This is a genomic window from Rhizobium sp. P2_G2, assembly GCF_056403555.1.
On record NZ_JBFUFF010000028.1, the window covers coordinates 1 to 57,671 of the forward strand.

Sequence of the window (57,671 nt, forward strand, 5' to 3'; positions counted from 1 at the left end):
GGCCTGACCGTTCGGCGACAACGGCGAGCGGCCGGATCGGCTCGGCATAGATCTGAGCCGCCGGGACACTGACCAATTGCTTTTCCGGCCAGCGTAGGGCCGTGAGCTTGCCGCCGAAGACGCAGCCGGTATCGATGCAGATCGTGTTGTTGATCCATTCGGCCTCCGGCGTCGGCGTATGACCGTGGACGACGGCCGTCTTGCCGCGATAGGCCGCCGCCCAGTCGCCGCGCACCGGCAAGCCGAATGCATCGATCTCGCCGGTGGTCTCGCCGTAAAGCGCAAAATCACGCACCGCTGGCGAACCGCGGCCGATCATCTCCTCCTTAAGGCCGGCATGGACGACAACCAGCCTTCCGCCATCCAGCCAGTAATGACTGCGGAGATCGCCAAGGAAGCGCTTGACCCGCTCCCGGAATTCAGGCGTCTCGGCTTCGAGCTGGTCGATGCTTTCCTGCAGGCCATGGGCGATCTTGACGTTGCGGCCGGCCATCCAGCGGTCGAGCTTCTGGTCGTGATTACCCTGGACGCAGAGCGCCTGGCCGGCATCGACGGCATCCATGACGATGCGCAATACGTCCGGAGTCTGCGGTCCACGGTCGACAAGATCACCGACGAAGACGAGCTTGCGATCGCCGGGCGGCGTCAGGACAGTGCGCTCCCCCTCCAGAGAAAGCCCGTACCCGAGCTCGGTCAACAGCGCCTTCAGCTCGTCGGCGCAGCCATGCACGTCACCGATAATATCGAACGGGCCGGTCTCCGTCCGCTTGTCGGTCCAGAGCGGCCGACGCTCGATGGTCACGGCATCGACAGCCTCGACCGAGGAAAGTCGCCAGACCTGGCGAAAGCCTTCGCGCTGCAGCCCACCAAAACCCTTGCGGATTTCCTGGATCATCCTTTGCGGCACATGGACGGAGAAATTGCGGTTGGGCCGCGCCTTGTTGCGGGCCACGCAGACATCCAGGCCGGGATCGATGACGATCGCCACCGGCAGCGCATGCCAGCGCCGGGCGACCTCGATCCACATCTTGCGATCGGCAGCCCGCACATTGGTGGCGTCGATGACCGCCAGCCTGCGGTTTTTCAGCCGCTTTTCGGCAATCGCGCGGACGAGATCGAAAGCATCCGACGACACCGACTGGTCGTTCTCATCATCCGAGACAAGCCCGCGGCAGTGGTCCGAAGAAATCACTTCCGTCGGCTGGAACCAGCGCGAGGCGAAAGTCGACTTGCCGGAGCCAGTGGCGCCGATCAGCACGACCAAGCTGAAATCCGGAATGTCGATGAGACTGGGGTCTGCGCTTTTCATTTTGTAAACACTGCCATCTGCGTCACCGGACCGAGTTCAGGATGGACATCGCCAATGCCCTCGTGCCGCACCTGATACCCATGGCTATCAGCCACCGCCGCGGTCCAGGCCTGGAATTGCTCCCGCGTCCATTCGAAGCGATGGTCGGGATGCCGCATGGCGCCGGGCACCATGCCCTCGAAAAGCGCGTTATATTCGGCATTCGGCGTTGTCATGACTATCGCGCGCAAGCCCGCGCCGAACACCACGTCCGCGAGATGCGGCAGCCGGTCGGGATCGAGGTGCTCGATCACCTCGATCAGCGCCGCCGCCTCCGCATCATGCCAGCGGCTGTCGCGATAGGTCAGCGCCCCATGCAGCAGCGTCACCCGCTCGGGCGATGCGCCACCCGGTTCGCCGAGCTTCAGCCGCTCGGCCGCGCGCTCCAGCGAACGCGTCGAGGCATCGAGCCCAATCAGTTTTTTCAGCGAGCGCTCCTTGAGCAGCCGCCGCAACAGCTTGCCCTCGCCGCAACCGAGATCGGCCACCACCGAGGCGCCGGATTCGACCAACACGCGCGCAACAGTGTCCTGCCGCAAGTCGTGCAGCTTCATCGGTGCTTCGAGGATTTCCTCGCGCCGATGGAGCTCCGGTGCAGCCTCCTCGGTCTCCTCCTCTTCCGGGGCGAGACGTGCCAGTGCCTGCCGCACCAGCCGCTTCTGCTTCTTGAGATAGCGGCGGACGATCAGGTCGCGCTCGGGATGGTCGGCAAGCCAGGTCCCACCCTTGTCGAGTAGTTTCTTGATCTCGTCCTCACCCACCCAATAGTGCTTGTCATCATCGAGCACCGGGATCAGCACATAGAGATGGGTGAGCGCGGTCGAAAGCTTCATCGTGCCTGTGAGCCGGAGATCGACATAGCGCGACGGCACACCAAAACCGTCGATCGTCACCACCTCGGCCTGCCACCCAAGCGGCTCGAACAGCGCCTTCACCAAACTCTCTTCGCCGCGTGCCGGCAGCGGCTTGACGTTGATTTCAAGCGGGATCGCCGCCTCCGCCAGCGCCTGCCGCTCGCGCGATGTACCGCTCATCGCCGTGCGAAAAATACGGTTCAGCGCGACGGCCAGGAAAGATGAGGCCGAATAGGGCCGGTCGTTGACATAGTGATCGAGCAGCCCCTCACCCGCGCCAGCACCGCGCACCAGCCCGATCGGATCGATGTCTAGCACCAGCGCTGCTTCACAGCGACTGTCATTGGCCTCCGGATAGAACACGATGCCGCGACCGAAGGAGAGCTCCACTTCATGCAGCCGATCGGGGTGTCTCATCAGCAGGAAACCAAGATCGCTGGCGGGCTTATGGGTTGTAGCAATGGAGAAGAACATGAAATCACGAGTTGCGATATGTCAGAAAGAGCTTTGGGAAGCCGCCGGGCCATAGCACCGTCAAGCGGATAAGGCGATCTCAATCAGATCAGTTGAGAAGCCAAGTGTTTTTCAAAGGACCAGATTTCGAAGTCGTTCCATGTCAAGACCGATCGCTGGCAAACAAGCGGCAGCCAGCGATCCGCGCAGAAGATTAGAAGACCGGTTGTTGCTCTTTTTCCACTACAACTCAAAACATGAAATCGCCATTGGCGAGGTGTTTGATGGAACCGACATCTTCAAGGACCAGTCTTGATCCGTCGGCCGCAGTGATAATCAGATCGCTGCCGACGTCCTTGATATGATGTTGAATCAGATCCTTGAAACTGGTGATGCCGGCAGCGTGGGAAAGGTCGATGAGATCGTGATCCGACCCCTTAAATTCGAAGTCGGTAATTGTGTCTTTGCCATACTTTGCCCCGAATATGAATATGTCACTCTGTCCACCACCAAACAGCCGATCATTGCCAACACCGCCGTCGATCACATTTGCCTGGCTGTCGCCGAACAATCTATCTGCAAACCCGGAGCCGGTTAGGTTCTCGATGCTGATATAGCTATCGCCATCGGCATCGCCGGTATTGTCTGTTGGCTTCAACAAACTCGCGACCAAACCCTTGCCAGTGCTGGCATAGGAAGCGGTATCACTCCCCTTGCCGCCATCGAGTTCGTCAGCGCCGTCACCGCCATCCAGCGTATCATTGCCGCCGAGACCCTGGATTACATCGTTGTCTGCCCCGCCATGCAGCGTGTTGTTCGCCGGTGAACCGACAATTGGTACCGTCCCTTCGTCAACATCTGCGACATAAATGGTAAAATCCCGATCGAACTTTGCACCGGATGAATCGGTGGCCCGAACCGTAATGTCGTAGGTCGCCTGGGTTTCGTAGTCGAGCGATTTGCCCTGTGCCAGTTCGATCTTTCCGCCGACAATGATGAAAGTGCTGTTTGGATTGTCGACGAGCGAGAGGGTAAGAGTGTCACCTTGATCTCGATCGATACCGGTCAAAGTTCCAACGACTGCGCCAGCAGCCGAGTCCTCCGAAATTATCGTCGCCGATAAGTCTATCTCCGTGGGAGCATGGTTGGTGGCGGCGATGTTCATTGTTCGCGTGGCGAGAACCGTCCCATCCTGATGGCCGTCGGACACGTCATATGTCAGTGTCAAGGTGCCATTGAAGTTGGCATCGGGCGTAACCGTGTAAGAATTATCGCCGTTTGCCGTCACGACGGCGTGGTCTGCTCCAATCGCGAGGATGTAAGGTGCATCCCCCTGATCTGCATCCGAGAAGCCAGCCAGCAGCGTTGCGGCTGTTACCGTGAATGGCAAGTCTTCAGCCTTGTCTGACAGAACGCCTGTAAGCGGACCCGTTGGCGCATTATTTGCCGCGTCGATATAAAGAGGCAAAAGCATGCCATGAGTGTTTCCGTGACCATCCAGCACATAGTAATGGAGCGTCAATTTACCGCTGAAATCGGCAGCCGGCGTGATTGTGTATGTACCATCTCCATTGTCAACTGCGGTCGCATTGTCTGACACCTTCACGGTCCAAACTGAAAGCGTATGGCCATCCGAATCCGAAAGGCCGGCGAGGAGATCGCTGGCTAAAACGACATAGCTGGTGTCCTCTTTCCCATGCACCAGTACTGCAGTCGGCGAACCGGTCACGGTTTCGATGGTAGCCGTCTGGATGGCGAGGCTGAATGTCTCAGTTGCACTTAGGCCACCAGAATCCGTAACGGTTACTTGAACGGAAATAGTCTTGCCGGCATCAGCATTGACTGGCGTGCCTGAAAAGCTCCGCGTCGCAGGGTCAAACGAAAGCCAGCTCGGCAACACGTCGCCGTTTGCGAGTGTCGCGGAGTAGACAAGCGTATCACCTTTGTCAGCATCGGAGAAAGTATCCGCGCTAACGGTGAAATGGAAAGCCTGACCTTCAATCGTGTTCTGGTCGAGAATTTCGTGTTCGCCAGTCGGCGCATTGTTAAAACGAAAGATAGTGTCGTCGAATTGGAATCTCTCGACGTTGGACACTAGATCGATCCCGCCAGAGCCGTCCTTGTGTCCGATGGTGTATGTGCCATCGCCGTTGTCGACAATGCGATAGTCGGAGAGCACCCCCGAATAGACGACAACGTCTGCGCCATCACCACCGTTTATCGTATTGTTACCGCTACCGCCGATCAGAAGATCATCGCCATCACCACCGAACATGCGATCATTGCCGTCACCGCCCACGAGAGTGTCGTTGCCACCAAAGGTGAGGATATAGTCGTTGCCCCCACCGCCGTTTACATTGTCAGCGCCCTCCGAAGTCTTGAATGTCTCATCGTGACCGTCGCCAGATGCTGTGATACTGTCGTCGAGCCCCATCGATTTCGCCTTCAAGAGCGTTGCGGTCCAGCCAACCGAGAAGGCGCTCAAAGGATTGGATGCGATAAGGTGGTTAATGGCATCGACGTTTTCGAGGTATTTTCGATAGTCCGAGGCTATCGAAAATATTTCAGTCAACGAGTTGAGGTGATCGTCAACTCCCTTTTGCTCGCCTTTCCAATATTCAAAAGCTTGCGCCAAGACCATGTCGCCATCAATGAACGTCATCCTTTTAAGGTCGGTGTCGATGGCCAGGTGCGTAAGATAGTTAAGATCCTCGCTTTTGACATCCGTCCCGAAAAGCGTGGCGGTGTATTGCTTACCGTCGACATGGCTGTATCCGATGTCGGCAGCCATAATCCCGCCGCCGAAAGCGTTTACGTCAATGCGACCTCCAACGCTTGCCAGCACATCGTTCATTGCGCTCAGGTAGCCGTCGCGCGCTTTCTCAACCGACGCCTTGATATTCGCGTCGGTTTTCTTGTCCCAGAAATTGTCTTGGTAGAATGTATTTCGCTCGGGATCGTAGCTCATATACGCAAATTCAATCGGCCGGTTATCTGACCACCCGAAGGTAATATGAATACCCAGCCACTGATCGAGAACTTGATCGAATATGAAGTCGCCGACAACAGTGCCCACGAACTCCGCTACACCGGGTGGCAAGAACTCCTGCGCGACAAGCGTACCAAGGAATACGCCGATTTGATCCTGCACACTATCTATGTCGACGATGGAATTAGCTAACTTTTTCCCCAAGTCTGCAGTAATCAAGTTGCTGAGGCTCGTTATGATTGAGGCGGCATCCAACCCTTGAAAAAAATCAAAGTTCGATTTGAAGCCACCATCTATCCACGCGTCTAGTTTTGACAATGCGCCAGATAGTGCATCTTTGCTTACAAGCTGTATGAGTTGCCCTTCCGGCGTGGAAATATCCACGTCACTCAAAGCCTTGCTCAGAAGGAATGATCCAAGTTTGTCGGCAACCTGCTTCCCCTCATCTTTTGCCCAGCTGGACAGCCAATCTCCGTCGACATCCGGCAGCAAAGCATCGACGAACCCTTCGATCGAGTCGCTTTCAAGTATGCTTTTTCCGACCGAGCTCAGAATATTGCCAGCAGCATGTTCTACGTCCTCGACTTTGACGTCGCCGACAATCTTAGCAAGCGGATCATCCTGACTGAGAACGATTCCAAAGTTTGAGTTTAGAATTTGCGCAATAGTCTCATCATCTATACTGACCGAGGCTGATGTCATCATGTCACCTGGATTTTAAGGAATGGCTCACCAAGTTAAATAGCGGCATTTCGCTTATTGCAAGTGGAATCCATACAGCCTGCGGTAATATGTATTTAGATAGCACAGTATCGAAATTTACTGTACTTCGTATCTGATCGCGAGCGTAGCGCGTAAACCAACTACCTCGCCCCGAAATTCACCATCGCAGCAGCCGACGCCCCACAAAAAAGCCGACAATTGTCACGATCGCGATCGCCAGCGTGTACCAGGTGGCGACGAAGAAGGGGCTGTCGTCGGGGCAGTGCCAGGCATAGATGGCGGCGGCGACGCCGCCAGCGGCCAGTCCCGCGACGGCGCCGGCAAGGCCAGGGCTTTCAGGGGCGCCGTCCCTCAGGACCAGCATGAAGCCTATGAGCGGCGCGATCGACAGCATCGGAATGAAGAATATGCAGAAGCGTGAATGATTGCCGACCATGCGCGACATCCAGGAATCGGATGGCGTCATCATCCCTTCCATCATGATAGCTCCGATGACCAGAACCAAGGGCAGGATCAGCAACAGGCTGCGCGCCTTGAGCGGCACGCCGGGCCGGCCAATGCGGAAGACAAGGCCGCAGGCAGCAACGGCAAGCGTCAGCGTCACGCCGATCTTGAACATCACGCGGGCAGTCTGCATCGCCTGCCCCATGTTCGGCCGCATGCCAATCGTCGCCAGCAGCAGGGCGATCGAGATGACCGTGCCGAGGAGCAGCGCCAGCGTCATGGCGCGGCCGATGCGCATTGGCACCGGTGCATCCTCGGCCAGCATATGGATCAGATCATCCGTCTTCACGCACATCACTCCGATATAGGGCGGCGAGCGCCTTGAGCGCGCGATGCAGCGCCACGCGCACGGCGCCCTCCGTCATTTTCAGTCGCGCGGCCGTCTCGCGCACCCCCTGCCCTTCGAGCGAGATCGAGCGCACGATATCGCGCTGCGGGTCCTTCAACTGCGTCAGCAGTTGTTCGGCATCCAGCCGGTCGGTGGCATCAGTCGAATCCGCTGCTTCCAGCGTCTCGATGAAATCCTCGATCGGCACGCTCACCTGCCGGCCGCGGCGGCGCAGCGCATCGATCATCTTGTTGCGCACGATCGTCGCCAGCCAAGGCCCGATCGGCCGGGACATGTCCCAGGTGCCGCGCTTGAGATGCACTGCCAGCAGCACTTCCTGCAGCACGTCCTCCGCCTCGCTCGCCGGCGCGCCGAACTGGTCACAGCGCCGCCGCGCGAGCGCACGGAGATAGGGCGTGACCGCCGTCAGGAAGCGATGATAGGCCTGCTTGTCGCCATCGATGGCGGCCCGCATCCAGATGGCCCACTGTTCTTCCTGCGTCGAACCGTTCACCCGGCAGATTCCCCTACGAAGCCGCGCACGTTTTTGTTACTCCACGTCATCGACAAAATGCATCCCGAACGCAAGTCCCTGGTTTGCAAATGCTTTCCGATCACATCCTTGCGCTCGGCATTGCCCGGCGTGACACCGCCGAACGAAACCTCATTCGCCCGGATGTCTGACTGGCACAGAGATATGCGCATTGCTTGCTCATCATTGCCGCCAACGGACCTGACGGCCACCGATTGACGACTTGGCAAGCCGATACTTCAGTCGGTGGGCAGTGACGCAACATCGATCAAAAAGCAAGTCTGCCGCAGCAGCTACCGGCGCCGCCTCGTCTTGAGCGCTGGCCGGCGTCGTCCGCCTTCGCTGCCAGATGGAGACGACTTGCCGGATGTCGGTTCAGCGGGCGTCGGCTTTTCGCTGGTGTCGGCTGGCGCGGCATTTTCCTCGACTGCCTCCGGCAAAGGCTGTTCGCTCTGTACAGTCTCCGCGGCCTCAACCTCATCGCTGGTCGCTGGTTCGTCCGAAAGGGACGCCGCTGCGCCTGCAGCGACTTCGTCCGCTGGAATGGATGCGACATCGTCCGCTGGCTTGGGAGCGGTGTCATCGGCTGCGCGTGACGTATCTAAAGCCGTGTCCTCTCCAGCCGACGTCTCACCGGCCAATTCAGCCAGGGCCTTGGCGAGTGCGTCATTGGCGGGATCGGCACGGGTCGGCGCCGTGTTATCGCCGCTGGTTTGCCCGTCCTGGCGATTCAGCGCGGCTGGATCTGCAACCTCGACCGCCGTGGACTCGACGTCTTTCGCAGACCCCATTTGAGCGGGCTTAGCCGTTTTGTCGACAGACTTGTCCGATGCGGCCTTGTCCTTCGCGGAATTGGCTGGGGCCTGCTTCTCCTCGGCTGCCGCCGTTGGGTTCGGCTTGGTGTCGACGGTCGCAGCCGCGGCCGAGGCCTTGCGCCTTCCATCGGATCGCGCCGCCTTGTCGGAGGTCGATCGGGTTACCGCTTCGCCTGCCTGAACCGTCGCGGGCTTGTATATCGTCGTATCCGCCGGCGGCCGCGCATAGTTGTTGTTCGCGCCGGACGTCATCGTATAGTCCGTCGCGAAAGTCGGGTTGGACGGAGGCGGACTGATATCGGCCAAGGATGATGGCTTGACGTCGGCGGACTTAGGCCGGCCGGCGTCGGCCTTCGAGGGCTCGATGATCTCGACGGACTTGGGCTGGTCGACAACATCAGAGACAGGCTTGTCAGCCTCGGCCCGTGACGGCTGATCGACAACCGCTGCCGGCGCTTCGACAATGTCCACCGGCGCGCTTCGGGCAACAGCATCCGGCTCAGGCTGTCTGGAATTTTTCGAGGTAGGTTCGTCGACTTCGACCGCCACGCGCCGCGTGGTGGCCGTCGGCTTCGGCTGATTCAAGTCCAGCGGCAAAGGCTGGTCGATCTCTTCCGATACATCCTCGTCGACGACGGCAACAGCGGCACGCTTGCGCCGCCGCATCCGTTCCTCGATCCATTGGACGACGACAAACATCGACGGCACGAAGACCACGGTCAGGCAGGTCGAACCGATCATGCCGGTAAACACCGCGATACCGATGGATTTCTGCGCGCTGGCGCCGGCGCCGGTGTGCAGCACGAGCGGCAGGACGCCGAGGATGAAGGCGATCGAGGTCATCAAGATCGGCCGGAAGCGTGTTCGCGCCGCCTCCACCGCCGCCTCGCCGAGCGACAGGCCTTCGGCGCGCAGATGCCGGGCGAATTCGACGATCAGAATGGCATTCTTCGCCGACAGCGCGATCAGCAGGACGAGGCCGATCTGCGTATAGAGATTGACCGGCACTTTCAGCACAAGCAGCGTCGCCGCCGTACCGAGCAGGGCCAGCGGCACGCTGGCGATCACCGAGACTGGCGCCAGCCAGCTCTCATATTGGCCGGCAAGCACGAAATAGACCAGCAACAGGCTCAGCGCATAGACGATATAGATCTGGTTGCCGAGCTGCCTTTCTTGATAGGACACGGCCGTCCATTCGGAGACGAAATCGCGCGGCGACAACGTCCCGGCGATCTTGTCGAGCTCGTCGAGCGCCTGGCCGGTGCTGAAACCCTGCGCCGGCGCGCCGATGATCTGTGCGGCCGGATGCAGATTGTAGAGGCTGACCAGTGATGGTCCGGAGACGCGTCGCACATCGGCAATGGCGCCGAGCGGCACCATTTCGCCGGTGGCATTGCGCAGCTTCAGCTGTTCAAGATCCTCGACATCGATGCGCTTGTCCGGCTGCGACTGGATATAGACCTGGAACACACGTCCGAAGAGATTGATCTGCCCGGCATAGGCCGAACCGATATATTGGCTCACCGTGTCGTAGGTGCTGCCGAGATCGACGCCCATCACCTCCGCCTTGGTGCGGTCGACGGAGACAGCAAATTGCGGCGCGTCGGCACGGAAGGGGCTGAAGGCCTGGCGGAAGGTCGGGTCCTTGCTCGCCTGTTCGGCCACACGAGCGGCTGCCTTCTGCAGCGCCAGATAGTCGAACTTGCCGTTGGTCGCCTCGATCTGCAGCGCAAAGCCCGCGGCATTGCCAATGCCCTGGATCGGCGGCGGCGGCAGCACCTGCGCCTTGCCGTCGGGCAGATTGGCGGTCAACTGATTGAGCTTGTTGTAGAGCGACAGCAGGTCCTCGCCCGGCTTGCGGACACTCCAGTCCTTGAGGATGATGTAGAGCACACCGGAATTGGCCTGGCTGGCATTGTTGTTGATCGCCGAAAGCCCGCTGATGGCGATGACATTCTCGACCACGCCGAGGTCTGCCACGCGCTTGCGCACGGTTTCGAGCGTCGTGCGCGTCCGCTCCAGCGACGCGCCCTCGGACAATTGCACCGAGACCAGGAAATAGCCCTGGTCCTCGATCGGCAGGAAGGCCGTCGGAACGCGCGACAGCAGATAGACCGAGCCGCCGACCAGCGCGAGAGCGACGATCACCACAACGACGCTGATCCGCACCATGCCGCGGATCATCCCGGCATAGATACGTTCGAAGACGTCATAGACGGCGTTGAAGCCGCGGGCGAAAATGTTGGGACGACGGTTGGGGTCATGCGCCTTGAGCCAAAGCGCTGCCTGCGTCGGCTTCAGCGTCATGGCGTTGACGGCGCTGATCAGGGCGGTCGCGGCAATCACCAGCGAGAACTGCCGGTACATCTGGCCGCTCAGACCAGGCAGGAAGGCCGCCGGCAGGAACACGGCGAGCAGGACCAGCGTGATACCGATGATCGGCCCGAACAGCTCGTTCATGGCGGCGATCGCCGCATCATGCGGCGTTCGGCCCAGGCGGATATGCCGCGCCGCCGCCTCGACGACCACGATCGCGTCATCGACCACGATGCCGATCGCCAGGATGATGGCGAACAGCGTCAGCAGATTGATCGAGAAGCCGCACACCGCCATGGCGGCGAAGGCGCCGACAATCGTCACCGGCACCGTCGTCGCCGGCACCAGCGTCGCGCGCCAATCCTGCAGGAAGACCAGGATGACGACCAGCACCAGGAGCGCCGCTTCGAACAGCGTGTGATAGACGTCGTTCACCGCCGCCGAGACGAAGCGCGTCGTGTCGAACGGAATGCTGTATTTCATTCCCTGGGGGAAGGATTTCGCCAGCACCGTCATCTGGGTGTCGACACGATGCATGACGTCGAGCGCATTGGCTTCCGGCAGGGTGAACAGCGCCAGCCCTGCAGCCGGCCGGCCGTCGATGGCGAAATCCTGGTTATATTGCTGCGCTCCGAGCTCGACGCGGGCCACATCGCGCAACCGGGTCACCTGGCCGCCATTGGTGGCGCTGGCCTTGATGATGATGTCCTCGAAGGATGGCACGTCGTTGAGCTTGGAATCGAGCTTAAGCGTGTACTGGAACTGCTGCCCCTTCGGCACCGGCGGCAGGCCGAGCTGGCCGGCGGAGGTCGACCGGCTTTGCAGATTGATGGCATTGATCACGTCGGCCGGGATCAGGCCGCGCGCCGCCATCAATTCCGGATCCATCCAGATGCGGACCGCATATTGGCCGGCGCCGAAGACGTTGACATTGCCGATGCCGGGAATGCGGCTGATCTGGTCGATCAGGTTGATCGTCGCGTAATTGGCCATGAACAGGCTGTTATGCTCCGGCCGGTCGGACGAGAGTGCTATGATCGCCAGGATCGAGGTCGAGCGCTTCGCCGTCTGCACGCCCTGCGACTGCACCGCGTCCGGCAGCGATTGCAGCGCCGACTGGACGCGGTTCTGCACCAGGATCTGCGCCTGGTCGGGATTGGTGCCGATGGCAAAGGTCACCGTCAGCGTATAGGAGCCGTCGCTGGTCGCAGTCGACTGCATGTAGAGCATGCCTTCGACGCCGTTGACCTTCTGCTCGATCGGCAGCGCCACGTCACGGATGATGGTCTCGGCATTGGCGCCCGGATAGCGCGCCGTGACCTGGATAGAAGGCGGCACGATGTCGGGATATTGCGAGACCGGCAGCTCGAACAGCGCCACCGCACCGAGGATGACAGTGAGGATAGCGATGACATTGGCAAGGACCGGACGGTCGATGAAGAATTTGGCGATCATGGTGCGGCCCGCCCCCGGTCACTGCAACTTGGCGACGACGTTGACGGCGTCGCCGGGCTGCACATTGTCGGCGCCTTGGACGATCACCCGGTCGGTCGCGGCGAGGCCCTTGACGATCTCACGCAGGCCATTGCCGGCGGCCTCGCCAAGCGTGACCACCTTCGCCTCGACGCGATTGTCCTTGCCGACAGTCATCACGGTCGGCCCTTCCTGGTCGTTGCCGATGGCGCTTTCCGGGATCACCAGCGCATCGGCATTGGTGACCACGGGAATGCGCACGCGAACGAACATGCCCGGCGAAAACAGCCGCTGCGTGTTCGGCATCATAGCCCGCACCGAGACCGTGCCCGAGGATGAGTCGAGTTCCGGCGCGATATAGTCGATCGTTCCGCTATAGGGATAGTTCGGATCGGTCGGCAGCCCAATCTCGACCTTGATCGGCCCCATATCGCCGAGCTTCTTGTGGCGCTCTGCCAGCGCCTCGCGGATCTGGATCACCTGCTTTTCGTTGACCGTGAAATTGACCCGCAGCGGATCTGGCTGGATGACCGAGGCCAGCTTCGGTGTGCTCGCCGCATTGATATAGGCGCCGACATCGATCAGGTGTTCGGAGAGAATGCCGTCGAACGGCGCCTTGATTTCCGTGTAGCTGAGATTGAGCTGGGCATTCTGCAACTGGGCCTGGCTGGCCGCGACCAGCGCCTTGGCCGTCTCGGCCTGCGCGACTGCCGCTTCGACGGTGGCCGTCGCGGTCAGGTTCTTTTTCTGCATGTCCTGCTGACGCGCCAAGTTGGAATTCGCCTGCGTCAGGTTGGCGTTCTGCTGGTCGAGCGAGGCCTGCGCCGAGGCAACGCTGATCTTGTAGGGATCCTGCTCGATGACGAATAGCACTTCGTCCTTCTTGACCGCTGAACCATCCTCGCGATTGACCTTTTCAAGCGTGCCGGACACGCGCGCCACGAGATCGACGCTGTTGATCGCAGCGATCGTGCCCTGCGAGAAAAGATAGCGGGTGACCGATTGCTTGGCGGGCGGTTGCGCGACGACCTTCTGCGCCTCCTCGGCCATTGCAGGCATGGCGACGGCGAGCGAAATCACGACGGCAAGGTTGCGGCAGTTCCAAGGCATCGAAATCCCTCCTGACGGCTCGGCGAGCGGTCGCATGTCACCCCGGACATAGACCGCCTCCATGACAGCACTATCCCATGTTCATGGCGCTCCGCCATGCCCGATTTGAAGAATTCACCACCCCTTTTCGCCAACACCCCTATGGTTGCACCTGGGAAATGTTGACTTTGCCCTACACTATGGCAGGCTCCGCATAGGAAGTCGAATATCTTCGCAGTCTCAGGCGTTTACAAAGCAAAAATCAGGAGTGGTCCATGCGCTGTGCGATTTTGGGTTTGTTGTTCTTGAGTGTCGCTTTTCCCGCTGCAGCCGAAGAGGTGGCGGAATGCTATTCGATTGGCGCGCACCATCCCTTCGGCAATGATATTTCCGCCGCCCGCTATGTCCGCTTCAACGGCACCAGCATGGTGCTGACCGGCCAGAGCGGCCGGCGTGACATGCCCGTCTGGCGGCTGGGCTGTGCGCCGACCGACAAGGGCCTGTTCTGCACCGGTCATCGGCGTGGCATGCGTGTCAATGTCACCGTCAACGGCTGGCAAATGAAGGAAATGGTCTGGGGCCGTGCGGGTTACTTTGACGAGCGTTTCCACGCCGTCTACAATTGCGACCGCGCCATCGGCCAGCCGTAAAAACGCGTCCCAAGGCTGCACGTAGAGCTATAGCTACATTGCTGGCAAGCTGATCAGCCGTTGCACCGATCTGCAAACGGTATTAGAGGCAGCATCAGTTATTCACATCACGAACAAATTGATATGCCAGAAAAAAATACTGCGGGATGGAATCCCTCCAGAAGAAACAAGAAAATCGGAACCTCTGACCAGGGCTTTAAAGCCAGGAATGATTTCGGCATTCCCTCTTCACGCCAGGACGACAGGTTGTTCTGGCAGAAACTAAGAAACCCGGCGGTTTTGCCCTGCACCATCGGCGACCACGAATTTGCCATTCTTATCGAGCCGACCCATGCGGATTACAAATATTATGTCTCCGTCTCCGATCTGATTGAGGTCATCAAACACATTCCTGAAGAGCATCGGCGCGACATAAAGGTCTTTGCGTTCAGGCAACCAAAAAGAAAAGAAGCCATATTCAGCCATGTGTGGGGCAGATTGGGATATCTTGTTTACTTTGGCAAATATTTTGGCCCCACTGTTTTCATCGAGGCTCAGCCCATTGGTCTCACCTACAAGATAAAAAACGACATCGACGCCGATTTTGCACAGGAAATTGAGAGATTAAAGCAGGAAGGGCACCAGATTGAATTAACAAAACGACATTTCGAAATCCGCTCCACTCCTCAAGCCATCAGAAATACGCAACTTTACGGTACACTTATCCACGAGATAGGCCATCAAGTAGACTATTTCGAGAAGGTAACGCGCCCGGGCGAAGCGGAAGACGCAGATGACGATTTACAAGAGCGTTATTTCTCTCTGCCAACCAAACAAAAAGAGCAATTTGCCGAAAGATATGCCATAGAGATGGCTTTAAAGCTAAGAAACAAAGGCATTATACCTTTCGATCCATTACCGATTTCAACCGAACATTATTCCAAGATCAACCCGGAATGGTTCTATTTCGCGTAGCCGGTTCTGTTTCGCCTGAATCGGGGTGGAAATGGTGGGCAACGAGTGCCAAGGTGCGGGCACACGCTCGCATCGCTCCCCTCGCAGGCATATCGACTCCGATGGCAACCACCCAGTGGCTTCTCCAAAGCAATCACCCCAATCTCTCCTCCATCCGGGAGATTCAGTCGATTCTGCGCGATCACGGGAACGACATGCATATGGCGGCTCTCAAAGGGCATAGTACGGAGATTCCCGAAATAGGTGCCCTGGACATCACCCGTCCCGTCATCTGTTACGGGCCTTCATTCGTTCCGCGTGCCTTGGGATATCCGGAGCTTTCGCCAGGTATCTTCTTCGATCCAGCCACATTCCGCTGGTCAGCCTTCCACAAAGGCTGGGGCGATTTGATGGTAAGCGCCAATGGCGTGGTCATTCGGCTCGCGGAAGCAATCTCACAAATAGGCTTCAAAAGCATGTTCGTTCGCCCGGACGAAGACAGCAAGGCATTCAACGGCGGCATCTTCGATAAGAACTCATTGAAGGCCGTCATCGATCCAGCCATCAAGAAGGCGTACATCGACCAGGATACCCTGATTGTCATCGCCGAGCCGGTACAGATCGACGCGGAGTGGCGCACGTTCATCGTCAATGGACAGGTTGTTGCCGCCTCTTCGTATCGCAAGGACAGTATTGGAAACGTGGACCTCCACGTGCCTCATCACGTGATCGACCTCGCCTTCGAAGCGGCCGAACTGTGGAGTCCCGCCCCGGTGTTCTGTCTCGATATCGCCCTGACCGGACAGCGCTATGGGATAGTGGAAGCCAACTGCTTCAATGCATCAAGGTTCTACGGCGCGGATGCAAGCGCGATCCTGAAGTCTGTCTCTTCGTTGGTAGATGAAACATATGCGCGGGCCAGCGTGAACCAGCCCAATCGGACTTTGACCTGACCGACGCGATCGTCCGCGGGTATGTGGGCGGACATTTGGAAGGTGGCGATCCCTGTACGATTCGAAACTGCGACCACCTGCTTAAAAGGTAGGTGCTCTTACCCCTGGACGATTTTCGCCAAATAGCCTCAACTGCGCCGACAGAATCGAACGGCAAGGATGGCAGGCAATGGATAGTTGGGCTTCGGTTCCCCAGGGACGCAGCGCAGACCTCGGCAATTGGCGCACCGCACCCCACAACAAATGGGGCTTTCACAACGTCAACCGGATATTGACCACCGACATCATCGACCGGCGCACTGACGCCTTCGCAGCGCTGGGATCGGCGCCTCGCGCGCTCGGCGACATCCGGTTCACTGCACCCGGCGGCAATGAGATGACGGTGTCGGAATGCCTGAAGCAATCGGACACCGACGGCTTCCTGGTGCTGAAGAACAATCAGATCCTGCACGAGCAATATGAAACCGGCATAGAGCCTTCCTCGCGGCACGTGATGTTTTCGGTCAGCAAATCGATCCTCGGCGCGCTGTTCGGCATTCTCAAGCATAAAGGCCTGGTCGATACGGCGGCGCTTGCGACAGACTATGTGCCGGAACTCAAGGGCTCCGCCTATGATGGCGCCACCGTCCAGCACATCCTCGACATGCAGGTGGCCGTCGAATTCACCGAGGACTACAATGCCAAGAATGGCGATGTCGATCGCTATCGCCGCGCCACCGGCTGGGACCCCGCGATGCCGGACGAGGGCGAGGTCGCAACGCGAAAAATGCTGACCGAATTCAGGAGCGATGGCAGCCGCCACGGCGAGAAATTCCACTATGTCTCGCCCAATACCGACGCAGCCGGCTGGATCGCCGAGCGCGCCACCGGCCTGCGCTACGCCGAAGCCTTGTCGAAATATCTCTGGCAGCCGATGGGCGCCGAATTCCCAGCCTATATCACTGTCGACAAATTCGGCGCCGTGCGCGCCGCCGGCGGCATCTGCGCCTGCCTACGCGACATTGCCCGCTTCGGCACCCTGATGACACGCCGGCCGCTGACGGAAGGCGTGCTGCCGCAGGCTTTCGTCGACGATGTCTTCGACAATGGCGATGCTGGCGCCTGGGCGCGCGGCGCTTCCGCCGCTTTCATTTCCGGCGGCCGTTATCGCAACAAGTGGTACATCAAGCCGGGCGGCCGCAGGGTGGCGCTGGCAATCGGCATCCATGGCCAATGGATCCATGTCGACCATGACAGGAATATCGCCATCGCCAAGCAGTCGTCGCAGCCACTTGCCGACCAGCCGGCGACCGAGGCGATGCTGATGGCGTGTTTCGATGCGATTGCCGAGGCGATCGGATGAGCGTAATAGAAGCTCCTGCCGGCGACGAGTAATCGCCAAAGCGTCCCAGACCCTTTCGATCCGTGAGCCGGAGACACCCGCCGCCTGACTTAACGCGACGTCTGCCTGCGGAAAGCTTGACGGCGTATCGTACTTTCGACTCCGCGGAGACGCTCAAAAGGCCTCGATACCCGCCACTTCTTTTGGTTCTATCGACACGCGGCTCGCGCAAGGGGAATTGCAATGGGCTTGAGGTTCATTCTGGGCGTTTCCTGGGCGCTTCCGCTGGCACTGCTCGGGTGGATTTTCGTACACGAATATGGCCTGCCAACCGCGCCGGTGATTGAGACCAATACGAAAATGCGGGTCAAGATGTGCCACGAGCATGTTGCCACCGCGAAGGCCGACCCTAACGATGCGGTCGCGCGGCAGGCGATCGAGGAATGCGTGATGGCCGGCTATATTACCCACGCGGACGCCAGGATCACGCTCGATTGAGGCGCATCGGATGGCTCCGATAGAGACCATCAATTTATTTTGACTGTCCCCTACCACTGGTTAAGCCTAGATCACATCTAGCCCGAAGAGACCGGAAGGATGGACATCATGTTGTTTCGCCGCACCGTCGCGATCATTTTTGCGCTCATGACCGCTGTCGCCATACCGGCAACAGCGGCGGAGCGCGCATCCGCCAGCACGAACGAGAGCCAGGGCATCCTCGGCCTGCTGCCGGCCGATTCCGCGACGCAACATGTCCTGAAGACGCCGGCCGGCGACCTGCCCTACACTGCCACGGCCGGCACGCTCAGCCTTTATGGCCAGGACGGCAAAATCAGCGCCAAGATCTTTTACACTGCCTATGTCGCTAAGGACGGCGGCGCAAAACGACCGTTGACATTTGCCTTCAACGGCGGGCCGGGCGCCGCCTCGGCCTATCTCAATCTCGGCCTGGTCGGCCCGCGCATTCTTGAATTCGGGCCTGATAACAATGACGGCTCGGCGCCGATATTAAAGGACAATCCCGAAAGCTGGCTGGGCTTCACCGATCTCGTACTCATCGATCCCGTCGGCACCGGCTGGAGCCGCGCCGCCGGCAATGACGGCAATGGTTTCTGGAACGTCAGGGCGGACGCCGAGGCGATGGCCAAGGTGATCACCCTCTATGTCCAGCACAACAAACGGCTCGGCTCGGCGAAATACCTGCTCGGCGAAAGCTATGGCGGCTTCCGTGCTGCCAAAGTCGCCACGGCGCTCAAGGAAAACCAGGGCATCGTCGTCTCCGGCATCGTCATGCTGTCGCCGCTGATCGACAGCCAGTTCATCTTCGGCGGCAACGATTCCCCGCTGGTGGCAGCCATGCAGCTGCCGTCGCTTGCCGCTGCCGAGCTCGAACGCAAAAAGGCCTTTTCACCCGATGCCGTCGCCAAGGCGGCGACATTCGCCATGACCGACTATCTCGTGACGATGGCCGGCCCTCCGCCTGCCGGCGCGACGGCGGATGCCTTCTACAGCCGGCTCTCGACGATGACGGGAATTCCAAAGGACGAAGTCACGCGCACACGCGGATTCCTGAGCAACATCTACAAGAAGAATGTCCAGCCCGGCCGGATCGCAAGCCCTTATGACGCGAGCTATACCGTGCCTGATCCCTATCCTGAACTCAGCTATGACGGCAGCGACGATCCCATCCTCGACGGCTTCACCCGCGCCTATGGCGCTGCCTTCTCCGCCTATGCGCGTAACGAACTCGGTTACGTTTGCGACGTTACCTACAATCTGCTGGAAGAAGACGTGGCCAAGCACTGGGACTGGAATGGCAATCGCGCCACCGCGGACGCCACGGACGATGTCAGGGAATTGCTCTCGACCATGCCCAGCTTCCGGCTGATGATCGCGCATGGCTATAGCGATGCGCTGACGCCTTTCGGCGCCAGCCGCTACATCCTCAACCACCTGCCGCCCGCTCTGGCCGAACACCGCACGGCGCTGAAACTCTATCGCGGCGGCCACATGTTCTACACGCATCCGGATTCGCGACGTGCCATGGCGGCGGATGCGCGGAAATTTTACGCCGGCGAGATGGGAACCGAGTGACGCGGACCGAAATCTGTTGATCGTTGCCGAGGCCGCTACGAAACGCAGCGGCCTTTTTCATCGGCCCCGGAGCCGGCCTAAGCTTTTCTTTTGTCAATTTATTTCGCGCCGCTTCATTGATTCACAAGCCCACCTCAATTAACATTCACGGATGTCTGTAAATGCGGAGCCGCTTGTGCGGTCGCGCATTGCGTGGGGTTCGGGGCAGTCCATTCATGAAAACCAGTCGTTTCGCATCGCTTCTCGTCATATCCGTTGGGGTCCTCTTGGCCGGCTGCGATGAAAAGAAGTCCCAGAACCCGGGGGGCTTCACCTTCCCGCCATCCGCCGTCTCGGTCATCACCACCAAGGCAGAACCGCTGCCGATCACCAATGAACTGCCGGGGCGGATCGCGCCGACGCGCATTTCCGAGGTCCGGCCGCGGGTCTCCGGCATCGTCGTCAAGCGCGTGTTCGAACAGGGCTCGGTCGTCAAGCAGGGTGACCTGCTCTACCAGATCGATCCAGAACCGTTCAAAGTCCAGGTGCAGAGCGCCGAGGCGACGCTTGCCCGCGCCAAGGCCTCGCAATTGCAAGCCCGCCAGAACGCCGACCGTCAGCAGGAGCTGAAGAAGTCCAACGTCACCTCGACCCAGCAGGTCGAAGATGCGATCGCCGCGCTCACGATCGCCGATGCTGACGTTGCCTCTGCCGAAGCCGGCCTCTCCAGTGCCAAGCTGAACCTGCGATATGCCAGCGTCACCGCCCCGATCAGCGGCCGCATCGGCCGCGCGTTGATCACCGAAGGCGCGCTGGTGGCAAACGGCAACGACAATCTCGCCACCATCCAGCAGCTCGACCMGATATACGCCGACTTCACCCAGCCCGCTGCCGACCTGATCCGGCTGCGCAAGGCGCTGGAAAAGGGCGGCATTATATCGCCTTCGGGCGACGCACCGGTGCAATTGGTCCTCGACGACGGCAGTGTCTATGAACATGGCGGCAAGCTGTTGTTCTCCGAGACAACGGTCGATCCGACCACCGGCCAGGTGACATTGCGCGGTGAATTTCCCAATCCGAAAGGAGACCTGCTGCCGGGCATGTACGTCCGCGTCCGCATCGAGCAGGGCATAGAGAAGAACGCCATTGCCGTGCCGCAGCAAGCGGTGCAGCGCGATTCGGCCGGCGCGTCGCTCGTCTATCTCGTCGACGCGAAAAATACCGCGCAGATGCGCAAGGTGGTCACCGGCCGGGTCATCGACAATCGTTGGGTGATCTCTGAAGGTCTCAAGCCGGGCGACAAAGTGATCGTCGAGGGCTTCCAAAAGATCCGGCCGGGAGCGCCGGTCAATCCGGCCGAATGGAACGCCGCAGCCGCCAAGCCTGCCGCCGAACAAACCGCAGACACGAAGTGATCGAGGCCTGACCGATGCCGAGTTTTTTCATCGATCGTCCGATCTTCGCCTGGGTCGTGGCCATTTTCATCGTCTTGGCCGGCATCATCTCGCTGCCGTTGCTGCCGGTGTCGCAATATCCGCAAGTGGCGCCGCCGCAGATCTCCATCAACGCCTCCTATCCCGGCGCCTCGCCGGAGGAGATCTACAACAGCGTCACGCATGTGATCGAGGATGAGCTCAACGGCATTACCGGGCTGATGTATTTCGAATCCACCTCGGATTCGAGCGGTTATATCACCATCAGTGCAACCTTCGAGCCCGGCACCAGCCCGGCCCAGGCGGCCGTTGACGTGCAGAACCGTGTCCGCCGCGTCGAGCCCCGTCTGCCGCAGATCGTCACCCAGACCGGCGTCCAGGTGGAAGAAGCCGGCCAGGGCTTCCTCTTGGTCGTCGCACTCACCTCCACGGACGGCTCGCTCGATGCGACCGGCCTCGGCGACTACATGACGCGGAATATCAACAGCGAGATCAGCCGCGTTCCCGGCGTCGGCCGCACCCAGATGTTCACTACCCAGCGTGCCATGCGCATCTGGCTCGATCCGGGCAAGATGGTCGGCCTGAACCTGACCTCAGGCGACGTCGTCAGCGCCATCCAGTCGCAGAACGCCCAGATCGCCGCCGGCACCATCGGCTCGACGCCCAATCCGCTGACGCAGCAGATTCACGCAACCGTGCTGGTCAAAGGCCAGTTGAAGACGCCGGAGGAATTCGGCTCGATCATCCTGCGCGCCAATGCCGACGGTTCCACCGTGCGGCTGCGCGATGTCGCCCGCGTCGAACTTGGCGCCGAGAATTACGACTTCTCCGCCCGTATCAACGGCCAGGCCTCCGCCGCCCTTGCCGTGCAGCTTGCCCCCACTGCCAACGCCATGGCGACATCCGAGGCGGTCAGGGCGAAGTTGGAGGAACTGTCGCGCTACTTTCCGGCAGGTGTCAAATACAGCATCCCCTATGACAGCAGCCCGTTCGTCAGGATCTCGATCGAGAAGGTCGTCCACACGCTGATCGAAGCCGTGGCGCTGGTCTTCGTCGTGATGTTCATCTTCCTGCAGTCGATCCGCTATACGCTGATTCCGACCGTTGTCGTGCCCATTGCGCTACTCGGCACCTGCGCGGTGATGCTGGCACTCGGCTATTCGATCAATGTGCTGACCATGTTCGGCATGGTGCTGGCGATCGGCATTCTGGTCGACGATGCGATCATCGTCGTCGAGAATGTCGAACGCATCATGTCCGAGGAGGGGCTGACGCCGAAGGAAGCCACCCGCAAGGCGATGCGGCAGATCACCTCTGCGGTCATCGGCATCACCCTGGTCCTGTCCTCGGTCTTCGTTCCCATGGCCTTCTTCCCCGGCGTGGTGGGCGTCATCTATCGCCAGTTTGCTGTGACCATGGTCGTGTCGATCCTGTTCTCCGCCTTCCTGGCGCTGTCGCTGACACCGTCGCTCTGCGGCACCATCCTCAAGCAGGTGGCGAAAGGCCATCACCACACCAAGCGCGGCCCATTCGGCTGGTTCAACCGCGGCTTCGATGCAAGCTCGCGCGGCTATAGCCGCTTCGTCGGCATGCTGATCCGCCGCGCAGGCCGCTTCATGATCATCTATGTCGCATTGCTCGGCGGGCTCGGCTACCTTTTCATGCAGCTCTCCTCTTCTTTCCTGCCTGATGAGGACCAGGGCTACATCATCGCCATGGTCCAGGCACCGACGGAAGCGACAGTGAACCGCACGAACGGCATCCTCAGTCAGGTCGAAGGCATTTTCAGCAAGGAAAAGGCCGTCGACCGCATCGTTGCCGTGCAGGGCTTCAGCTTCTTCGGCATCGGTCAGAATGCCGGCCTAGCCTTCATCACGCTGAAGGACTGGTCTGAGCGTGATCCGAACAGTTCCGCTGCAGCGATCGCCGGCCGCGCCAACATGATGTTGTTCGGCCTCAAGGACGCGATCAGCTTCGCATTGTCGCCGCCCTCGATCCAGGGCCTCGGCACGACCAACGGCTTTGCCTTCCGTCTGCAGGACCGCAACGGTCTCGGCCACGAGGCGCTTGCCGCAGCGCGAGACCGGCTATTGGGCCTCGCCCAGACAAGCCCCGTCCTCGCCAGCCTGCGCGAAGAGGGCATGCCCGATGTAGCCCAGGTCGACCTGATCATCGACCGCGAAAAAGCCAACACATTCGGCGTCTCCTTCGCCGACATCAACGCCACCATCGCCACCAATCTTGGGTCCAACTATGTCAACGACTTCCCCAATGCCGGCCGCCTGCAGCGCGTGACCGTGCAGGCGGATGCAGCCAAGCGCATGCAGACGGCCGATCTGCTCAATCTCTATGTCCGCAATGCCAATGGCGGCATGGTGCCGATCTCGGCGTTCGCCACGGTGAAGTGGTCCATGGGACCGACGCAGGTCGTGGGCTATGACGGCTATCCCTCGGTGCGCCTCTCCGGCGAAACCAAGCCCGGCTATTCCTCCGGCGACGCGATCAAGGAAATGGAGCGGTTGGCGACACAGCTGCCCACCGGTTTCGGCTTCGAATGGACCGGCCAGTCGCGCGAGGAAATCCTCTCCGGCACGCAGGCACCGCTGCTCATGGCGCTCTCCTGCCTGATGGTCTTCCTCTGCCTCGCCGCGCTCTATGAAAGCTGGGCCATCCCCGTCTCGGTGATGATGGTCGTGCCGCTCGGCGTCATCGGCGCCGTAGCCGCAGTGACATTGCGCGGCATGCCTAACGACGTCTATTTCAAGGTCGGCCTGATCGCCATCATCGGCCTGTCGGCCAAGAACGCCATCCTGATCATCGAATTTGCCAAGGACCTGCACAATGAGGGCATGTCGCTGATCGACGCGACCATGCAGGCAGCGCATTTGCGCTTCCGGCCGATCCTGATGACATCCTTCGCCTTTGCATTGGGCGTCCTGCCGCTTGCCATCGCCACCGGCGCATCGGCCGGCAGCCAGCAGGCGATCGGCACCGGCGTGCTCGGCGGCATGATCTCGGCGACGGTGCTCGCCATCTTCTTCGTGCCGATCTTCTTCGTCTTCATCGCCCGGATGTTCGTGCGTAAGAACGATGCCGACCGAGGCGGCACGCCGCCGGCGGAACCGGCAGACGATCAGCCGAAGGATGATGGGCCTAAGGACAGCGGACCAACGGATGGCGCGCCCAAGGCTGACGAACCGAAGACTGACGAACCGAAGGCGGGCAAACCGAAGGCCGAAGGTCCAAAGGACGATAAGCCACCGATGTCGATAACGCCCGCTCTCGATGCTGAGCCCAAACCGGCGACGTGAGGCGTCATTGGCCGGCTTGAACGACCGCATGCTGGTTGGGAGAGGCGATGCGTAGGACCAAAGCGGAAGCGGAAGAAACCCGGCAGCGCATCATCGGCGCTGCCGAGCAGGTCTTTTACGACAAAGGCGTGTTTGAAACCACGCTGGAAGACGTGGCGCGTGCCGCCGGTGTCACCCGTGGCGCAATCTATTGGCATTTCGCCAACAAGACGGAACTACTGCTGGCGCTGCACGACGCCGTGCCCCTGCCCCAGGAGGATATGGTGGCGGAGCAGTTGCAGGCCGATCCCCCAGATCCTCTGACGCTGATGCTCCAGGCAAGCGTGGATTGGCTCTCCGCCATTTCCCGCGACGAGCGGCGGCAGCGAATCTATACGATCCTCTTTCGTTGTGACCACAGCCAGGACATGGCGGGCCTGCTCGAAAAACAGCGCGAAATGGACGTCGAAAGCTGTCTCTCCGTCTGCTCCGCCTTTGAAAAGGCGAGAGACAAGGGACAGCTGTCAGCCGGCTGGACGCCGGATGCGGCGTCACGCTGTTTCATCTGGATGATGAAGGGGCTTTACATCGACTGGCTGCGCTTCGGGATGCAGTTCGATCTCGCAGCCGAGGGGGAAAAGTGCCTGTCGCAACTCTTCGAGAGCTTCAGAAGAAAGGCGCAGTGACGCGCCTCATGCGGCCACGTTATTCGCAGTGTCCGATTACGGTACAGGCGTCGGCCGACCGGGTGCTGAGTTCGAATGCCGAGGCGCCGAAGGTCATCGCGACCATAACGAACAGCAAACAAAAAATGGCCTTCACGGTAGTCTTCCTTACTTACAAGATATTAACGGCGAACACGCCGAAGCAGTTGATGTTGTTGCGGTAATCGTCGACAAGCATGTCGAGAATGTGACGATGGACAGCAGCGCTACGGCAAACAATCTGGTCATGGTTAAGCATTGGTTTCCGTCATTCGATGACGGTGCTCTTACCAAGGCCAAGCACTCTTCGCTGTTCCCAGTGTTACATAGGAAAGCGGAGCCTTCCCCTGCAACGCGGCCCATGCAGGGCTGCTATTCCAAAAGCGCTTGGCATGGCCTCGAAGCCATCCAACCGGCCAACGAATCTGAAAGAGAGTTTGCTTCGCGCGGCCATCGCCGCGTGTGCACAGCAATAGCACCGACATATTTCGTGAAGCTTAATTACATGTGAAAAAGCTGATTTATCGCGGCGGCAGGCGTTTGCGAAGAAAGGTCTGGCCGACCGCATCGCCAATGCCCTCCAACTGCCCGAAGACCGTGTAGCCGAGCTTCTCGTAAAAACCCGGCGCCTGAAAATCGAACGTGTTGACCCAGAGGCCAACCATGCCGCGCTCGCGGGCGATTGCCTCGGCTTCGATCATCAATTTCTCACCCAGCCTCAATCCGCGCAATTGCGGCGGCACGTAGAGATAGGTGATGAATGCCCAGCCGAAATCATCCATGGCCCAAAGGCCGCCGATGACCTCGCGCGTTGCCGGGTCACGCAGGAACACCGCAAAATCGGAATGCTCCTGTCGGCCCGTCTTGCGGGAATTGTCGGCATCCAGCAGCGCGAGGATCAGGTCGCGGGATTCGGGGGCCGGATTGTCCGCGACCGGTTCGACGATGACATCCAATGGCTCACACCCAGTCCATCACCACTTTGCCGGAATTGCCGGAGCGCATGGCCTCGAAACCGTCGCGGAATTCGTCGATCGGAATGCGATGGGTGATGATCGTACTGACATCCAGCCCGCCCTGCACGAAGGCGATCATCTTGTACCAGGTCTCGAACATTTCCCGTCCATAGATGCCCTTCAGGGTGAGCATCTTGAAGATCACCTTGTTCCAGTCGATGCCGAACCCTTCCGGAGCGATACCGAGGATGGCGATCTTGCCGCCATTGTTCATCGTCTCGATCATCGAGCGGAAGGCGGGCGGCGCGCCAGACATTTCGAGACCGACGTCAAACCCTTCCTTCATGCCGATCGTCTTCATCACGTCGGCCAGGTTTTCCTTCGAGGCGTCGACGACATGGTCGATGCCGCATGTCTTGGCGAGTTCGAGACGGATCGGGTTGATGTCGGTGATCACCACTTTGCGCGCACCGGCACGCTTGGCGACCATCGCTCCCATGATGCCGATCGGGCCGGCACCCGTGACCAGCACATCCTCGCCGACAAGATCGAAGGACAGCGCCGTGTGAACAGCATTGCCGAACGGATCGAAGATCGCAGCGACTTCGTCCGGCACGTCGTCGGGAATGGAGACAACATTATGCTCGGGAATGCAGACGAATTCGCCGAACGAACCCGGCCGGTTGACGCCGACGCCGAGCGTGTTGTGGCAGAGATGGCCGCGGCCGGCGCGGCAATTGCGGCATTTGCCGCAGACGATATGCCCCTCGCCCGACACACGCTCGCCGACACGGTATTTGGTGACGGCGGAACCGATCTCGGCGATCTCGCCGACGAATTCATGGCCGGTGACCATCGGCACGGGAATGGTCTTCTGCGCCCACTGGTCCCAATTCCAGATATGCACATCGGTGCCGCAGATCGCCGATTTCTTCACTTTGATCAGCACATCGTTCGGCCCCGGCTCCGGCACCGGCACATGTTCCATCCACAGCCCCATCTCGGGCTTCGCCTTCACCAGCGCACGCATCATGTTGGACATTGAAGATTTTCCTGTGTGAATTCTCTAACTTGCTTCTCGGGAGCACAGTGCGTGGCCCCCCCTCTGTCCTGCCGGACATCTCCCCCTCAAGGGGGGGGAGATTTGCCAGAGGCACACGCCTGCCTCAAATCATAATCGAGTGTTGGGCAACTGATGCGATTTTGGGGGCAATGTCGGCGCCCCATCCAATCTCCCCCCTCGAGGGGGAGATGCCCGGCAGGGCAGAGGGGGGTAGCCCAGCATGCGACCCTCAAATCACCCCCAACTCCCTGCCCACCTCGGCAAACACCGCAATCGCCTTCTCCACATCACTCCGCTGATGCGCCGCCGACATCTGCGTCCTGATCCGCGCCTGCCCCTTCGGCACCACCGGGAAGGAGAAGCCGATCACATAGACACCCTTTTCCAGCATCCGAGCCGCCATTTCCTGCGCCAGCGCCGCATCGCCGAGCATCACCGGGATGATCGCATGCCCCTCGCCGGCCAGCGTGAAGCCGAGTCTGGTCATCTCGCTGCGGAAAAGCGCCGCATTGTCATATAGGCGCCAGCGCAGGTCATCGCCATGTTCGATCAGGTCGAACACTTTCAGCGATGCCGCCGCGATCACCGGCGCCAGCGTGTTGGAGAACAAATATGGCCGCGACCGCTGTCGCAGCCAGTCCACCACTTCGCGCTTGGCCGATGTATAGCCACCCGACGCCCCGCCCAGCGCCTTGCCGAGCGTGCCGGTGATGATGTCGATCCGGCCCTCGACCCCGCAATGCTCGGCCGAACCGCGCCCATGCCGGCCGACGAAGCCGACCGCATGGCTGTCGTCGACCATGACCATCGCGCCATATCTTTCCGCCAGATCGCAGACGCCGGCGAGGTTGGCGATGATGCCATCCATCGAGAACACGCCATCGGTAGCAATCAGCTTGAAGCGGCTGCCCTCGGCCTTCTTCAGCTCTTCTTCCAGCGCCTTCATGTCATTGTTGGCATAGCGGAACCGCTTGGCCTTGGAGAGCCTGACGCCATCGATGATCGAGGCATGGTTCAGCGCATCGGAAATGATCGCATCGTCCTCGCCCAGCAGCGTCTCGAACAGACCGCCATTGGCGTCGAAGCAGGAGGAATAGAGGATCGTGTCTTCCATGCCGAGGAAGGATGAAATCCTGGCCTCCAGCGCCTTGTGTTCCTCCTGTGTGCCGCAGATGAAACGCACCGAGGCCATGCCATAGCCATACCGGTCAAGCGCCTTCTTCGCCGTCTCGGCCAGTTCCTCGTTGTCGGCGAGGCCGAGATAGTTGTTGGCGCAGAAATTCAGCACATGGGCGCCGGATGCGACTGTGATTTCACCCGCCTGTTTCGAGGTGATGACCCGCTCGGATTTATAGAGCCCGGCCGATTTCAGGCCATCGAGTTCGTTGCGCAGATGCTGGAGAAAGACGTCGGTCATCGTGGTGTCTCGCGGCAATTTGAATTGCCTGCGGTATAGCAGAACCAATGCCTTCGCGCAGCAAAAGCGACGCCGGAATATTGACGTTGACAGGATAGCAGATTGCCTGACCGTGCGGCGTTAATAACGTTCCGGTCGGAACGGCGCCATGTCGATGCCGGGCGCCTCGCCGTCCATTATCCGGGCAAGCACCTCGGCCGATGCCGGCCCGAGCGTAAACCCCTGATGGCCATGGCCGAAATTCAACCACAGGCCCTTTTCGCGCTGCGACGGGCCGATCACCGGCAACATGTCGGGCGTGCACGGCCGCGTGCCCTGCCACGGCGTGCTTTCGACGCGCGGGCCGAGATCGTAGAGATCCTGGGCCAGCCGCTCGGCGCGCTCGAGCTGGCGATAGTTCGGCGGCACACCCTGTCGGGCAAGATGCGCACCGGTGGTGACTCGCGTGCCCGCGACCATGGGGATCATGAGGTAGCCGTTTTCGACATCCATGACCGGTGCCTGCAAAGGCTGCGGCGAACGATGATGAATATGATAGCCGCGCTTCAGCACCATCGAAAACCGATAGCCGAATTGCCGGAGAGCCGGCGACGACCAAGGCCCGAGGCAGGAAACGACAGCCTCGGCCTCGACCGCACCGTTTTCGCTGTGGACCGACCAGCCCGCTCCCTTTCGCGCCAGCGTATCGGCATCGCCATGGACAAACCGGCCACCCAGCCGCTCGAACAAGTCAGCATAGGCGGCAACGAGGCCTCCCGGACTGCTGACGGTCCACGGTTCAAGCCAATGCAGGCCGCCGACGCCGCAATTGCGCAAAGCCGGCTCGGCCGTCGCCATCTCGGCAGCCGACAGTGCCCGGAAGCTGACGCCATACGTCTTCGATTTGCGCTCAGCCTCGCTCAGAGCCTTGCCACGCCCGGACGTGGTTCGGAAAAGAATACGAAAACCGTTGCGGCGGACGAGATCGCCGGCACCRGAACGCTCGATCAGCGGCCCATGTGTCGCGGTCGATTGGGCAATCAGGCTGGCCCAGGCCTGCGACAGAGCCCGGTGCCGCCCGGTTTGCGAATACCACCAATATCGGAGAAGCGGCCCGACATGGAACGGCAGCTCACGGAAGGAGTAGACAACGTCGTTGCTGCGGCCGGTGGCGATGTTGAAGAGGTCGCCGATGCCGCGCGGCAGCGAATAAGGCTCGACGGCTTCGCGCTGAATGATGCCGGAATTGCCGTAGCTCGTTTCCTGCCCCGGCGCCTTGCGGTCGACGAGCACGACATCCCAGCCGCGGTCCTTGAGCGCGATGGCAGTCGACACGCCGACCATGCCCGCACCCAGAACGATGACACTGCGCATTCAAAACCTGCCGCTCAAAAAAATCATGAGAACGATCAATGGATGCGGACGCCCTGCCGTTCAAGCTCTTTCTGCACAGCAGCCATGTCGACATGGCCGAAATCGGCATTGTCCCTGACGCAAAGCGCCGCGGCCACGCCGGCGCCCTGCCCTGCGACGGCACAGCAGGCCATGTTGCGGGTGGCCGCATGCGCAATCTTGTCGCCGCCGATCGCCCGGCCGGCGACAAGCAGGTTCTTGACGCGCTTCGGCAACATCGAACGATAGGGAATCTGCATATAGCGGCCGGTGGTCGGCAGGATCAGCACGCCATAGCCATCGATGAATTCAGGATAGATACCGATCGTGTCGTCGAACCGGCCCTGGTAGCGGACGTCGCCCTCCGTCATATTGTAGACCGCGTCGAGCTTGCGCGTATCGCGGATGCCGATCGACATGCCGAAATTCCTCAGCCGCGCGCCCTCGCATCCCGGCGTGTAGCGACGCAATGCCTCGATCGCCAGCATGGCCTGCCTGCGGCCTTCGATCTCGAACCTCGTCATGCTGTCCGGATCGGTGCCGTCGCAGCCGGCAAGGTGGACGAGGTTCATATAAGTGAGTTCACCGGAATCATGCATCGCACCCCAGGTGCCGGCAATCGTGTTGAGGTGTTTCGGGATGACCCCGTCCTTGATCGCCTGGGCGAAAGGCTTTGCCAGAAAGGGCGAGAACAGTTCGTCCTCCTTGCCGGAGGTTTCGATCTTCCACTCTCCGGTCGACCAGTCGCCATAGGTCTGCGGATCGCGTTTGATACCGTCCATGAAGGCGCGCTTGTCGACGCCGGCGAGGTGGAACATCACCGAGGCCGCCTGCATCTCCTCAACTGGCGTCTTCATGACCGGCGCGCCGGCACGCGTTGCGACATCGGCGTCGCCTGTGGCATCGATGACCAGTTTTGCCAGGATCGCTTCGCGTCCAGCCTTGGATTCAACAATGATGCCGATGATCGCATCGCCTTCCATGAGCGGCGCCACGAACTGCCGGTGCAGCATCGGATGGATGCCGGCCTCTTCGACCAGACGGTCAGCCACCAGTTTGAAACCTTCCGAATCGAGTTCATAGGACAGCGACTGGCTCTCCGGAACGGCCGCACCCATCGCCTTGGCGCGCTCTTCGAATTCGCGTCCTATGCCATTGGCTTCCACTGTCTTTTCATGGCGATACCAGGCAAAACCCTCGACGCCGACAACCGTGATATTGCCACCGAAACAGCCAAATCGCTCGACCAGCGTCACCTCGACACCGCACCGCGCCGCCGCCAGCGCCGCAGCAAGACCGCCCGGTCCGGAGCCAACCACCAGCACATCGGTCTGTCGGATGACTTCGATCTGGCGGGCGGGTTCTGTAATGAAGTTCACGGCATCGGGCACGATCGTCTGCTCCAGGAATCGTTTTCAAAATGCTATCCCCGTGCACGTCGGCCCAGCATGTCAGGCGCGACAACCGGCGACGAATTCCAGTTCTGGACACCGTAATGGCTTGGCACGGCGGATGCCAGAAACATCAGCACCGCAATGAAGTTGGCCGAAAAGGCAAACTGCTGGTTGACAAATCAGCGACCGGTGACTATCTGCAGGTCATCGATATTTGCTTGATTAGCTTTTGTGACCGCGCGCAAGCAACGCGCATCAACGAACCTTCCCTTCAAAAATCGCCACCACACTCCGTTGCGCTCCTGCGCGGCGGGATTTTCAACATGCTATGAAAGGGTTCGTTATGATCACCGGCACAGTTAAATGGTTCAACTCCACCAAGGGCTTCGGCTTTATTCAGCCTGACAACGGCGATGCGGACGTCTTCGTCCACATTTCCGCGGTTGAGCGCGCAGGAATGCGCACGATCGTCGAAGGCCAGAAGCTCAGCTTCGAGCTGGAGCGCGACCGGAAGTCGGGCAAGATGTCCGCAGGTCAGCTTCAGGCTGCCTGACAAGGAATTTGGCTTGACGATGACCACGGATGTACTGGCATCGGCGCGCCGAGTTTGATAGAAAGCCAGGCAAGTGCCTGGCTTTTTTGCTATCCGTAGACTGCGGCGAACCTCAGGAGCCATATATGACCAATCCATTTGGCAGTTCCCGCAAACGGGCTGAGGCCGTGTTTGGCAAGACGAAATCTCTCGCACGCAGTCGCACCGCCTCCGAGAATGATGCGATCACGCAGGCCCGCGATGAGAAAACCAATCGGCTGCGGGCCTTGCGCAAGGCAAAGGAAGCCAGCGATCTGGCTGCCGCATTGCCGCTGGAAGATGTAGAACGCCCAGGCGGATAATCACTTGACGGCACCGATTTGTTTGCCGTTGAAGTCAGCAAAATTGCCGCCCGGAGCCTGATGGTGCGCGGCGGCCGAACCTCTAACCGGAACCAGAGATTTGAAAAATAAAAGAAATAACGACCTTTCCGATCGCCTCAACGAAAGATCGACTGCAAAACAGACGTTGCTTGAGAGCTTTCGCGCCGCCAAAGCGGCCGCAGAACCCTTGATGGCGGCTAAACAGGCTGAACGCGAAGCTGTGGCGGCCGCGAGGGAAGAAAGGCGCGCCGCGCGCGAGCAGATCAAGGCAGCTGAGTTGCAGCGCCTTCAGGCCGAGGAAGAGCACCGGATCGCGACAGCCGAAGCGGAAGCCCGAAGAGAAGCCGAAGAACGGGGTGCCGCTGAAAAAGCCAGGATCGAGCGCGTCATCGCAGACGAAGCCGCGCGCAAGGCCGAACGCGACCGGCGCTACGCCAACCGCAAAGCCCGCAAGGCCTGACGATCGGAGCGAGGGCCAGACCATTTGCACCGGGCGCAGCCATGGCCGACCTCATCCCGGTCAATGCCCGCCCGCTGGCCCCTTTACCCGCCCCGACATCACGCCGAAGCCGTCGACCAGCGCTTCAAGTTTGTCCAGGCGGGTTGCCTCAACTTGAATGAGGTGCAATGTATTCAACAACCTTTGCACTTCTTCTTCCGAAAAGTTCATTTCGGTCGCCTCGGCAATTTCCTTTTCCAACTCTCGAATTTGCCTTTTGAGTTCACGCGATCTGACGTATAGCGCCAGGGCTTGCGTAAAGCCCTCGCGCGCATCCTCGATCGCCGCATGCTCTGTCGCGGTCCAGAGGCGTGCGAAGCGGATTTGCTTGTCCAGATTGGCAATCAGCGTCTCGAAACCCTGGACTTCCAGCGCAGTGATCAATTCCTCGCGAACGAGGCTCGGACCGCTTGCCGCTGTCACCGACATCACCGCCTGCCAGAAGCGCTGCATATCCCGATTGTCGAATTCCAGATGCGCGATAGTGTCATATTCCTCGAAGAACAGCGGCGGATGATTGACGAGCGTCAGCGCCAGCACGCCCTCGCGCAGCGGGGGCAGTGCACGGTAGCCGGATACGAGGCCCGATCGCGCCAGCCGATCGGAGATCGGCGCTGACACGGAAGGCGTATTGGCGGCGGGCGGCGCCCCGCGCCCTTGCGCGCGGCCCTGAAAATTCCGGCGGTCCTGCTGGGGCCTGGCCGTCTTACTCTGGAAAAAGGCGCGGAGCCTGTCACGCATGTCTTGTTGATAGTGATAGCGAACGCTCTCGTCAGCGATCACCTGTGTCACCTGCTTCAGCCTGCCTTCAAGCTCGGCGCGTCGTTCCGGCGTATCGAAGCTGGTGCCCGATGTTTCGCGGAGCCAAACCATCTCGGCAAGCGCCCGGGCCTCGCCGATCACCCGGTCGAAGGGCGCACGGCCCTCGACCTTCACCAGATCGTCCGGATCCTTGCCATCCGGCAGCAGCGCGATCCTCAGCGAAAAACCGGGCTTGAGAAACGGCAATGCGAGATCGACCGCGCGCGAGGCCGCTCGCATGCCTGCGCCATCACCGTCGAAGCAGAGAACCGGCACCGCCGCCATCTTCCAGAGAAGCTGCAGCTGGTTCTCCGTCAGTGCCGTGCCAAGCGGCGCCACCGCATTTTCCACGCCCGCCTGGCTGAGCGCGATCACGTCCATATAACCTTCGACGGCGATGACCGTGCCGGCGCCATCCGCTGCCTGCACCGACTTGCGGGCGCGGGCGAAGTTGAACAGCACCTGGCCTTTGGAGAACAGCTCCGTCTCGTTGGAATTCAGGTATTTGGCCGGCGCATCCGACGACAGAGCCCGGCCGCCGAAGGCGATCACTTTCTCCCGCGACGAGAGAATCGGAAACATGATGCGGTCGCGGAAGCGGTCATAGGAGACCGGGATGTCCGGCCCATGCACGACCAGCCCGCAGGCCTCGATCTGCTCCCTGGTGACACCTTTACCCGCCAGGAATTCCTTGAGCGCATTGCGGCTGTCGGGCGAATAGCCCAGACGAAAACTCTCGATCGTCCGGCCGGACAGGCCGCGGTCGCGCAGATAGGCGCGGGCCTTGGCCCCGCCTGCCGTCTGCAACTGATCCTGAAAGAACTGCGTGGCGAGTTCCATCACATCGAAGAGACTGTGCCGCTCACGCTCGCGCCGTTCGGTCTCGGGGTCCGGCGCCGGCAGGGGCATGCCGGCAATATCGGCCACCTGCTGCACGGCATCGCCGAAGGCCATGCCGTCGAGCTCCATGAGGAAACGGAAATGATCGCCGGAGACGCCGCAACCAAAGCAGTGATAGCGCCCCTTGCGATCTTCGCAGTGAAAGCTCGGCGTCTTTTCGCCATGGAAGGGGCAATTGCCCCAATAGTCGCCACGCCCGGCATTGGTTTTCTTCCTGTCCCAGATGACGCGCTTGCCGATCACGTCCGAAATCGGCACGCGGTCGCGCAGCTCATCGAGAAAGGTGTTGGAAAATCGCATCTTCTGGGTCCTGTTGGGACCGATATAAGCACATAAACGAAGGCGCGCCACCTGGACGCGCCAACTTATACCAAGTGTCGATGATATGAACCTATTGCGCCGGGCGCTTTTGGCTTCCGGCTAGGAGCAAACCGCAGTCGGACCYGCCGGTCCGGCGAGGATTTTCGACGACGTCCGGAAGCCAAAAGCGCCCGGCCCGCAGGGTGACCCGGAAATCGGCCACCGGGGGCGTCAAAATCCTCGACCGATGCCAAGGCATCGCTCTRCGGTATTTTCCTACCCGGATGACCGTTTCCGGGTCACGCAATAGGTTCATATCATCGACACTTGGTATTACAGCAATTCACAGGTCATAAAGTCAGCCGAGCAGTGCCTTGATCTGCCCGGACGCCTTGCCGAAATCGAGCTGGCCGGGATAGCGTTCGCGCAGCGCCGACATCACCTTGCCCATGTCTTTGATGCTCGCCGCACCGGTCTCGGCGATGATGCCCTTGATGATTTCGATCACCTCGGCTTCCGAAAGTTGCTTCGGCATGAACTCGGAGATGATGGCGATCTCCTCGCGCTCCTTGGCCGAAAGCTCTGGCCGCCCGCCATCGTCATACATCTTCGCCGATTCCTCGCGCTGCTTGACGAGTTTCGACAAAAGCTGGGCGATGTCGCCGTCGGTCACGGTCGGGTCGGCCTTGGTGCGGCTGGCGATGTCGAGGTCCTTGATCGCAGCCTGGACCATGCGGATCGTCGAAACCCGCGCCGTTTCCTTGGCCTTCATCGCCTCCTTGAGGGCGGTCATCAGTTCGTCGCGCATGGCAGGATTCTCCAGGATTTCTGGCGCTTATGCCGAGAGAATGTGGAAAAAGCAATGCGGCATCGACAAGTGCCTGATTTACCTTCACATTTATTTCACACATGCGACCCTTCGCACATTGACCGGCGACCGCCCGCTGACTATTTTCCGCGCCAACAGCAAGAAAGGGGAAAATCCTGGCGGCGCGGAGTGATCCGAGCGCGTTTTCCTGCGAGCACGAGGCGGACAGATCCCGCCGGAACGGAGCGACATGAGCACCTCACCCTGGACCATCGACAAGCCCACAGCCCTTCTCGTCCTGGCCGATGGCACAGTCATCGAAGGCAAGGGCATCGGGGCCGTGGGCCGAACCCAGGCAGAGGTCTGTTTCAACACGGCGCTGACCGGATATGAGGAAATCCTCACCGATCCCTCCTATCTCGGCCAGATCGTCACCTTCACCTTTCCGCATATCGGCAATATCGGCACCAATGAGGAAGACATCGAGGACCTGACGCCGGCGGCTCGCCACGGCGCGGTCGGCGTGATCTTCAAGGCCGACATCACCGACCCTTCCAACTACCGGGCGCAAAAGCACCTCGACACCTGGCTGAAGGCGCGCGGCATCGTCGGCATGTGCGGTATCGACACGCGCGCGCTGACCGCCTGGATCCGCGAGAACGGCATGCCGAATGCAGTGATCGCCCACGATCCGAACGGCATCTTCGACATCGACGTGCTGAAGGCCGAGGCCAAGGCCTGGAGCGGCCTGGTCGATCTCGACCTCGCCAAGGTCGCTTCATCCGGCCAGTCGTCGCAATGGACGCAGAAGCCCTGGGCGTGGAACGAGGGCTATTCCGACCTCGCGCCCGAGGATGCGAAATACCACGTCGTCTGCCTTGATTTCGGCGTCAAGCGCAACATTCTGCGCCTGTTCACCGGGCTCGACTGCAAGGTCACCGTGATGCCGGCGACGACGACGGCCGACGAGGTGATGGCGCAGAAGCCGGATGGCGTTTTCCTGTCGAACGGCCCGGGCGACCCGGCCGCCACCGGCATCTATGCCGTGCCGACCATCCAGTCGCTGCTCAAAACCGATCTGCCGCTCTTCGGCATCTGCCTCGGCCACCAGATGCTCGGCTTGGCGCTCGGCGGCAAAACCGCGAAGATGCACCAGGGCCATCACGGCGCCAACCATCCGGTCAAAGACCACACGACCGGCAAGGTCGAGATCGTCTCGATGAACCATGGCTTTGCCGTGGATTCGAAGTCGCTGCCTGACGGCGTAGAGGAGACGCATGTGTCGCTGTTCGACGGCACCAATTGCGGCCTGCGCCTCACCGGCAAGCCGGTCTTCTCTGTGCAACATCACCCGGAAGCGTCTCCCGGCCCGCAGGACAGCCACTATCTCTTCCGCCGCTTCATGAACCTGATCAAGGAAAAGAAGGGCGAGCCGGCAATCGCCGAACGTTGATCTGCTGACGAAGCAAGCCTTTGGAAGGCGGCCCCTCAGGCCGCCTTTTGCATGCGCGATACAAGGATGAAATATCGCCCAAGCAGCAGGACCGACGCTGCGGCAAGGCCACAGAGAAAACCGATCCAGACCCCAATGCCGCCGAAACCGGCATGAAAGGCGAGCACATAGGCGAGCAGAAAACCGATCGCCCAATAGGCAATCAGCGCCAGGATCATCGGCACGGTCGTATCCTTGATGCCGCGCAGCAGGCCGGCACCGATCGCCTGCAGGCCATCGACAAGCTGAAAAATGCCGGCAATCACCACGAGACCGCTGGCATAGGTCAGCACCGCATCGGCATCGGGCTTGGATCGATCGAGATAGAGTGAAGCGAGTTGTGTCGGGTGGGTGGCATAGACGATGCCGCCGATCAGCGAACAGGTCATCGAGATCACCACCACGACCACCGAAGCGCGCACCAGCGCCTGATGATCGCCCGCCCCTGCCGCCATGCCGACGCGCACCGTTGCGGCCTGCGCCAGCCCGAGCGGAATCATGAAGGCGACGGAGGCCCATTGCAGCGCGATGCCATGGGCTGCCAGTTCCACCGTGCCGATCCGACCCATCAGCAGCGAGGCAACGGTGAACAGACTGACTTCGGCGAGAATGGTGAGGCTGATCGGCAGGCCGAGGCGGAAAACTTCCCAGAGCACATGGAGGTCGATCCGCCAGAAGCGGACGAAAATTTCGTAGGCGCGCAGCGCCGCGCTGCGTTCGATATAAACAATGGTCAGCACCAGGCCGAGAATATTGGCCGACAGCGCCACGATCGAGGCACCGAACATGCCGAGCGCCGGCAGGCCGAAATGGCCGAGCACGAGGCTATAGGCACAGACGGCATTGAAGACGAGAATGATCAGCGTCACGTAGAGGATGAAGCCGGCACAGCCGACGGCGCTCAGAAAAGAGCGCAGCACCATGAAGGCAAGGCCGGGAAACATGCCGAGGCCGGCAACGTGCAGATAGTCGCCGGCAAGCTTGGCGATATGCGGGTCCTGTCCGGCAAAGACCAGCACGCTCTCGGCATGGTAAATCCCCGGGATGGTGAGCGCCGAAAAGCCAAAGACGATCCAGAGCCCCATGCGCACCGACCTACGCACCTGCATCTTGTCGTCCTGCGCCACCGCATGCGCGGCCAGCGGCACGACGGCAGTGGCAAAGCCGGAGCCGAAGATGAACAGTGTGAAGAAATACTGGCTGGCGAGCACCATCGCCGCGAGCTCGGCCGTGCCGAGACGGCCCATGATGAAGACGTCGGTGACATTGATGCCGAGCTGGGCGAGCTGGGCACCGATCAGCGGAATGCCGAGCACAAGTGTCTGGACGAAATGGCTTTTCCAGCCATTGTCCACGATCACCTGTTGCTGATGGTGCGCAATCTCTTCCACGTCTCCTCCAACGCTGCCTTGCGCTGATACCGGACGGCGACCGCAAACGCCAGACGCGCTGGCGATCCGTCTCAACTATTCATAGCAGTATCAATGCCCGTGATAGGTCGCTGGTTCAGCCATTGGGATCGCCGGCCGTCGCACTTTCAGGACGAAGATGATCAGGCCCGCGATCGTCATCAGCGCCGCCGCGGCATAAGGCGCGCCAGGAAAATGCACCGGCGCCTGGGGCGCGGTGAAGGTGCTGAACAGATAGGAGAACAGGAACGGGCCGACAATCGAGGTGATGCTCGACAGGCTGTTCAGCGTGCCCTGCAACTCACCCTGCATCGACGGCGGCACACCGGCCGCCGAGATCGAGCGCAAGGCGGGATCGGTCATGCCTTCCAGGCAGGCGACGGCGATGACGACGAACACCATCCATCCCTGCCAGGCAAAGGCATAGCCAAGGAAACCGACCGCGCAGAAGATCAGCCCGACGATCGCCGTCGTCCATTCACCATAGACCTTGACGAAGCGCGGCAGGACAACCCCCATGATGAAGGCGCTCAGCACGCCGAACGTTCCCAACGACAGGCCGATCATGCCCTGGCTCCAGCCATAGCGGTAATTGGCGACATAGGGCCAGGCGATGGGATAGACGACATGCGCAAACCAGAACAGAAACATGACGCCGACAACCGAACCGATGCCCTTGTAGTTGCGCATCTGCAGGAGCCCGCCCAGCGGATTGGCGCGCTTCCATTCGAACTTGCGACGATGCTCGGCGTCCAGTGTTTCCGGCAGGAAGATCATGCCGACCAGGAAATTGAGGAAGGCGATCAGCGCCGCCACATAAAAGGGCACGCGCGGCTCGAGCTCGCCGAGCAGGCCGCCGATCACCGGTCCGATGGTAAAGCCGACGCCAAAAGAAATGCCCACCAGGCCGAAATTCTTGGCGCGGTTCTCGTCCGTCGAAATGTCGGCGACATAGGCCGAGGCTGTGGCATAGCTCGCGCCGGAAATACCGGCCAGAACCCTGCCGATGAACAGCATCCAGTAGCTGCCGGCCACCGCACAGATCAGATTGTCGATGGCAAAGGACAGCACCGAGGCAAGCAGGATCGGCCGGCGGCCGAAGCGGTCGCTGACATTGCCGATGAAGGTGCCGAACAGGAACTGCATCGCCGAATAGACGATGAACAGCCAGCTGCCCTCGACGACGGCTTGCGTGGCGTCAGCTCCGGTCAATTCCTTGAGATAGGCCGGCATGACGGGCATGATCAGCGCAATGCCCATCATATCCATCAGCACGATAAGGAATACGAGCGCCAGCCCGCGACGGGCGCGTTTTTCGTCAATCATGTCTGGTCTCACGCCGTTTTCCGGCCGCAAAGACCAGAACATAAAAGGAACGATTTTCTCTAACCGAAAATTTGACCTTCTTCAAGTCAGCTTGGTCAAAAGCGGCCAGCCGAAGCGCCAAAAATTCTGATGTCATACATCAACCATTCTGACTGCTGCGTCGGCGCTTACACCAAACAGAACCTGCAAAGCCTTCTATTTCCTATGATTTCCCGCGAATGCCGCGGTCAGTCCGAGGCCAATGGACGTGACGCCGCTGATATAACGCTCGAATTTCAGATAGCCCTTGTTGCGCTTCAACCAATTGCCGGCGGTCCCGGCAGCGAACGCATAGCAACCGTCCGTCACCAGACCGATCGCCGTGAAGAGCACGCCAAGGAAAGCGATCTGCATGGCGACATGGCCACGGCTCACGTCAACGAACTGCGGCAGGAAGGCCAGAAAAAACAGTGCTGTCTTGGGGTTCAGGAGATTGACGACGAAACCGTCACGGAAAACGCGGCGATGGCTATGCCCTGATGCTGTCACCTCGACATCGTTGGCACTGGTCCGGCCAAGGATTTTCCTGAGGCCGAGCCAGATCAAATAGGCAGCACCGGCATATTTGACGATGCTGAAGGCAAGCGCCGACGAAGCGAGCACGGCGGACAATCCAAACGACGCCGCAGCGACATGGACGAGCGTTGCCGTATGAATTCCGRGGATCGAATACAATCCCGCAAGTCTGCCCTGCTCGACCGAGCGCCCGACAAGATAGAGAACGGCTGGACCCGGAATGAGAAGCAACACAAGAGCGGCGCTGACGAACAGCCCGATATTCGCAATGCTAGGGGTAATGATTTCCACGGCGTCCCCTCCCAGGATTAGTGCCGGGAAGGATATAGTGCTCCGGCCTATGCATCGGTAGGCCTGTCTGTCGGAATTTCGCCTCTATCAGAGTTGCCCTGTCGACGTGTCGCAGTCCGTGAGCTTGCCGCTGTCGAAACCGCGCTTAAACCAGCGCATACGCTGCTCAGACGTGCCATGAGTGAAGCTGTCGGGCACGACATAACCCTGCGCCTGCTTCTGCAGGTTGTCGTCTCCGATCTGGTTGGCGGCGTTGAGCGCGTCTTCGAGGTCACCCTTGTCGAGCAGGCCCCTTTGCTTGGTGAACTTGCCCCAGATGCCGGCAAAGCAGTCCGCCTGCAGTTCGATCCGAACGGAAGCGGCATTGGCCTGGCTCTCGCTCATGCTCTGGCGGGCGCGGTTGAAGCGCGGCAGGATGCCGAGCAGGTTCTGCACGTGATGGCCGACCTCGTGGGCGACAACATAGGCGTCGGCAAATTCGCCCGAAGCGCCGAAGCGTTGCGACATTTCCTGGAAGAAGGCCATGTCGAGATAGACCTTACGGTCATTGGGGCAATAGAACGGGCCGGTCGCGGCACTCGCCTGGCCGCAGGCCGAGGGATAGGAATTGCGGAACAACAGCAGCTTGGGCTCTTCATATTGCTTGCCCATCGACTGGAAAATGCCATTCCAGACGTCCTCGGTCTCGGCCAACATGGTCGCCACGAACGCCTTGGTGTCCTCCTCGCCGGCCGTGCTCTGGGTGGACGTGCTCTGGCTCTGCGTATAGCCTGGCGATTGCGTCTGGCCGTCGCCAAGCAGTTGCGTCACGTCGACGCCCATGAACCTGAGCACGATAACGACAATGATGATCAGCACGATCGAGCCGATGCCGCCGCGCCCGACCGGGATGTTGATCCCACCCTGGCGTCCGTTATAGGGGCTTCCCGGCGCCGATGTCGGGTCAGTGCCCCGCTCATCCTCGATATTACTCGATTGGCGGCGTCCTCTCCATTCCATAGGAAACTCCGGTTATCTGCCGATTTGTCCGGCGATTTAAGCAGATAACTGCGTCATGTTCAAATCCGTTCCACCAGCGGCCGCGTGAAAGCGCGCCGCCTTGCAGCAAGCCGCGACAGAATGAAGAGCAGGATTGTGATGCCGGCCATCGCGCCGAGAAGCATCAGAAGCCTCGAAAGCTCGGGGCCGAGATCCGCATAGGTGAACGCCACCTTGTTCATGATCCGGCCGGGCAGCAGCGTGAACAGCCCGGCGCCGACCACGCCGCCGAAATAAAGCCCCAGCACCTGCCGCTTGTGATCCTTGATCCGGCGCTGGCGCGCCGAACGATAGGCGAGCCATGCGGTAACCAGCACGAAGATCGAAACGAGGTGGATGGGGCTAAAGCCCATGAACAGATTGATCTGGTGGATGAAGAACGACGAAAGCGCAGCCAGGACCATCAGCCCCAGCCATACCCGCCCGACAAGCCGATGGGTCGGCGTGCCCTTGCGTGCCCAGAACATGTAGGGGCCGATGAGGGCTGCGGGAACGACGGTTGCGACATGGACCTGGATGGCGAGAGGGGCATCGAGAAGCGGCGCGAGGTTCATGGCCTTGTCCTGAAACAGTTGCAATTGCCACCGGCCTCGTCCATCTGTCTTTCCGCTTCAAGGAGATCTGCGTGGAGAGCGGAGGAAATTCGTGAACGGCGGCGTCGTGCAATCCACGCTTCGTGAACTGCAGACCATTGCGACATCGCATCGGCTCTGGATCACCTTCGGCGCGGTGGTTCTGCTCTTTGCGCTGACAGGCCCGTTCGGCACGCTGGAGGACCTGCGCTTCCTGCCGCGGCTGGGTTATTGGCTGAGCCTGCATCTCTTCGCCTGGACCACGGCGCTGGTTTTCTCCGTCCTGGGCGACGTCCTGCTCAGAAGCTTCCTGCCGGGCATGCTCATCCGGATGTTGATCGGTTCGGTCGTCGCGGCCATCCCGATCGGCGTGATCATCGAACTCATCGGCTATGCCTGGTTCGGACACGCGCCGGCGGCCGTTACGATCGGCTCCGAAATGCTTTTTTCAGTGCCGCTCTGCGTCATCTTTTGCTTGATCACCTATATGGCGATGTCGAACGAGGCACTCGCTCGGCAGACGCAAGAGACATCGTCCGCGCCATTCGCGGGACCTGAGCAAGACGCCGCCCCGGCAACTGCTGCATCTGTCGAACCGCCGCCGCTCCTGCGCCGTCTGAAGCCGGAAAACCGCGGCCTCATCCTGCACATCGCCGTCGAAGATCACTATACGCTGGTCAAGACGAGCCGCGGCAGCGAGTTGCTTCTGCTCAGGTTCTCCGATGCGCTGGCGGAAGTCGGCGTGAGTCGCGGCCTGCAGGTCCATCGCTCGCATTGGGTCGCAGACGATTTTGTCGACACGGTAAAACGCGTGGATGGCAGGGCCGTTCTCAGGTTGGCGGACGGCACTGAAGTTCCGGTCAGCCGTACTTATGCTGCCGACGTTCGCGCCAGGCTTGAATAGCGAACGTATTTACCAACCATAGGCAGGCATTCCATCAATATAATCGTTTGATTCCAATCGTGCAGCGGTACTTCGCTAAACGCTAAATTAATTCGCACATAATACTTTTGGCAACATCGAGCGTTTCCCGGTCTGCACCTGCCTGCGTCGGTCACTGACCTTGATCGGGCGGATGCGCCGGAGGGACACGCCTCACCTATCGTTACAGGAGGGAATTCGCATGCTCTTCAAGTCGGCAACCAGCCGGAACATCTTTTCCGTCGCCGCCTGCGGTGTCGTGGCCACCATTGCCGCCTCCGGCGTGCTCTTCTGGGTCGCCTACAACGACGTCCGCGCGGGCAGCCTTGGTGAGATGCGCCAGATCGCCAGCGCCAATGCGCGCGACATCCAGGAGGTGATGCAAAACGCGCTGCAGACGGTGAAGAACATGGAGACGTCGCTGTCGGCGATGAAGGATGGCGGTCATCCCGACCGCGTCCAGGCCGACCTGCTGCTGAAGAACCTGCTGGAAGACAACAAGATCGCGCTCGGCACATGGACCGGCTGGGATCCGAACGCCTTTGACGGCAAGGACAAGGATTTCGTCAACAAGGAAGGCCACGACGCCACCGGCCGCTATATCCCCTATTGGGTGCATAGCGGCGACAAGATTCTTCACACACCGCTCACCGACTACGACAAGCCGGGCGCCGGCGATTACTACCTTCTCCCGCACGATCGTGCCAAATCGGTGATCATCGAGCCCTATTCCTATGCGATCGAGAGCAAGCAGGTGATGATGACCTCGATCACCACGCCGATCATGATCGACGGCAAGGCCGTCGGCGTCGCCGGCATGGACATGTCGCTCGATAACGTCAACAAGGCGCTCAACGCCGTCAAGCCGATGAGCACAGGCTATATTGCGCTGATCACGGCCGCCGGCAACATCATCAGCCATCCCGACGCTTCGCTCGGCGGCAAGACGCTGAAGGATGCCGGCGACAAGACCAAGGGCTGGGACGTGCTGATCGCCAATGCCGGCAAGGAATCGGAAACGGTCGGAATCGACGGTCAAGCCTATCTGTCGATCGCCTATCCGGTTAAACTCACTGATGATAACAACTGGTATGCAATCGTGTCGGTGCCGAAGGGCACGGTCTTCGCGCAGCTCCATACGATGATCTGGAGTGCCGCCGCGATCACGCTCGTCGCCGCCCTGCTGCTAGGCCTCGGCGGCTGGCTGATTGCCCGCGGCTTCATCGCCCGCATTACCGGCGTCATCGCCGCCACCCGTGAACTCGCCGGCGGCAAGCTCGACGTCGCGCTCAAGGATATCGACCGCAAGGACGAGATCGGCGACCTTTCCCRCTCGCTCGGCGTGCTGCTCGAAAGCAACCGTCGCAAGGTGGAGCTCGAAAAGGACGTCGAAGCGACGATGGCGCGCGAGGAGAACGAACGCAACGAGCGCTCACATATGCATCAGGCGCGCGAAGCGTCGATCAAATTCGCGGTGGAAGAACTCGGCGACGGCCTGGCGCGGCTTTCCAACGGCGACATGACCGTGCGGCTGGAAAAGCCATTCACCGAGCAACTCGACTCGATCCGCGCCAGCTTCAACGAAAGCGTCGAGAAGCTGCAGGCGGCCATGCTGTCCTTCTCCGAAAATGCCGTGACCATCCAAACCGGTTCCGAGGAAATCCGTTCCGCGGCCGACAATCTCGCCCGCCGCACCGAACAGCAGGCGGCCTCCGTCGAGGAGACGGCTGCGGCACTCGAGGAAATCACCACCTCGGTCAAGGATTCGACAGTCCGCGCCGAGGAAGCCGGCTCGCTCGTCGCCCGCACCAAGCAGGGCGCCGAACAGTCCGGCGCCGTTGTCCGCGACGCAGTCGAGGCGATGAGTGCCATCGAGCAATCCTCGCAGTCGATCTCCAACATCATCGGCGTGATCGACGACATCGCCTTCCAGACCAACCTCCTGGCCTTGAATGCCGGCGTCGAAGCCGCTCGCGCCGGTGAAGCCGGCAAGGGTTTTGCCGTCGTCGCCCAGGAAGTGCGCGAACTCGCCCAACGCTCGGCCACTGCGGCAAAGGAAATCAAAGCCCTGATCACCGCCTCCGGCCAACAGGTCAAACGCGGCGTCAGCCTCGTCGGCCAGACCGGCGAAGCGCTGACGGCCATCGTCACCCAGGTGCAGGACATCAACCGCAATGTCGAGGCGATCGTCCAGGCCGCCCGCGAGCAATCGACCGGCCTTCAGGAAATCAACGCCGCCGTCAACCAGATGGACCAGGCGACCCAGCAGAACGCCGCCATGGTGGAGGAGTCCAACGCCGCTTCGCACACGCTGGTGACCGAAGTGACGTCGCTGTCGTCGCGGCTCGGCCAGTTCGAGCTCGGCGGCGGTGCAAGAGTAGTGCGCGCCACCGCCCAGCACCAGTCTCGCCCGGCCGCACACGCCCCGGCCCGCCCGGCTATCCAGCCCGCCGCACGCCCCGCGCCGCGCGCCACGGCGCCTGCGCCAGCGACTGCGCAGGCCCGCCCGGCAGCATCTCCCGCTCGTGCTCTCGGCAACAAGCTCGCCGCCGCCTTCTCGTCGGCACCGGCCGCTTCGCCATCGGGCGGAGATTGGGAAGAGTTCTGATCCGAACCGATATCACCGGACACAAACGGCGGGCATTGCCCGCCGTTTGCATTTGAAAGAGGGTTGCATCAGCCGTGCAGCCCCGGCGCCTCGTGGCCTGAGCGCGCCACGTATTCCGTGTAGCCACCATTGTACTGATGGATGCCTTCCGGCGTCAGTTCCAGCACCCGGTTGGACAGCTCGGCGAGGAAATGCCGGTCGTGGCTGACGAACAGCATCGTACCTTCATAGTCGGCCAAGGCCTTGATCAGCATTTCCTTGGTATCGAGGTCGAGATGGTTGGTCGGCTCGTCGAGCACGAGCAGGTTCGGCGGATCGAACAGCATGCGCGCCATGACCAGCCGCGCCTTCTCGCCGCCCGACAGCACCCGGCACTTCTTTTCCTGGTCGTCGCCGGAAAAACCGAAGCAGCCGGCCAGCGTCCTGAGCGCTCCCTGCCCCGCCTGCGGAAAGGAATCCTCCAGCCATTGAAATACCGTGCGGTCGCCATCGAGCAGGTCCATGGCGTGCTGGGCGAAATAACCCATCTTGACACTCGCCCCGATCGTGACGCTGCCCTGGTCAGGGTCTGCGGAGCCCGCCACCAACTTGAGCAGGGTCGACTTGCCGGCCCCGTTTACGCCCATGATGCACCAGCGCTCGCGCCGGCGGATCATGAAATCCAGCCCCTCATAGATGACTTTGCTGCCATATTTCTTGTGGACGTTCCTGATATTGACCACGTCTTCGCCTGAGCGCGGCGCCGGCAGGAAGTCGAAGGCGACTGTCTGCCGACGCTTCGGCGGCTCGACGCGTTCGATCTTTTCGAGCTTCTTCACCCGGCTCTGCACCTGCGCGGCGTGGCTGGCGCGCGCCTTGAACCGCTCGATGAACTTGATTTCCTTGGCGAGCATCGCCTGCTGGCGCTCGAACTGTGCCTGTTGCTGCTTTTCGTTCTGCGCCCGCTGCTCGGCATAGAATTCAAAGTCGCCGGAATAAGTGGTCAGCGAGCCGCCATCGATCTCGATGATCTTGTTGACGATGCGGTTCATGAACTCGCGGTCGTGCGAAGTCATCAGCAGCGCGCCGTCATAACCCCTCAGAAACTGCTCCAGCCAGATCAGGCTTTCGAGATCGAGATGGTTGCTCGGCTCGTCGAGCAGCATCACGTCGGGCCGCATCAGCAGGATGCGGGCCAGCGCCACGCGCATCTTCCAGCCGCCCGAAAGCGCGCCGACATCGCCATCCATCATTTCCTGGCTGAAGCTCAGGCCATCGAGCACTTCCCGCGCCCTGCCGTCCAGCGCATAGCCGTCGAGTTCCTCGAACCGCGCCTGCACTTCGCCATAGCGCTCGATGATCGCATCCATCTCGTCGGCCCGGTCGGGATCGACCATCGCCGCCTCGAGTTCACGCATCTCCGCCGCGACGGTGCTGACCGGCCCGGCGCCATCCATGACCTCGGCCACGGCGCTACGGCCGCTCATCTCGCCGACATCCTGGTTGAAATAGCCGATGGTGATGCCCTTGTCGGCGGACACTTGCCCTTCGTCAGGCAGTTCCTCGCTGGTGATCATCCGGAAGAGCGTCGTCTTGCCGGCGCCGTTCGGGCCGACAAGCCCGATCTTCTCGCCCCGGTTCAAAGCCGCCGAGGCTTCGATATAGAGAATGCGATGGCTGTTCTGCTTGCTGATGTTTTCGATACGAATCATAGTCTCAACTGGTTCCGAACGCGTTTTTCGGCGCGCTTATGTCACGCGAGCATGTCGCTGTCACGAATGGGCCGCTCGGCCTTCGCGGGAATGGTAAAGACTGATCCGTGAATTGCGGAAAAAACTTGTGCGGACGGGGTTCCGCTTACCGACACATTTCCCTATAAGGCCCACCTAGCCTTGAGAAACGTCCCCTGCACCCGGCCGGTAGATTACCGTCAGCCGGCCTTTGCTGCAGGCGAAGATTAGATGGAAGTATAGATGCCGAAGCGCCAGGATATCAAATCGATCCTCATCATTGGTGCCGGCCCGATCGTCATCGGTCAGGCCTGCGAATTCGATTATTCCGGCACCCAGGCCTGCAAAGCGCTGAAGGAAGAGGGCTACCGGGTCATCCTGGTCAATTCCAACCCGGCGACAATCATGACCGATCCGAACCTGGCGGATGCGACCTATGTCGAGCCGATCACGCCCGAAGTCGTCGCCAAGATCATCGCCAAGGAACGCCCGGACGCACTTCTGCCGACCATGGGCGGCCAGACGGCCCTCAACACAGCACTGTCGCTGCGGCGCATGGGCGTGCTCGACCGCTATAATGTAGAGATGATCGGCGCCAAGCCGGATGCCATCGACATGGCCGAGGACCGCGCACTGTTCCGCGAAGCCATGGCCCGCATCGGCCTCGAAACCCCGCGTTCCATGCTCGCCAATGCCACCGAGATCAAGGATGCCGACCGCCGCAGCCACGAGACCGAACGCGCCAAGCTGCGCGGCGAGCTCTCCGGCGATACCCTCGACCAGGCGCTCGATGCCCTGGAAAACAAATGGAACCTCGGCGAAAGCGACCGCAAGCAGCGCTATATGAACCATGCCCAGGCGCTCGCTGCCCAGGCGCTGGATTCTATCGGCCTGCCGGCGATCATCCGCCCGTCCTTTACGCTGGGTGGCACTGGCGGCGGCATTGCCTATAACCGCTCGGAATTCTTCGACATCGTCTCGTCCGGCCTCGATGCCTCGCCCACGACCGAAGTGCTGGTCGAGGAAAGCGTGCTCGGCTGGAAGGAATACGAGATGGAAGTCGTCCGTGACAAGGCGGACAATTGCATCATCATCTGCTCGATCGAGAACATCGACCCGATGGGCGTCCACACGGGCGACTCGATCACCGTGGCGCCGGCGCTGACCTTGACCGACAAGGAATACCAGATCATGCGCAACGCCTCGATCGCGGTGTTGCGTGAGATCGGCGTCGAGACCGGCGGCTCCAACGTCCAGTTCGCCGTCAATCCCGACAATGGCCGCCTTGTCGTCATCGAGATGAACCCGCGCGTGTCGCGCTCCTCGGCGCTGGCCTCGAAGGCCACCGGCTTCCCGATCGCCAAGATCGCGGCCAAGCTCGCCATCGGCTATACGCTCGACGAACTCGACAACGACATCACGGGTGGCGCCACGCCTGCCTCGTTCGAGCCGTCGATCGACTATGTCGTGACCAAAATCCCGCGCTTCGCCTTCGAGAAATTCCCCGGCGCCTCGCCGGTGCTGACCACGGCAATGAAGTCGGTCGGCGAAGTCATGGCCATCGGCCGCACCTTCCAGGAAAGCCTGCAGAAGGCGCTGCGCGGCCTCGAAACCGGCCTGACCGGGCTCGACGAGATCGAAATCCCCGGCATGGCCGAAGGCGACGACCACAATGCCATCCGCGCCGCCATCGGCACGCCGACGCCCGACCGGCTCCGCCAGGTAGCGCAGGCGTTGCGCCTCGGCATGAGCGAGGAAGAGGTTCACGACGGCTGCAAGATCGACCCGTGGTTTATCGCCCAGATCAAATCGATCGTCGATATGGAAATGCGCATCCGCGAGCATGGCCTGCCGGAGGACGCAACCAACCTGCGCATGCTCAAAGCCATGGGCTTTTCGGACGCCCGCCTCGCCACCCTGACCGGCAAGCGGCCGAAGGAAGTCGCCGAAATCCGTAACCAGCTGAACGTGCGCCCCGTCTACAAGCGCATAGACACCTGCGCCGCCGAATTCGCCTCGCCGACCGCCTATATGTATTCGACCTATGAGACACCCTTCGTCGGCGCCGCCCGCACGGAAGCGCAGGTTTCCGACCGCAAGAAGGTGGTGATCCTCGGCGGTGGCCCGAACCGTATCGGCCAGGGCATCGAGTTCGACTATTGCTGCTGCCACGCCGCCTTCGCGCTGAAGGATGCCGGCTTCGAAGCGATCATGGTCAACTGCAATCCGGAGACGGTGTCCACCGACTACGACACCTCCGATCGCCTCTATTTCGAGCCGCTGACCGCAGAAGACGTCATCGAAATTCTCAAGATCGAGCAGGAAAAGGGCGAACTGCTGGGCGTCATCGTTCAGTTCGGCGGCCAGACGCCGCTGAAGCTTGCCGATGCGCTGGAGCGAGCCGGCATTCCGATCCTCGGCACCGCCCCTGACATGATCGACCTCGCCGAGGATCGCGATCGTTTCCAGAAGCTCTTGATGAAGCTCGACCTCAACCAGCCGAAGAATGGCATCGCCTATTCGGTCGAACAGTCGCGCCTCGTCGCCACCGAGATCGGCTTCCCGCTGGTCGTACGCCCGTCCTACGTGCTCGGCGGTCGCGCCATGCAGATCATCCACCAGGAAAGCCAGCTCCAGACCTATCTGCTCGACACCGTGCCGGAACTGGTGCCGGAAGACATCAAGGCACGCTATCCGAACGACAAGACCGGCCAGATCAATACCCTGCTCGGCAAGAACCCGCTGCTGTTCGATAGCTATCTGTCGAACGCCATCGAAGTCGATGTCGACTGCCTGTCGGACGGCAAGGACGTCTATATCTGCGGCATCATGGAGCATATCGAGGAAGCTGGCATCCATTCCGGCGACTCGGCCTGCTCGCTGCCGCCGCGGACGCTGCCGAAGGACACAGTCGACGAGCTCGAAGTGCAGACCAAGGCGCTCGCCAAAGCGCTCAATGTCGGCGGCTTCATGAACGTCCAATACGCCATCAAGGACGGCGTGATCTATATTCTCGAAGTCAATCCGCGCGCCTCGCGCACGGTGCCCTTTGTGGCGAAAACCATCGGCGCGCCGATCGCCAAGATCGCTGCTCGCGTCATGGCCGGCGAGACGCTGGACACAGCCTTCAAAGCGTACGTCCCCACCCGCCCCGATCCGCGCAATCTGAAACACATCGCTGTCAAGGAAGCTGTGTTCCCCTTCGCCCGCTTCCCGGGCGTCGACACGCTGCTCGGCCCGGAAATGCGCTCAACCGGCGAAGTCATCGGCCTCGACACCGACTTTGCGCTGGCCTTCGCCAAGAGCCAGCTCGGCGCCAATGTCGAACTGCCGCGCTCCGGCACGGTGTTCGTCTCGGTGCGCGACAGCGACAAGGAGCGCGTGCTCCCGGCCATCCGCATCCTCAACGACATCGGCTTCAAAGTCATGGCGACCGGCGGCACACAGCGCTTCCTCTCTGACCATGGCATCCAGTCGACCAAGATCAACAAGGTGCTGGAAGGCCGGCCGCATATCGAGGACGCCATCCGCAATCGCCAGGTCCAGTTGGTCATCAACACGACCGACGGCAACAAGGCGATCTCGGATTCGAAATCGCTGCGTCGTGCCGCGCTGATGCAGAAGGTGCCGTACTACACGACGATGTCCGGGGCGCTCTCGGCGGCGGAGGCGATCCGGGCGCTGAAGGCAGGCAATCTGGATATCAAGCCGTTGCAGGCTTATTTCGCGTAACGCTGGATATAACGCGTTGCGCTATATGACGCAACGCGTTATAGTCGAGGCGTGATCAAGAGTTTCGCGGATCAGGAAACCGAGCTGATATGGTCGGGCAGGCGGAGCAGAAAGCTACCGCCCGATATACAGAATATTGCGCTGAGAAAGCTCCGCATACTCAACCAAAGCAAGACGCTGCCAGATCTTCGCGTGCCGCCGGGCAATCGGCTGGAGGCTCTCAAAGGCGATCGAGCAGGCCAGTTCAGCATTCGTATCAACGACCAGTGGCGAATATGCTTTACCTGGAATGATGGAGGTGCCGAAAATGTCGGGATCGTCGACTATCATGACTGACGATGAATTGCTGCATAATCCCCATGCGGGCGAAATCCTGCTCGAGGAATTCATGAAACCCCTTGGCATCAGCCAGAACGCATTGGCGCGCGCAATTTTCGTTTCTCCACGCCGGATCAACGAAATTGTCAATAGCCAGCGGGCAATGACCGCCGATACCGATCTCCGGCTCGCACGTTTCTTTGGCATGTCGGAAGGCTATTTTCTCGGGCTTCAGACGGATCACGACCTGATGCAGCGACGTCGGCTGATAGCGGCAGAGCTCGAAAAGATCGAGCCGCGGGCCGCCTGATGAGTTAGTGGGCCATCCGCGGCTCCGATAACGATAGACCCGAAATCTTCGGCTACGGTAGGGCCTACGCATGACCGCATCCTCCCGCACGATCGCCCAGGATATCGGCCTATTCGTAGTCCTGGCGCTATTTGCCAACCTCTTCTTCACGATTTCCGCCGGCCGCGCCTCTACGGAAGACCTGATCGACGGTTTCTATCTGATCGCGATCGTTCATATCCTCGCATCGCTCTACAACGGCGTTTTCGATCGCGTCCGCAGTGCCACATGGGTCATCCTGATTCTCGGCTGGACGGTGGCTGAAGTCCTGAGCTTCATGCGCCATGTCTTGCCGAAGGGACAATTGCTGTTCTGGCTGGCCGCCAATGCGCCATGGGCGATGTCGATCCTGGAGCAACTGGCCATGTCACCGTGGATTTTGCCGAACGTACTCCTGGTACTGCTCGCAATCGATGTGCTTTTCGCCCACTACGGCCGCTGGCGGACTCGCCGATGGGTCTGGCTCGCGGCCCTGGTCATCGTGGCTGCTGCGACCGGGTTGCTCCTCGGCTTGGCGCTCGCGCACTTCTTGCCGCCGCGCGAGCCCGAGCCCGCGACGTTTGCCATCGTGCCCTCATGGCACGTCCTGCCCTATTTCTCGCTCATGCGGAGCGTGCCGGACAAGACGGCTGGTCTCGTCATTGCCTTCCTTGCGGTCCTGGCTCCCGGTCTGTGGCCGTGGACGAAGCCGAGCGCCATGGCAGGTATAGGGCGCTGGCTCTGGTTGATCGCGTGGCTGACTTTCGTCGCGGCATTTCTGGGGCTCGGTTATTTGGGTGCGCAGCCGCCTGACACGGAGGTCGTGGTCGCCAGCCAGATCCTGGCCGTCTATTATTTTGCCTTTCTTCTCCTCATTCCGATCGCACTGCGGCGCGTGCATTCGCCTGTTGCTGGATGACGGAAAACCGGATTCCCAGTCGCAACTGGAAATCCGACGTTTCAAACAGGGATCGGACCGGTATTGTCAGCGGCAAACGCGCTCGAACACGATATGGACGCGATCCCAGCCGTCGACATAGCGGTGCTTCTGAACGAAGCAGACCGGAGCGTCATAGCGCCACGGACGACCGCGCCAGGCGTCGTGGTCCCAGCCATTGTGGCGCCAATGGTCGCGCCGCCAGCCGTCATGGCGATTTTCCGAACGCCAGTCATTGCGGTGATCGTTGTCGCGCCAGTCGCGGCGCTGGTCGTTCTGGTGCCAGCCGTGATGGCGCCATTGATCGTTGTCGCCATTGCGGTCGTCGGCGAGTGCCGTGGTGGTCAGGGCAGCGGTGGCGACGAGGGCGGCGAGAGCGGCAGAAACAATCTTTCTCATATCTTCCTCCGACAGAGACGCGGGTTATTCGCGTTGTCCCCGTAATAGGATGCCGCGATTGAACTCGCTCTGAACGCCTCGTTCACCTGCCAGACAGCAACATGGCGGCCCTGCCACAGTTGTCCCGCCTCGCCGCGAAAAAGGCGACCCAAAGGCCGCCTTCCACCACAATCGACATTGTATTGCCATCGTCAGCCGGAGTCGCCCTCCGGCCGCTCAGCCGCCGCCTTCATCGCGGCAAGCCCCTTTTCGAAGTCGCGGCCGATCATCTTGTCCATGTTCATGACGATGCCCATCATCTTGAGCATGAGATTGTTGACCCCAGTCATTTGCCAGGTGACATTGGTCCCCTCGCCCGCCGCAACGAGCGTGAACACCGTGCGGTTTTCAGCGGCGAAGGGTTTGAGGAAATTGAGCTTGATCTCGATCCGCGAAAAGGGTTCGGCGGCGATGATCTCCATGCGGCCGGCTCCGACCTTCTTGTTGCCTTCCCACATATAAACAGCGCCGGGACCAGCCTCCGCGCCGGCCATGGTTTTTGCCATCGCGGGATCGAGCTTCTCCCATGGCGACCAGGCCGGCCAGCGTCGGAAATCATTGATCAGGCCATAGACGCGCGCGGCAGGCGCCCGGATCGAGATGGACCGTCGGATCGAAAACTCGTTCGGCTTGGTCATCGCGAAGATGACCAGCACCAGAATGAGCAACAGCACGATGACAAAGATATAGAGCAGGACGTTGAGCACGAGGAGCCTCCTGAAGACACGAGCCCAGAGCACACAATCTAAGGCCGCTTCCGGAGGCGGCAAAGTCTTTTCTGGAGCACTTTGAGCCTCAGTGCTCGCCGAATTTGCAACGTCTGTCCAGGCTCAGTCCAATCCGCTTACGGGCGTTCTCTGGCGATACCGGCAAATTGCGTCTCGCGGGATCCCGCCCGCCGATAAAATAATTTTCTCGCAATTGCCGCTCCACTTCTGTTATAAAGGGAGAATTGGTTTGCGGACGGTTCGGAAGCTCACGCTTCTGGGACCGTTTTCTTTTTGTGCCCGCTGGGATTGGGCGCCGAATGCTGAGGACGATGGAAATGGTAGATAAAGTGCCGATGACGCAGTCTGGCTTTGTAAAGCTGAACGAAGAACTTCGCTGGCGTCAGCAGGAAGAGCGTCCCCGGATTATCGAAGCGATTGCCGAAGCGCGCGCCCATGGCGACCTTTCGGAAAATGCCGAATATCATGCTGCCAAGGAAGCCCAGAGCCACAATGAAGGCCGCGTCAGCGAGTTGGAAGACTATATCGCACGCGCCGAAGTTATCGATCTTTCGAAAATGTCCGGTGACAAGATCAAGTTTGGCGCTCGCGTGAAACTCATCGACGAGGACACCGAGGAAGAGAAAACCTATCAGATCGTCGGAGACCAGGAAGCCGACGTCAAATCCGGCCGGATTTCGATCTCGTCGCCGATCGCGCGCGCCCTGATCGGCAAGGAAGTCGGCGATTCCATCGAGGTGAATGCGCCCGGCGGCTCCAAGGCCTATGAAGTGGTCGGCATCACCTGGGGCTGAGCCCCTTGCCCGACATCGATGACATCGAGGTGATCGCGCCGCATTTCAAGCGCAGGCTTTCGGGCGTCACCTCGACGGTCATCCAGCTCGTGCCACGCCAGGTGGCTGCGGGCGTCAACATCGCCACCCTCGGCCCCGGCCTGCCGGACACGCTGCCGAAGATCGGTTTCCTCGATCTTCTGAAATGCTGGAGGCGGCCGAAAACTGGCCGTCCACGCATCTGGCACGCCCGCCGCAACAACGAGATGGTCGTCGGCGTGTTCTTGCGCGACGTGCTGCGCATGCCCTTCAGGCTGATCTTCACCTCGGCCGGCCAGCGCCGCCACACCCGCTTCACCAAATGGCTAATCCGGCGCATGGACGCCGTCGTGGCGACCAGCGGCCGCTCCGGCTCCTTCCTCGACGTGCCCCATACTGTCGTCATGCACGGCGTCGACACCGCCCTCTTTCATCCGCCGCAGACGGAGGCCGACAGGTTCGCAGCAGCTGGTCTGCCGGGCCGCTACGCGGTTGGCTGCTCAGGCCGCGTCCGCCATCAGAAGGGCACGGACCTGTTCGTCGAGGCCATGCTGGCGCTTCTGCCAAAATATCCGGACTGGACGGCGGTGATCACCGGCTGGATTGCGCCGGAGCACCAGAAATTCGCCGGCGACCTAAAGGCGAAGATCAGTGCCGCAGGTCTGAGCGATCGCATCGTCTTCCTCGGCGAAGTCGATGACGTCAGAATCTGGTATCGGCGCTTCTCACTCTTCGTTGCCCCGTCGCGCAATGAAGGTTTCGGCTTGACGCCGCTCGAAGCCATGGCCTCGGAAACGGCCGTCGTCACCAGCGATGCCGGCGCCTATGCCGAAATGATCTTGCCTGGCGAGACGGGCATGGTGGTGCCGGCCGGAGACGCGCTCACTGAGGCCATCGAGCCCTATCTCGCTGATCCGGAACGCGCCAAGACACATGCCGCCAAGGCGTTGATACATGTGCGAGAAACCTTCGACATCGGCAACGAGGTCGGGGGGCTGGGCCGCGTCTATGCGGCGGTATGGTCCAGGGGCTGAGAGCCGATCGACACCGCATCCAGACCACATGCGCCGGCCCCAAATTTGTGATCGGTTATACTTTGGCCCATTTTGCTATGCATAGATGACATGAATGAGCCGTAATTCAGTGGATAACGAATTGCACTCTTGAATATCACCCTCGTCCATTCATACATAAGTGCCGGTTTTCCACCGCGGGGCGCGGTGTTTTGCGTAGGGTTTAAGTCATGTCAGCACGTCATACCAAGGTCTTGATCATCGGTTCTGGCCCGGCGGGTTACACCGCCGCCATCTATGCAGCGCGTGCAATGCTGCAGCCGGTGCTGATCGCCGGCCTCGAACAGGGTGGCCAGTTGATGATCACCACCGATGTCGAGAATTATCCAGGCTATGCCGATCCGATCCAGGGTCCGTGGCTGATGGAGCAGATGCTGGGCCAGGCCAAGCATGTCGGCGCCGAGATCGTCAACGACCTCGTGACCTCCGTCGACCTGTCGAGCCGGCCCTTTCATGCCACGACCGATTCCGGCCAGGAATGGATCGCCGACACGATCGTCATCGCCACCGGCGCCAAGGCCAAGTGGCTCGGCATCGATTCCGAGAAGAAGTACCAGGGCTTTGGCGTTTCCGCCTGCGCCACCTGCGACGGCTTCTTCTATCGCAACAAGGACGTGATCGTGGTCGGCGGCGGCAATTCCGCCGTCGAGGAGGCGCTCTATCTCTCCAACATTGCCAAGTCGGTCACGGTCGTGCACCGTCGCGATTCCTTCCGTTCGGAAAAGATCCTGCAGGAGCGCCTGTTCCAGCGCCAGAACGTCTCGGTGCTGTGGAACAGCGAGATCGCCGAGATCACCGGCGAGCAGTTGCATCCGCCGATGCCGGCATCGGTCACCGGCGTGGTGATCCGGAATACCCGCACCGGCGAACTCACTGCGCGCGCCATCGACGGCCTGTTCGTGGCCATCGGCCATGCGCCGGCCACGGAACTGTTCACCGGCCAGCTCCGGGCGAAGCCGAACGGCTATCTCTGGACGGCGCCGGATTCGACGGCGACCAATGTCGAAGGCGTGTTCGCCGCCGGCGACGTCACCGACGATACTTTCCGGCAGGCGATCACCGCCGCCGGCATGGGCTGCATGGCGGCGCTCGAAGCCGAGCGCTACCTGGCCGGACATTTGCACGTCGCCATCGCGGCGGAATGAAGAGAAGCTGCAAAGGCTCTTTTGAGGGGTAATGAAGCGTGTCGCTTGACTGGGACAAATTGCGTATTTTTCATGCGGCTGCGGAGGCAGGGTCGTTCACCCACGCTGCCGAGAAGTTGCATCTGTCCCAGTCCGCCATCAGCCGCCAGGTGAGCGCGCTGGAATCGGAAATCAACACAAAACTCTTCCATCGCCATGCGCGCGGCCTGATCCTCACCGAACAGGGCGAATTGCTCTACCGTACCGCCCACGACGTGCTGATGAAGCTCGAATCCGTCAAGGTGCAGCTGACCGAGACCACCGAAAAGCCGACCGGCCGGCTGCGCATCACCACCACCGTAGGCCTCGGCCAGGGCTGGCTGACCGACAAGGTGCAGGAATTTCTCAGCCTTTATCCGGATATGCAGGTGCAGCTGATCCTCGATAACGAGGAACTCGACGTCAACATGCGCCATGCCGACTGCGCCATTCGCCTGCGCGAGCCGCAGCAATCGGACCTGATCCAGCGCAAGCTGTTCACCGTGCATATGCATGTCTATGCCGCGCCCTCCTATATCAGCAGGCACGGCGAGCCGCAGACGCTGGAAGAACTCGACAACCACCGCATCATCACTTTCGGCGAACCGGCGCCGAATTACCTGCTTGATGTCAATTGGCTGGAGACGGCCGGACGGCCGGACGATCATCCGCGTTCGCCGGCGCTGCAGATCAACAGCCTCACCTCGATCAAGCGCGCCGCGCTGCTCGGCATCGGCATCGCCATGCTGCCGGACTATATCGTCGGTCGTGACCCCGGCCTGGTACAGCTCGTCACCCATGCCGACGTGCCGTCCTTCGACACCTATTTCTGCTACCCGAGCGAACTCAAGAACGCCGCCAAGCTCAAGGTTTTCCGCGATTTCATCGTCGCCAAGGCGCGCAACTGGAATTTCTGACACGCTATTGCTGCGGTCGATCTGCAACGACTTGGCACGTTGCGAAAAACCGATGCGATGTCCCGCGTCACCTAACGCTCGGGAAGAGCCGACATTCG

At 60.7% G+C, this 57,671-nt stretch carries 47 protein-coding genes and 2 pseudogenes (1 of these 49 running past the window's edge); 26 read left to right on the forward strand and 23 right to left on the reverse strand.

The genetic code is table 11. The features are described from left to right. The 7 genes and pseudogenes from AC1D06_RS20020 to AC1D06_RS20050 all read right to left on the reverse strand — a co-directional run. Positions 1-1,309: AAA family ATPase (locus tag AC1D06_RS20020; RefSeq protein ID WP_477987603.1), on the reverse strand; the 1,309-nt coding region annotated here is incomplete at its 3' end. Further along, positions 1,306-2,676, reverse strand: a complete 1,371-nt coding sequence (locus AC1D06_RS20025; protein WP_477987604.1) for a 3' terminal RNA ribose 2'-O-methyltransferase Hen1 — start codon at positions 2,674-2,676, stop codon at positions 1,306-1,308. The genes AC1D06_RS20020 and AC1D06_RS20025, both read right to left, overlap by 4 nt. A gap of 229 nt (positions 2,677-2,905) precedes the next feature. After that, on the reverse strand, positions 2,906-6,346 hold the full coding sequence (locus AC1D06_RS20030) for a cadherin-like domain-containing protein (protein ID WP_477987606.1): 3,441 nt from the start codon (positions 6,344-6,346) through the stop codon (positions 2,906-2,908). A gap of 178 nt (positions 6,347-6,524) precedes the next feature. Further along, positions 6,525-7,160, reverse strand: coding sequence for an NrsF family protein (locus AC1D06_RS20035; RefSeq protein ID WP_477987607.1), 636 nt, complete (start codon positions 7,158-7,160; stop codon positions 6,525-6,527). After that, on the reverse strand, positions 7,147-7,713 hold the full coding sequence (locus AC1D06_RS20040) for a sigma-70 family RNA polymerase sigma factor (RefSeq protein ID WP_477987608.1): 567 nt from the start codon (positions 7,711-7,713) through the stop codon (positions 7,147-7,149). The genes AC1D06_RS20035 and AC1D06_RS20040 overlap by 14 nt, the downstream gene beginning before the upstream one ends. 1,469 nt (positions 7,714-9,182) lie before the next feature. Further along, positions 9,183-12,317, reverse strand: a pseudogene (locus AC1D06_RS20045) (efflux RND transporter permease subunit); the annotation flags it as partial. A gap of 18 nt (positions 12,318-12,335) precedes the next feature. Continuing rightward, positions 12,336-13,445 (reverse strand): efflux RND transporter periplasmic adaptor subunit, encoded by a 1,110-nt coding sequence (locus tag AC1D06_RS20050; RefSeq protein ID WP_477987609.1) that lies wholly within the window; start codon positions 13,443-13,445, stop codon positions 12,336-12,338. A gap of 254 nt (positions 13,446-13,699) precedes the next feature. On the opposite strand from AC1D06_RS20050, the gene AC1D06_RS20055 reads away from it, so the two are divergent. From AC1D06_RS20055 to AC1D06_RS20100, 10 genes and pseudogenes are all read left to right on the forward strand, one after another. Next, the gene (locus tag AC1D06_RS20055; RefSeq protein ID WP_477987610.1) at positions 13,700-14,074 is read left to right on the forward strand and encodes a hypothetical protein; all 375 of its coding nucleotides are present in this window, start codon (positions 13,700-13,702) and stop codon (positions 14,072-14,074) included. Between the two features lie 123 nt (positions 14,075-14,197). Beyond that, positions 14,198-15,028 (forward strand): hypothetical protein, encoded by an 831-nt coding sequence (locus AC1D06_RS20060; RefSeq protein WP_477987611.1) that lies wholly within the window; start codon positions 14,198-14,200, stop codon positions 15,026-15,028. 101 nt (positions 15,029-15,129) lie between these two features. Then, a complete protein-coding gene (locus AC1D06_RS20065) occupies positions 15,130-15,960 on the forward strand; it encodes an ATP-grasp domain-containing protein (protein WP_477987612.1) in 831 nt (276 codons plus the stop codon). A gap of 169 nt (positions 15,961-16,129) precedes the next feature. Further along, on the forward strand, positions 16,130-17,302 hold the full coding sequence (locus AC1D06_RS20070) for a serine hydrolase domain-containing protein (protein WP_477987613.1): 1,173 nt from the start codon (positions 16,130-16,132) through the stop codon (positions 17,300-17,302). Positions 17,303-17,524: 222 nt separating this feature from the next. Continuing rightward, positions 17,525-17,779, forward strand: coding sequence for a hypothetical protein (locus AC1D06_RS20075; RefSeq protein ID WP_477881471.1), 255 nt, complete (start codon positions 17,525-17,527; stop codon positions 17,777-17,779). A 108-nt stretch (positions 17,780-17,887) separates the two neighbouring features. Further along, positions 17,888-19,375 (forward strand): S10 family peptidase, encoded by a 1,488-nt coding sequence (locus AC1D06_RS20080; RefSeq protein WP_477987614.1) that lies wholly within the window; start codon positions 17,888-17,890, stop codon positions 19,373-19,375. A 215-nt stretch (positions 19,376-19,590) separates the two neighbouring features. Continuing rightward, positions 19,591-20,769: an efflux RND transporter periplasmic adaptor subunit gene (locus tag AC1D06_RS20085; protein ID WP_477987615.1), complete on the forward strand. Its 1,179-nt coding sequence runs from the start codon at positions 19,591-19,593 to the stop codon at positions 20,767-20,769. Between the two features lie 14 nt (positions 20,770-20,783). After that, positions 20,784-23,909: pseudogene (locus AC1D06_RS20090) on the forward strand (multidrug efflux RND transporter permease subunit); the annotation flags it as partial. Positions 23,910-24,145: 236 nt separating this feature from the next. Continuing rightward, positions 24,146-24,763 (forward strand): TetR family transcriptional regulator, encoded by a 618-nt coding sequence (locus tag AC1D06_RS20095; protein ID WP_477987616.1) that lies wholly within the window; start codon positions 24,146-24,148, stop codon positions 24,761-24,763. A gap of 28 nt (positions 24,764-24,791) precedes the next feature. Then, on the forward strand, positions 24,792-25,292 hold the full coding sequence (locus tag AC1D06_RS20100; protein WP_477987617.1) for a hypothetical protein: 501 nt from the start codon (positions 24,792-24,794) through the stop codon (positions 25,290-25,292). Between the two features lie 10 nt (positions 25,293-25,302). On the opposite strand, the gene AC1D06_RS20105 is transcribed toward AC1D06_RS20100, so the two are convergent. The 5 genes from AC1D06_RS20105 to AC1D06_RS20125 all read right to left on the reverse strand — a co-directional run bounded on the left by AC1D06_RS20105 (position 25,303) and on the right by AC1D06_RS20125 (position 30,979). Beyond that, positions 25,303-25,737, reverse strand: coding sequence for a GNAT family N-acetyltransferase (locus AC1D06_RS20105; protein WP_477987618.1), 435 nt, complete (start codon positions 25,735-25,737; stop codon positions 25,303-25,305). Between the two features lie 4 nt (positions 25,738-25,741). Beyond that, on the reverse strand, positions 25,742-26,779 hold the full coding sequence (gene tdh, locus AC1D06_RS20110) for an L-threonine 3-dehydrogenase (RefSeq protein ID WP_477987619.1): 1,038 nt from the start codon (positions 26,777-26,779) through the stop codon (positions 25,742-25,744). Positions 26,780-27,029: 250 nt separating this feature from the next. After that, the gene (locus AC1D06_RS20115; RefSeq protein WP_477987620.1) at positions 27,030-28,217 is read right to left on the reverse strand and encodes a glycine C-acetyltransferase; all 1,188 of its coding nucleotides are present in this window, start codon (positions 28,215-28,217) and stop codon (positions 27,030-27,032) included. Between the two features lie 120 nt (positions 28,218-28,337). Next, complete coding sequence (locus AC1D06_RS20120) at positions 28,338-29,570, reverse strand: NAD(P)/FAD-dependent oxidoreductase (protein ID WP_477987621.1); 1,233 nt, start codon at positions 29,568-29,570, stop codon at positions 28,338-28,340. Between the two features lie 35 nt (positions 29,571-29,605). After that, a complete protein-coding gene (locus tag AC1D06_RS20125) occupies positions 29,606-30,979 on the reverse strand; it encodes an FAD-dependent oxidoreductase (protein WP_477987622.1) in 1,374 nt (457 codons plus the stop codon). Between the two features lie 104 nt (positions 30,980-31,083). Between AC1D06_RS20125 and AC1D06_RS20130 the strand changes: the two genes are divergently transcribed. From AC1D06_RS20130 to AC1D06_RS20145, 4 genes are all read left to right on the forward strand, one after another. Beyond that, positions 31,084-31,314 carry a hypothetical protein gene (locus tag AC1D06_RS20130; RefSeq protein ID WP_477987623.1) on the forward strand — a complete coding sequence of 77 codons (231 nt, stop codon included), beginning with the start codon at positions 31,084-31,086 and terminating at the stop codon, positions 31,312-31,314. Beyond that, positions 31,311-31,535, forward strand: a complete 225-nt coding sequence (locus tag AC1D06_RS20135) for a cold-shock protein (protein ID WP_477881452.1) — start codon at positions 31,311-31,313, stop codon at positions 31,533-31,535. The genes AC1D06_RS20130 and AC1D06_RS20135 overlap by 4 nt, the downstream gene beginning before the upstream one ends. A 125-nt stretch (positions 31,536-31,660) precedes the next feature. Next, entirely contained in the window at positions 31,661-31,876 is a 216-nt protein-coding gene (locus AC1D06_RS20140) for a hypothetical protein (RefSeq protein ID WP_477881451.1), read from the forward strand. Between the two features lie 100 nt (positions 31,877-31,976). After that, on the forward strand, positions 31,977-32,357 hold the full coding sequence (locus tag AC1D06_RS20145; protein ID WP_477987624.1) for a DUF6481 family protein: 381 nt from the start codon (positions 31,977-31,979) through the stop codon (positions 32,355-32,357). 60 nt (positions 32,358-32,417) lie between these two features. Here the strand turns inward: AC1D06_RS20145 and dnaG are convergent, their stop codons facing one another. Both dnaG and AC1D06_RS20155 read right to left on the reverse strand, forming a co-directional pair. Further along, positions 32,418-34,397, reverse strand: a complete 1,980-nt coding sequence (dnaG, locus tag AC1D06_RS20150) for a DNA primase (RefSeq protein WP_477987661.1) — start codon at positions 34,395-34,397, stop codon at positions 32,418-32,420. Positions 34,398-34,755: 358 nt separating this feature from the next. Next, the gene (locus AC1D06_RS20155; protein WP_477987625.1) at positions 34,756-35,205 is read right to left on the reverse strand and encodes a GatB/YqeY domain-containing protein; all 450 of its coding nucleotides are present in this window, start codon (positions 35,203-35,205) and stop codon (positions 34,756-34,758) included. Between AC1D06_RS20155 and AC1D06_RS20160 the strand changes: the two genes are divergently transcribed. Both AC1D06_RS20160 and carA read left to right on the forward strand, forming a co-directional pair. Continuing rightward, on the forward strand, positions 35,204-35,398 hold the full coding sequence (locus AC1D06_RS20160; RefSeq protein ID WP_477883786.1) for a hypothetical protein: 195 nt from the start codon (positions 35,204-35,206) through the stop codon (positions 35,396-35,398). The two genes, AC1D06_RS20155 and AC1D06_RS20160, sit on opposite strands and share 2 nt — an antisense overlap. A 57-nt stretch (positions 35,399-35,455) precedes the next feature. Next, positions 35,456-36,658, forward strand: a complete 1,203-nt coding sequence (carA, locus tag AC1D06_RS20165; protein WP_477987626.1) for a glutamine-hydrolyzing carbamoyl-phosphate synthase small subunit — start codon at positions 35,456-35,458, stop codon at positions 36,656-36,658. 35 nt (positions 36,659-36,693) lie between these two features. Here carA and AC1D06_RS20170 read toward each other — a convergent pair whose 3' ends face one another. The 5 genes from AC1D06_RS20170 to AC1D06_RS20190 all read right to left on the reverse strand — a co-directional run bounded on the left by AC1D06_RS20170 (position 36,694) and on the right by AC1D06_RS20190 (position 41,870). Beyond that, the gene (locus AC1D06_RS20170) at positions 36,694-38,088 is read right to left on the reverse strand and encodes an MATE family efflux transporter (RefSeq protein ID WP_477987627.1); all 1,395 of its coding nucleotides are present in this window, start codon (positions 38,086-38,088) and stop codon (positions 36,694-36,696) included. A gap of 90 nt (positions 38,089-38,178) precedes the next feature. Continuing rightward, positions 38,179-39,474: a TCR/Tet family MFS transporter gene (locus AC1D06_RS20175; RefSeq protein ID WP_477987628.1), complete on the reverse strand. Its 1,296-nt coding sequence runs from the start codon at positions 39,472-39,474 to the stop codon at positions 38,179-38,181. Between the two features lie 153 nt (positions 39,475-39,627). Further along, positions 39,628-40,278 carry a LysE family translocator gene (locus AC1D06_RS20180; RefSeq protein ID WP_477987629.1) on the reverse strand — a complete coding sequence of 217 codons (651 nt, stop codon included), beginning with the start codon at positions 40,276-40,278 and terminating at the stop codon, positions 39,628-39,630. 87 nt (positions 40,279-40,365) lie between these two features. Beyond that, a complete protein-coding gene (ypfJ, locus tag AC1D06_RS20185; RefSeq protein ID WP_477987630.1) occupies positions 40,366-41,277 on the reverse strand; it encodes a KPN_02809 family neutral zinc metallopeptidase in 912 nt (303 codons plus the stop codon). Between the two features lie 59 nt (positions 41,278-41,336). Then, positions 41,337-41,870: a DUF2306 domain-containing protein gene (locus AC1D06_RS20190; protein ID WP_477987631.1), complete on the reverse strand. Its 534-nt coding sequence runs from the start codon at positions 41,868-41,870 to the stop codon at positions 41,337-41,339. Positions 41,871-41,961: 91 nt separating this feature from the next. On the opposite strand from AC1D06_RS20190, the gene AC1D06_RS20195 reads away from it, so the two are divergent. After that, positions 41,962-42,792, forward strand: a complete 831-nt coding sequence (locus tag AC1D06_RS20195) for a LytTR family DNA-binding domain-containing protein (protein WP_477987632.1) — start codon at positions 41,962-41,964, stop codon at positions 42,790-42,792. Between the two features lie 220 nt (positions 42,793-43,012). Beyond that, positions 43,013-45,418 (forward strand): methyl-accepting chemotaxis protein, encoded by a 2,406-nt coding sequence (locus AC1D06_RS20200; protein WP_477987633.1) that lies wholly within the window; start codon positions 43,013-43,015, stop codon positions 45,416-45,418. A gap of 68 nt (positions 45,419-45,486) precedes the next feature. On the opposite strand, the gene AC1D06_RS20205 is transcribed toward AC1D06_RS20200, so the two are convergent. Next, positions 45,487-47,109: an ABC-F family ATP-binding cassette domain-containing protein gene (locus tag AC1D06_RS20205; protein ID WP_477987634.1), complete on the reverse strand. Its 1,623-nt coding sequence runs from the start codon at positions 47,107-47,109 to the stop codon at positions 45,487-45,489. Positions 47,110-47,370: 261 nt separating this feature from the next. Here AC1D06_RS20205 and carB point away from each other — a divergent pair, with 261 nt between their 5' ends. From carB to AC1D06_RS20225, 4 genes are all read left to right on the forward strand, one after another. Continuing rightward, positions 47,371-50,859 (forward strand): carbamoyl-phosphate synthase large subunit, encoded by a 3,489-nt coding sequence (gene carB, locus AC1D06_RS20210; RefSeq protein WP_477883772.1) that lies wholly within the window; start codon positions 47,371-47,373, stop codon positions 50,857-50,859. A 51-nt stretch (positions 50,860-50,910) separates the two neighbouring features. After that, the gene (locus AC1D06_RS20215) at positions 50,911-51,195 is read left to right on the forward strand and encodes a type II toxin-antitoxin system RelE/ParE family toxin (RefSeq protein ID WP_477987635.1); all 285 of its coding nucleotides are present in this window, start codon (positions 50,911-50,913) and stop codon (positions 51,193-51,195) included. Then, positions 51,167-51,487 carry a HigA family addiction module antitoxin gene (locus AC1D06_RS20220; RefSeq protein WP_477883770.1) on the forward strand — a complete coding sequence of 107 codons (321 nt, stop codon included), beginning with the start codon at positions 51,167-51,169 and terminating at the stop codon, positions 51,485-51,487. Before AC1D06_RS20215 ends, AC1D06_RS20220 begins: the two co-directional genes overlap by 29 nt. Before the next feature lie 70 nt (positions 51,488-51,557). Beyond that, the gene (locus AC1D06_RS20225) at positions 51,558-52,424 is read left to right on the forward strand and encodes a hypothetical protein (protein ID WP_477987636.1); all 867 of its coding nucleotides are present in this window, start codon (positions 51,558-51,560) and stop codon (positions 52,422-52,424) included. Positions 52,425-52,490: 66 nt separating this feature from the next. Here the strand turns inward: AC1D06_RS20225 and AC1D06_RS20230 are convergent, their stop codons facing one another. Further along, a complete protein-coding gene (locus AC1D06_RS20230) occupies positions 52,491-52,841 on the reverse strand; it encodes a hypothetical protein (RefSeq protein WP_477883766.1) in 351 nt (116 codons plus the stop codon). 191 nt (positions 52,842-53,032) lie between these two features. Next, positions 53,033-53,587 (reverse strand): SRPBCC family protein, encoded by a 555-nt coding sequence (locus AC1D06_RS20235; RefSeq protein ID WP_477883765.1) that lies wholly within the window; start codon positions 53,585-53,587, stop codon positions 53,033-53,035. 338 nt (positions 53,588-53,925) lie between these two features. On the opposite strand from AC1D06_RS20235, the gene greA reads away from it, so the two are divergent. The 4 genes from greA (at position 53,926) to AC1D06_RS20255 (ending at position 57,573) form a co-directional block, all read left to right on the forward strand. Continuing rightward, positions 53,926-54,402 (forward strand): transcription elongation factor GreA, encoded by a 477-nt coding sequence (gene greA, locus AC1D06_RS20240; RefSeq protein ID WP_477883763.1) that lies wholly within the window; start codon positions 53,926-53,928, stop codon positions 54,400-54,402. Positions 54,403-54,407: 5 nt separating this feature from the next. Further along, a complete protein-coding gene (locus AC1D06_RS20245) occupies positions 54,408-55,454 on the forward strand; it encodes a glycosyltransferase family 4 protein (protein ID WP_477883761.1) in 1,047 nt (348 codons plus the stop codon). A gap of 209 nt (positions 55,455-55,663) precedes the next feature. Beyond that, positions 55,664-56,638: a thioredoxin-disulfide reductase gene (trxB, locus tag AC1D06_RS20250; RefSeq protein WP_477883759.1), complete on the forward strand. Its 975-nt coding sequence runs from the start codon at positions 55,664-55,666 to the stop codon at positions 56,636-56,638. Positions 56,639-56,676: 38 nt separating this feature from the next. Then, on the forward strand, positions 56,677-57,573 hold the full coding sequence (locus AC1D06_RS20255; RefSeq protein ID WP_477883757.1) for a LysR family transcriptional regulator VtlR: 897 nt from the start codon (positions 56,677-56,679) through the stop codon (positions 57,571-57,573). 71 nt (positions 57,574-57,644) lie between these two features. Here AC1D06_RS20255 and AC1D06_RS20260 read toward each other — a convergent pair whose 3' ends face one another. Next, on the reverse strand, positions 57,645-57,671 hold the final stretch of the coding sequence (locus tag AC1D06_RS20260; RefSeq protein WP_477987638.1) for an Lrp/AsnC family transcriptional regulator. Its footprint extends 447 nt past the window's final position; the window shows 27 of its 474 coding nt (coding positions 448-474); its start codon lies off the right edge, out of view — the gene reads right to left on this strand; it ends in the stop codon at positions 57,645-57,647.

Excerpts from the sequence above, each read along its gene's own strand:
- AC1D06_RS20060 (WP_477987611.1), top strand. The coding sequence starts at position 14,198 with ATGCCAGAAAAAAATACTGCGGGATGGAATCCCTCCAGAAGAAACAAG.
- AC1D06_RS20140 (WP_477881451.1), top strand. The coding sequence starts at position 31,661 with ATGACCAATCCATTTGGCAGTTCCCGCAAACGGGCTGAGGCCGTGTTT.
- ypfJ (WP_477987630.1), bottom strand. The coding sequence starts at position 41,277 with ATGGAATGGAGAGGACGCCGCCAATCGAGTAATATCGAGGATGAGCGG.
- AC1D06_RS20070 (WP_477987613.1), top strand. The coding sequence starts at position 16,130 with ATGGATAGTTGGGCTTCGGTTCCCCAGGGACGCAGCGCAGACCTCGGC.
- AC1D06_RS20230 (WP_477883766.1), bottom strand. The coding sequence starts at position 52,841 with ATGAGAAAGATTGTTTCTGCCGCTCTCGCCGCCCTCGTCGCCACCGCT.
- AC1D06_RS20220 (WP_477883770.1), top strand. The coding sequence starts at position 51,167 with ATGTCGGGATCGTCGACTATCATGACTGACGATGAATTGCTGCATAAT.
- AC1D06_RS20065 (WP_477987612.1), top strand. The coding sequence starts at position 15,130 with ATGGCAACCACCCAGTGGCTTCTCCAAAGCAATCACCCCAATCTCTCC.
- AC1D06_RS20175 (WP_477987628.1), bottom strand. The coding sequence starts at position 39,474 with ATGTTCTGGTCTTTGCGGCCGGAAAACGGCGTGAGACCAGACATGATT.
- AC1D06_RS20080 (WP_477987614.1), top strand. The coding sequence starts at position 17,888 with ATGTTGTTTCGCCGCACCGTCGCGATCATTTTTGCGCTCATGACCGCT.
- AC1D06_RS20155 (WP_477987625.1), bottom strand. The coding sequence starts at position 35,205 with ATGCGCGACGAACTGATGACCGCCCTCAAGGAGGCGATGAAGGCCAAG.
- AC1D06_RS20025 (WP_477987604.1), bottom strand. The coding sequence starts at position 2,676 with ATGTTCTTCTCCATTGCTACAACCCATAAGCCCGCCAGCGATCTTGGT.
- AC1D06_RS20160 (WP_477883786.1), top strand. The coding sequence starts at position 35,204 with ATGGCAGGATTCTCCAGGATTTCTGGCGCTTATGCCGAGAGAATGTGG.
- carB (WP_477883772.1), top strand. The coding sequence starts at position 47,371 with ATGCCGAAGCGCCAGGATATCAAATCGATCCTCATCATTGGTGCCGGC.
- AC1D06_RS20030 (WP_477987606.1), bottom strand. The coding sequence starts at position 6,346 with ATGACATCAGCCTCGGTCAGTATAGATGATGAGACTATTGCGCAAATT.
- AC1D06_RS20075 (WP_477881471.1), top strand. The coding sequence starts at position 17,525 with ATGGGCTTGAGGTTCATTCTGGGCGTTTCCTGGGCGCTTCCGCTGGCA.
- tdh (WP_477987619.1), bottom strand. The coding sequence starts at position 26,779 with ATGTCCAACATGATGCGTGCGCTGGTGAAGGCGAAGCCCGAGATGGGG.
- greA (WP_477883763.1), top strand. The coding sequence starts at position 53,926 with ATGGTAGATAAAGTGCCGATGACGCAGTCTGGCTTTGTAAAGCTGAAC.
- AC1D06_RS20190 (WP_477987631.1), bottom strand. The coding sequence starts at position 41,870 with ATGAACCTCGCGCCGCTTCTCGATGCCCCTCTCGCCATCCAGGTCCAT.
- AC1D06_RS20130 (WP_477987623.1), top strand. The coding sequence starts at position 31,084 with ATGGCTTGGCACGGCGGATGCCAGAAACATCAGCACCGCAATGAAGTT.
- AC1D06_RS20115 (WP_477987620.1), bottom strand. The coding sequence starts at position 28,217 with ATGACCGACGTCTTTCTCCAGCATCTGCGCAACGAACTCGATGGCCTG.
- trxB (WP_477883759.1), top strand. The coding sequence starts at position 55,664 with ATGTCAGCACGTCATACCAAGGTCTTGATCATCGGTTCTGGCCCGGCG.
- AC1D06_RS20050 (WP_477987609.1), bottom strand. The coding sequence starts at position 13,445 with ATGCCTTGGAACTGCCGCAACCTTGCCGTCGTGATTTCGCTCGCCGTC.
- carA (WP_477987626.1), top strand. The coding sequence starts at position 35,456 with ATGAGCACCTCACCCTGGACCATCGACAAGCCCACAGCCCTTCTCGTC.
- AC1D06_RS20135 (WP_477881452.1), top strand. The coding sequence starts at position 31,311 with ATGAAAGGGTTCGTTATGATCACCGGCACAGTTAAATGGTTCAACTCC.
- AC1D06_RS20095 (WP_477987616.1), top strand. The coding sequence starts at position 24,146 with ATGCGTAGGACCAAAGCGGAAGCGGAAGAAACCCGGCAGCGCATCATC.
- AC1D06_RS20205 (WP_477987634.1), bottom strand. The coding sequence starts at position 47,109 with ATGATTCGTATCGAAAACATCAGCAAGCAGAACAGCCATCGCATTCTC.
- AC1D06_RS20225 (WP_477987636.1), top strand. The coding sequence starts at position 51,558 with ATGACCGCATCCTCCCGCACGATCGCCCAGGATATCGGCCTATTCGTA.
- dnaG (WP_477987661.1), bottom strand. The coding sequence starts at position 34,397 with ATGCGATTTTCCAACACCTTTCTCGATGAGCTGCGCGACCGCGTGCCG.
- AC1D06_RS20055 (WP_477987610.1), top strand. The coding sequence starts at position 13,700 with ATGCGCTGTGCGATTTTGGGTTTGTTGTTCTTGAGTGTCGCTTTTCCC.